Below are 57,671 nucleotides of genomic sequence, written 5' to 3'. Positions count from 1 at the left end.
GCCGCCGGGCGGGCGGCGGGTTGCCCGATCCCCTCGGCACTCTCGCGGTCGCGCTGGGTCTCGGCGGACTGGTCGCGGGCGTCACGGAGGGGCAGCGCTGGGGCTGGACCTCGGTGGGGACGCTGACCGCGCTGATCGGCGGTGGCTTGCTGGTCGTGGCCGCGCTCGCCCGTTCGGCACGCCACCACGATCCCGCGATCGCGGTGGAGCTGTGGCGCAGCAAGTCGTACGCGCTGGCCAACGCGACCTCGTTCGTCTTCGGCGCCGCCATGTTCGCCTGGCTGCTGGCGGGACCGCTGTTCTTGGACGCGATCTGGGGTTACTCGGTGCTCGGTTCCGCGGGCGCGATGACGATCGGGGCGGTGGCGTCGATGGTGACGGCGACCGTCGCGGGCCGGGTCGGCTCGCCCGTCGTCAGGCGATGGCTCGGCGTGCTCGGTGCGTCGATGTTCGTCGCGTGCGCCGTGTGGATGTGCACGGACGCCTTCGGCGCCACGCCGAACCTGTGGGCGGCGTGGATTCCGGCCGGGGTCCTCGGCGGCGGCGGCATCGGCTTCGTCGTCACGGTACTGGGCACCGCGTCCGCCAGTTCGCTTCCGCCCCAGCAGTTCGCCGCCGGGACCGGCATGAATCTGACCGCGCGGCAAGTGGGCGGCGCACTCGGTGTGGCCGTACTCGCCGCCGTGTTCGCGGCGCGTCCCGACGATCCGCTCGGCGCGTTCCACACCCTCTTCGCCGTGTGCGCCGGCATCGCCGCCGTGGCCGCCTGCCTGGCCGCCCTCCCCGCCCGTACCCCGTCATTCTCTTCGGAAAGCTAGGAACACAATGAGCCACAACACTCTTCGCACCGAAGCCAACGATCCCCTGGTGCTGCCGCCCGAAGAACAGCGGCGTCTGCTCGCCGACGCCCCCTGGCAGCGCTACGCGGTGCTCGGCGACTCCATCGCGCAGGGTGTCGGCGACCCCAGCCCCGGGTACGAACCGGTGGGCTGGGCCGACCGCGTCGCGGCAGTGCTCACTACGGCCCGCCCGGATCTGGCCTACCTGAACACCGGCCGGATCGGCGCCACCTCCGCTCAGGTTCTGGCCGAACAGTTGCCCGGCGTGCTCGAATTCCGCCCGGATCTCGTCCATCTCAGCTGCGGCGGCAACGACCTGTTCCTGCCCGGCGGCGATGTCACCGAACTGCGGACGAACCTGGACACGATGTTCGCCACGCTGGCCCGCACCGGAGCGCGGATCGTCACCTTCACCCTGGCCGATGTCTGGGAAGTCGAACGCATGGCGCCGATGCGTCCGATGCGCGAGCGGATGGCCCAGCTCAACGACCTGACCCGCGAACTCGCCGCCCGCTATGACGCGCTGCTGCTCGAACTCTGGGACCACCCGCTGCGCCTGCGGCCCGACCTGATGAGCGCCGACCTCATCCACTTCAGCACGAGCGGCCACGCCGTGCTCGCCTCGGACATGGTGCGCACCCTGGCCGACCACGTGCTCGCGCCCCGCTGATCCGGACGAACGTGGTGGCGGGACCGGCCGAGGCGGGTCTCCCACCGCGTTTCCGAGATGCCAGGGCCGCGCACCGCAGTATTCGTCACGAGGCAGCACCGGGCGGACCGTCCCATCCGTAGCGGTCCACCAATTCGGCGCCGAGGCGGGCCAGTTCGGCGCGGACCTCGGCGGGACCGAGTACTTCTATCGAGGCGCCCCAGCCGGCCAGCTGCTGGGCGAGCATCCACACGGTGGGGGCGGTGACGCGGACCCGGATGCGACCGTCGTCGGCCGGACCGTCCACGACGCAGTTCCTGCCCTGCTGGTCGCGCAGGATCGGCAGCAGGCGTTCGGAGATCAGCACGGTGGCGGCGGTGGTGGCGCGCCGCCGCTCCATTTCTTCGACCACCTGCGCCCAGGCGGCGGTGAGGTCGAAATCGTCCGGGCGGTGGGCCGGTTCGCCGGTGAGCGACGCCTCGGCGATCCGGTCGACGCGAAACGTGCGCTGCCCCCGCTCGGTTCCCGCGACCAAGTACCAGACGGCATCCTTGTCCACCAGTCCCCAGGGATCGACAAGACGCTCGGACGGCTCGCCGGTGCGGTTCGCGTAGCGCAGCCGCACCTTGGCGCGCTGCACGACAGCGCGTTGCAGCAATGCCACCACCGGCGGCAACTCCCGGTCGGTCGCACCCCAGCGCGCCGGATCGATCACCACGGCGTCGGCGGCCGCCTGCGCGTCGCCCCGAAAGGTCTGCGGCAGCGCCCGGACCAGCTTGCGCAGCGCCGACTTCGCCTCCGGCACCGCACCGGCGGAGGGACCGGCCAGGAGGAACAACGCGCGGGCCTCCCCCGCCGTCAGCCCGCTCAGATCCGTGCGCGCACCGCCTACCAGCGACCAGCCGCCGCCGCGCCCGGGCTGCGGGTACACCGGCACCCCGGCCGAAGAGAGCGCTTCGAGATCGCGGCGCGCGGTGGCGACCGAAGTCTCCAGCTCCGCCGCGACCTGCGCGGCCGTCACCCGACCACGGGTCTGCATCATCAGCAGGATCGCCACCAACCGGTCCGCTCTCATGCGCACAATTCTGCCGTCAAAAGTGCTCATTCGGTGCGCACTTTTGCTCGGATGATGGTTCTACAAGACAGAACACCACGACTCGAAGGAGAACCACCATGCTGCGCGGAATGGCGACGAGCACCTTTTACGCCGACGACCTGGAGGCCGCCAAGAACTGGTACACCGAGTTCTTCGGCGTCGCGCCCTACTTCCACGTTCCCAACGGTTACTACGAGTTCCGCATCGGCGACTACCAGCACGAATTCGGCATCGTGAACCGCGCCTACGCCCCGGCCGGAGCGCGCAACGCGCCCGGCGGCGCGATCGTCAACTGGCACGTCGACGACCTGCGGGCGACCTTCGACCGGCTGCTGGAACTCGGCGCGACCGTCTACGACCCGATCACCCCGCGCGGCAACGGCGAGGGCTTCGTCACCGCCGCCGTGGTCGATCCCTTCGGCAACGTCCTCGGCCTCATGTCGAACCCGCACTACCTCGCGGTCCTCGCCGAGACCGGTCCCGCCTAGACCGGAGAGGGGGCAGGCCGTCCCGGTCGTGTCAGGGCCGGAACCAGCGCTCCAGCACGGTGGCGACGCCGTCGTCGAGGACGTGGCCGGTCACTTCGTCCGCGAGATCACGAACGTCCGTCGGCGCGTTTGCCATCGCGACCGAATGCGCTGCCCAGCGCAGCATGTCCCGATCGTTGTAACCGTCACCGATGGCCAGCGTCGCCTCGTCCGGCACACCGAGGGCGACGCGGAGTTGTTCCAGCGCCCACCCCTTCGACACGCCCTGCCGGGATACGGTGAGCCACGGCCCGTACTCGCCGTGCACCCAGCTCGCACCCGGCACTCGCAGGGAGCGCAGCGCGAGCAGCATCTCCTCCAGCGAACCGTCGGGCAGCCAGCCGTTCAGCCGCGGGGTCGGCTCGCTGCTCAACGCGTGGTGGTCGACGAGCAGGTACTCGCCCAGGGAGAACTCGCCGGGACCGGCTCCGGTGGCCCAGGTACCGATGCCGACCTTCTCCACGGCGAAGATCATCGCCGGGAACAGCGCGCGCAACGCCATGATCGCGGGAGCGGGGTCGAAGGACTGGATCGCGACCGGTTCCCCCCTGGCCACGTCGATGTGCACGGCTCCGTTCGAGCACAGGGCATGTCCTTCGAGCAGGCCGAGTTCGGTGAGCACCGGACGGGTGGTCAGCAGGGTGCGTCCCGTGGTGACCACGACGTGCGCGCCCGCTGCCACGGCCGCGCGCACCGCCGCGACCACTCGCGTACTGATCGGTGTTCCCGTGTCCAGCAGCGTCCCGTCCACGTCCAGCGCGATCAGCTGGGGACCCCCGGATGCCATCAACCCATTGTGCCTCGGCGGCGGCGCACCCGTCGCTGATTCCGGCGTGCCGAGACCCGCACGCGCGCTGGCCAATTGGGCATCCGCGCCCTCGCGGCTACCGACCGCGGGCGCCACCGCCGCCCGCACCTCCGGCACCTCCCGCGGACGACCCGCCCGACGACCCACCCACCGAACCGGAACGGCCCCGCGATCCGCCGGACGACGAAGCGCCCGAGGAGTTCCCGGTCGAGTGCCCACCCGCCGACGACGCACCGCCCGGGCGCCCGCTCGATGAGCCGCCGGTCGAGGGCGAACCGCCCGCCGAGGAGTTACCCGCCGAACCACCGCTGGACGAACCGCCCGCCGAGGAGTTACCCGCCGAACCACCGCTGGACGAACCGTGCGTCGAGGAGTTGCCCGCCGACCCTGCCGAAGACGAACCGTCCGACGACGAATTGCCCGCCGACCCACCGGAGGACGAACCGTGCGTCGAGGAGTTGCCCGCCGACCCACCCGACGACGACCCGACCGACGACGAATTGCCCGCCGACCCGGCCGAAGACGAACCGTCCGACGACGAATCACCGGCCGAGGACGAGCCGTGCGTCGAGGAGTTGCCTGCCGACCCGGCCGACGACGACCCGCCCGGCGAGTCGCCGGACGATCCGTTCGCGGAGGAGTCGCTCGTCGACCCACTGCTCGAGGGGGTTCCGCCGGAGGATGTACCCCCGGAGTCCCCGGAGGAGGAGCCCCCCGTGGACGTGCCCGCGGAGGAGGACGAATTCGAGCCCGAGCCGCCGTGCTCATCCGAGCCCGTACCGGTGCCCGGTGCGTCGGACGTCCCGGTCGACGGGTTGCCCGGTGTGCTCCCGCCGGACGCCGGAGCGGGCTCCGCCGGCGTCGAACCGTTCTGCGGCGCGGGAACACCGGAGCCCGGCGGCGTTCCGGTTCCGGACGCAGGCGGCTGACCGGGTACCTGCCCCGGCTGTCCGGGCTGGCCAGGGGGCGCGGGTTGCCCAGGAACCGGCGGCTGCCCGATGTCCCCGGGAGCGGGGCGGACGACCGGTGCGAACGGCAGCGGATTCACGAAGTACGCGGGATCGCCGTATCCCCGGTAGCGCAGTCCGCCCGGGGCGCAGCAATTTCGCGGGTCCCGATGCGAGCCGAGCCGCGACTCCGCCACCGAAGGTCCATAACCGGCGTCGCGTGCGGCCGGTGTGATGAATCGGGTGTAGGCGGAGGTCCGTTGCGCGAGCAGGGCCCGGCCCGAGTTCCAGGTGGGGGCGGACATCACGGACCAGGCGTCGGCGAGCTGCTCGTTTCCGACGTCGACCAGCAGGCTGTCTGTCGGCACGCCGAGTTCCGGCAGACGCTCGAGCAGCGGCGACAGCTCGGGAACCGTAGGTCCGCCGAAGACCGTGACCGCCGACATGGCGACCGCGGAGACCACCGCGGCACTGGAGAACACCGCCACCCGCGGCGCGGTGGATCGGCCGTCCGAGGCGCCGAGCGCCATCGTGCGCGCCGCCATGAGGGCGGCGCCCGCGGCGGTCGCCTGCCCCGGATCCGCCGAGATCAGCACGGGAGGCCCAAGTTCGGCGAGCGTCCGCGCCACCTCCGCGGGACGCGACGCACCTCCCACCAGCAGAATGCAGCCGATATCGGACAGGGTGACACCCGATTCCCGCACGCACTCGCGGACCAGTTGGAGCGAGTCCTGCACGTGTGCCGTGCGCAACCCGTCGATATCGACGATGGACGTCATCGCCGATCTCGCGGACCCGGGCTTCACGTCCGGTGCGTAGCGCGCGATCATCGACCCCAGCGGCCTGCCGCCGAAGTCGTAGGAGCGCAACGGCTTACCGATCATCGGATGGTTGTCCCAGTCGCGACCGACCCGCACGATACTCACGTCGAGGCTGGTGCCCCCGAGGTCGTAGATCAAGACGAAGCCGGTTTCCAGCGGGCCGTACTCGTGCTCCAGCCATTCCGCGGCCGCGACGGGTTCGGGTACCAGGAGCACGTCGCCCGCCCCGGATAGGTCCAGCGCCTGACGCAGCAAGGCGACCTGCTTGTAGGAGTACACGGCGGGATAGGTGGTCACGACGCCCGCCTCGGACGCGCCCGGCTCGACGGCGCGGAGTTCGCCGACCACCGCGGCGACGAGGTTGGCAGGCGACCAAATGCGGCCGCCGACGATCACCGCCTCCGGATCACGGGCGAGGTCGGCGAAATCCGTGACCGCCATGCTGAACTGCGCGATCCCGCCCAAGCGCAGTCCGCCCGCGCTGTCGAAGGTCACGGCGGTGCGTCGAGACCGCACCGCCGGACGTGGTCGGTCCGCGCTCACCGAAGCCGTCACGGAGTTCACTGAACCAATGCTGAAACCCAGACCTGTAGTCATTCGCTATCCCGTCAACGCACCGTGACCACGTCCATCACATGGCGTTCCCCTGTGGCCGCGGTCGTCTTCCAAACAGCCACCACAGGTTAGCTGCTTCGGGTTCATACGGATGCGAAATTGATACGGATCGTTCTACTTTCAGCAATTATCGTCCGAAATGCCAGGTAAATAGGAGTCGGTATGGGCGTCCAGCCCGCTCGACACCGCGAATCATTCTGCACTCTCGACGATTCCGCTACTGCACAGCGATCACGAAATATCGAAGTCAACCAGACCGAACGCCGGTTTAGCGGGCGAAAGCACACCGGGAGACAGACACCAACCGGTCGGTAACCAGATGCTTGCCATAAGTGCACATTTCGGCCGACCGCCATTTCCGGAAGTCACATGACGCATCAACTAGATGTCCGATACTCGCCAGCGTCGCGGTGCGGGTCCGGCTTGACTCGATAGCGGTCCACCACGGAGGTGAGATCGCGAGAGTGGAGAGGGAATCGAACGATGGCAATACGGTTCGCGGAGCAGGTCGTACTGATCACCGGCGCGACCTCGGGTGTGGGCAAGGCGGTGGCGCTGCGGGTCGCGAGCGAAGGCGCCGCGGTCGTGCTCGGCGCCCGGGGCAAGGACGCGGGTGATCAGGTGGCCGCCGACATCCGCGCGGCAGGTGGCCGCGCGCTGTTCGTGCCGACCGATGTCACGGTGGAACAGGACGTGGCCCGGCTGACCGACGCCGCGCTGTCCGAATTCGGCCGCCTGGACGCGGCATTCAACAACGCGGGCGCGGTGTGCGCCTTCGGTCCGGTCGCGGAGATCGACGAGGCGGGCTGGCGCGCCGATCTGGAGCTCAATCTCACCAGCGTGTTCTACGGCCTGCGGCATCAGGTTCCCGCCCTCGCGGCCTCCGGCGGCGGCGCGATCCTGAACAACGCCTCGAATCTCGGCGTGGTCGGCATGGGTTCGGTGGCGCCGTACGTGGCGGCCAAGCACGGGGTGGTCGGCTTGACCCGGGCCGTGGCGCTCGAGGCCGCCGAGCAGGGGGTACGGGTCAACGCATTGGTCTCCGGAGCCGTCGACACCCCGGCGTTCCGGAATTCCATGGGCGCGACGCCCGAAGGCGAGGCCGCGATCGCTGCGCTGCACCCGGTGGGCCGCATCGCGACGCCGGAGGAGATCGCCTCGTTCTGCGCCTACTTGCTCAGTGGCGAAGCGAGTTTCGTCACCGGCGCGGCGCTGGCCATCGATGGCGGATTCACCGCACGCTGACCCGCCGACCTGGGGACCGCCTCGAGATACCGGCGCGCGGCCGGGGTATCTCGAGGCGGGGTTCGTCAGGCGCGAGCCAGCAAGCGGCGGACTCGTCCGGGGCGGGCTTGCACCGTTCCCGTGGCACGGACCGCCGGCTGCCGCAGCCGCACCATGCGATCGAATTCCGTTGCGGAACCGGCGGGTTCGGGCAGGCGCCCCGCGTTGAAGTCCGCGGCCAGCTGCCGCACCGTCTCCTGCGCGCAGGATTTGTTGGTGCCGATGAAGCCGGTGGGCCCGCGCTTGATCCAGCCGGTCACGTAGGTGCCGGTGACGACGGCGCCGTCCGGGCGCTCCAGCACCCGGCCCTCCTGGTTCGGGATAACCGCGGCCTGCTCGTCGAACGGCAGGCCCGGCACCGCGACGCCGCGGTAGCCGACCGAGGTGAGCACCAGTCCCGCGTCGAGCCGATCGGTCTGCCCGGTCGGCACGGCGCGGACGCGGCCGTCCGGATCGGTGACGAGTTCGGTGCGGCCGATTTCGAGTCCGGTCACCCGATCGGTCCCGTGGATCTCGGTGGGCGCGGCCAGGTAACGGAACACGATGCGCTTGCGCTCCCCCACCGGCCGGGTGCGCAGGCTGTGCAGCAGCCGCAGCTTCTGTTCGACGTGGAAGGGCAGTTCCGCGCCGAGTTCGGGCAGCTCACCCTCGACCACGATGTCCACATCGCAGCCCAGCAGGCCGACGAATTCCGGCACGGTGAAGGCGGATTCGAGAGGGCCGCGCCGACCGAGCACGACCACTTCCTCGATCTTGCTCTCGCGCAACGCCCGCAACGCGTACGGCGCGATGTCGGTGCCCGCCAGTGTCGCGGGGTCACAGGTCAGCACGCGCGCGACGTCGAGCGCGACATTGCCGTTGCCGACGATCACGGCGCGCCGGGCGGACAGGTCGAAGGCATGGTCGACGTGATCGGGATGGCCGTTGTACCAGGCGACGAAATCGGTGGCCGACACGGTGCCCGCCAGGCCCTCACCCGGAATGCCGAGCTTGCGATCCGACGACGCGCCGACCGCGTAGATCACGGCGTGGAAATGGTCGAGCAGCTCGGCATGCGAAATGTGCGCGCCGACTTCGACATTCAGGTATGAACCGAAACCCGGCTGCGCGGAGATGACGTCGAACAGCTCGCCGACCTTGCGCGTCTTGCCGTGATCCGGCGCGACGCCGTGCCTGGCCAGGCCGTAGGGCACCGGCAGCCGGTCCAGCACCGTGACCGACACGTCGGGCTGGGTCAGCAGTTCGTCGGCGGCGTACATCGCCGACGGCCCCGATCCCACGATCGCCACCCGCAGCGGCGTGCGCTCGGTGTGGATCCGCGCCGCGGGCACCGGTCGCGCCAGCAGCGGGCGCGGCCGGGCCTGCCGGTAGAAGTCGGCGTTGATCTCGATGAACGGCTTCTGCTCGGCGGTCAGCTTCTTCGCCGACACGATGGCGTCGACCGGGCACGCGGTGGCGCAGGCGCCGCAGTCCACACACGCCTTCGGGTCGACGTACAGCATCTCCGCCGTCCGGAAGTCCGGTTCGTCGGGCGTGGGATGGATGCAGTTGACCGGGCAGGCGTACACGCAGGACGCGTCGCTGCAGCAGGATTGGGTGACGACGTACGGCATGCCGGCTCAGGCGACCTTGCTCGCGGCGCGCAGCGGCTCCGACCGGTACCGCGTACTGGGACCGTCGATCCCGAGCGCCTTCCAGACCGTCTTGGCGACCGGGTTCATCAGCCCGATGTCCTTGGCCAGGGCGCGCACGTCGCAGAAGTAGTCGCTGAAGACCCGCTTGGCCTCCTTCGAACCGAAGAACAGCTCTTTGCGGACCTCGTCCGGGATGCCGAACTCGGTGAAGAACGACCGCGGCGGAGTGACGATCGCGCGGCCGAGAATCCACATGACCAGCGGCATGGCCAGCGAGAGGACGAACTTCTGCGCGGGCTTCGCCTCCGGCACGTGGTTCTTCAGGAACTCGTGCGCGAAGGAGATGTGCCGTGCCTCCTCCGCGACGTGAATCGCCATCACGCCGCGCATGATCGGGTGCACGTCTTCGCCCGAGCGCAAGATCTGCTTCTGGATGTGGTCGATCGGCTCCTCACCGGCCAGCACGGCCATGAAGAACAGGTTCGGGAACCAGGCCGCGACCGGCGCGCCCAGGTATTTGAACTTGCTGACCAGCGGGCCCATGCCGGGCACGTCCAGCCCGATGCGGTTGACCATCTCCTGGAACATCAGGGTGTGGTTGTGCTCCTCGATCATCTCGTGGGAGCAGTACCGGAACTCCGGCGAACCGTTCGGCAAGCCGAAGTTGTGGATGACCATGCCGCTGATCAGGATCGACTCGAACTGCAGGCCGACCTTGGCGATATTCGCCTGCCGGTATTTGCCGACCGCGATCTTCTGTTCCTCGGACAGCGCCTGGTACCAGGGGTGACGGGCCACGGTATCGGCCGACTCGGGCAGGATCCAGCGCTGCTCACCGGCGTCGGCGGCGAAGTCGGGATTGTCCCAGTCGATGTCCTCGAATGGGTCGAAGTGCTTGTTGACCGATCCCTCCGACAGCAGCAGCAGCTTCGCGGCGTACTTCTGTGCCTTCTCCAGATCGGGATCGACTGCGGGTGTCACGGCTGCAGACATCGTCGTCACTGCCCTCTCCTCGATGGAACCGTTTAACTGTATCCCATAGTTACACCAACGGAGAGTCACGTCAACCCAACAGTTGCTAGGGGCGTCCGGCGGCGCGCGCCCTCATCACGCGCACCGCCGGACGGCCCCTGTTCTTCCCGGACCTCGCCGGAGCCCTAACTCACCAGCACCCCGTCTCCGGCCGCCAAGAGGGAGGTCCCGAAACCGAAGACCGCCGACATGCTCGTCACGACGACCACTCGGCCGAGCCGCCGACGGGTCCGCCGCGACAGCATCAAGGCCCGCGTAGCGGCACGACGACGGGTGCGGCGGCGCCGGACCCGGCGCTGTTCGGCCACCACCTCGGCCGCGACCGCGGTCCTGCGGCCGATGATCGCGGCGCCGTCGGCGGTGGTTCGCTCCGGGTCCGCGCCGGCGATCACCGGCCTGGCCAATTCCGCCGCGAGGACCTCGGCCACCTCCGCCGGGCGCGCCGCCCCGCCGACCACCAGAACTCGATCGACATCGGCCATGGTGACGTCCGCGACCCGCAAGCAGCGGTAGACCACTTCGAGAGACGCCCGGACGTGCCGGGCGCGCAATTCTCCGGCGATCGTGTCGGCGACCGACTCGGAGACCGAGGACGAGGACAGGCCGGGTCCGGCGTGCTCGGCGATCAAGGCGCCGAACGCGCGTCCGCCGAATTCGGTCGAACGCAACGGAACGCCGACAATCGGATTGCGCGGGCATCCAGCGCCCACCCGGACCAAGGTGACGTCGAGCCCGGCGCCGCCCAGGTCGTAGACCAGCGTGAGACCCGGCATCAGCGGACCGCGATCGGCTTCCAGCCAGGCCGCCGCCGCGACGGGTTCGGCGACCAGGGCGACCTGCGTGAGTTCGATGCCGTCGAGCGCCGCCCGCAACGCGTCCACCTGCTCGTCGGCGTAGCGGGCGGGATAGGTCACCGCGATACCGAGGCCGGTTCCGCATTCCGGATGGTCCCGCACCACCTCGTCGATCAGGCACTTGGCCACCGTGGCGACCAGGTCCGCCGGTGCGAGCGCGCGGTTGCCCACCCGCGCCCACGTGCTGGAACGCTGCGTGAGATCGGCGAATTCGGTGACCGCGCGCCCGTGCCGGGGAATCATGCCGACTCTGGCCATGCCGGTGCTGTCGAAGGTCAGCGTGGTCCGGCGCGTGATGGGCTGCGCCCGCTGCTTTTTGCGTCGCCCCGGCGGAGCCTTGGCCGAACCTTCCTCCGCGAGAACGGAAACCGTGTTCACCGTACCGATGCTCAACCCGAGACCAACCGCCATCGCAATCCACCCGATCGCCGTGCCGATTTGCTTCGAACGTCGTTTAGGCAACCACCCCGCGATCTTCGTGCCAAGTCCGGACAACCGATTGTCCGCAAGCCGCCTGTGCTCGACCGGGCCGTTTCCGCGTTCGCCGACGCGCTCACCTGGCCGACCAGCGCTACACATTCCGTCCAGTCGGATTTCCTTGCGACACGCGGGGATAGGTTGTGCCCGGCGGAAGTTTGCCGGTTTCCGGTTCCGCCCCGGACCTCCCTTGGCGACACCTCTCCACATGGGGAGACTCCCCTTGACGAGTCCACACAGCTCGGTGCGGGCGATTAGCCGATGGAGTGGACACCGGAACCGCCGCCAGCCGTGGACACCACCATCGCGTGCTGAGCCCGACACACGCTCACCTCGCGACGACCGCATCGGGCCCGCCTCGACACCCGGGCGGGCCTCCGTGCCGCAGCCCGAGCGAAGAGGGACGTCACCAAAATGTCAGCGACCGCAGCAACTTTTCAGCGCAGCTGACCGAAAACCTCAATGGGTGGGAAGTTCCGGGATCCGAGTGGCGCGAACGTAGACCGTCTCGCCGTCCGAGAGCCGCAGCGCTTCGGCGTCGCCACGGGTGACCTGAGCGGAGAACAGGTCACCGGTCGCGGCATTGCGCAGCTCCACGCGTACTTCGAACCCGAGATGGACCACACGCTCGACCGTCGCCCTGGTGACACCCGCGGAGTCCGCGGTGCCCTCGTGCTCGGCGAGAGCCATGCTGGGGTCACGGCCGACGCGAATGTCGTGTGGCCGCACCAGATGTCCGTTGAGCCGGGCCACCGCGCCGAGGAACGACATGACGAACTCGTTGGCAGGCCGGTCGTACACGTCCTCCGGAGTGCCGATCTGCTCGATGCGGCCCTTGTTCATCACCGCGATCCGGTCGGCGACGTCGAGCGCCTCCTCCTGGTCGTGGGTGACCAGCACGGTGGTCACATGGACCTCCTCGTGCAGCCGGCGCAGCCACGTCCGCAGGTCGGCACGGACTTTGGCGTCCAGCGCGCCGAACGGTTCGTCCAGCAGCAACACCTGCGGATCGACGGCGAGCGCGCGGGCCAGCGCCATGCGCTGCCGCTGACCGCCCGACAGCTGGGCCGGGTAGCGGTGCTGGAAGCCGTCCAGTCCCACGATGCCGAGCAATTCGTCGACCCGCTTGCTGATCTCGTGCTTCGGGCGCTTGCGGATCTTCAGGCCGAACGCCACGTTGTCGCGCACGGTCATGTGCTTGAACGCCGCGTAGTGCTGGAAGACGAAACCGATGTCGCGCTTCTGCGGCGCCACCCGGGTGACGTCGCGTCCTGCGATGCTGACCACACCGGAGTCCAGCGATTCCAGTCCGGCGATCGAGCGAAGCAGCGTCGATTTGCCCGAGCCCGAAGGGCCGAGCAAGGCGGTGAGTTCGCCGGAGGGAATGTCGATGGTGACGTTGTCGAGAGCCGCGAACGTGCCGTAGTTCTTGTTCGCGTTGGTCACGGTGATCACTTGGTGCCCCGCTTACGTTCGAGGATGGTCATCAGCAGAAGGGTGACGAGGGCGATGCCCATCAGCAAGGTCGCGGCGGAGTAGGCGCCGAAGGTGTTGTGGTCGTTGATGTACCGGCCGTGCACGAGCAGCGTCAGCGTCTGCGACTTGCCCGGCAGCGCGGAGGACACCATGATCACGGCGCCGAACTCACCGAGCGCGCGGGCCACGGTGAGCACCACGCCGTAGGTCAGGCCCCACCGGATCGCGGGAAGCGTGATCCGCCAGAACGTCTGCCACTTCGACGCGCCCAGGGTGGCCGCGGCCTGCTCCTGGTCGTCGCCGATCTCGTGCAGCACCGGCTCCACCTCGCGCACCACGAACGGCAGCGTGACGAAGATGGTGGCGATCACCATGCCCGGCAGGTTGAAGATGACCTTGAAGCCCAGTTCTTCCAGGCCGCCGAACCACCCGCCCGCGCCCCACAGCAGGATCAGCGAGACGCCGACCACCACGGGCGAGACCGCGAACGGCAGGTCCACGATGCCCTGGACCAGGTTGCGGCCCGGGAACTTTCCCCGGACCAGCGCGAGCGCCGTCACGATGCCGAAGATCACGTTCACCGGGACGGTGATCGCGACGATCAGGATGGACAGCTGGAAAGCCGAGATCGCCGCGGGCGTGGTGATCGAGTCGGCGAACGCGCCGATCCCGCGCTCGAATGTGCGCCACAGGATGATGACCAGCGGCAGCACCAGCAGCACCGATAGGTAGCCGAGCGCCACCGTCCGCAACGAGATGCGGGTCAACGGGTGCAGATTCATCGGGCCGCCTGCTCCTTGCGCGCGCTGCGTTCGGCGAGCAGCCGCAGCACGAGCAGCGTCGCGAACGAGATGGCCAGCAGCGCGACCGACACGGCCGCCGCGTTCACCGGCCGGTCGATCTCGATCTGCTTCTGGATGTACTGGGAGGCCATCTCGGTCTTGCGCGGGATGGCGCCGCCGATCAGCACCACCGAGCCGTATTCACCGATCGCGCGGGCGAAGGCCAGGCCGCCACCGCTGATGATCGCGGGCGTCAGGGCGGGCAGCACGATACTGCGGAACGTGGTCCAGTTGTTCGCGCCCAGGGAGAGCGCGGCCTGCTCGACCTCGCGGTCGGCCTCGATCAGCACCGGCTGTACCGAACGCACCACGAACGGCAGCGTGACGAACGCCAGCGCGACCACCAGGCCCGGCTGGGTGGCGTTCAGGTGGATGTCGATCGGGCTCTGCGGACCGTACAGCGAGAGCAGCACGATGCTGGCGACGATCGTCGGCAGCGCGAACGGCAGGTCGATCAACGCGTTGACGACGCTTTTGCCGGGAAACTCGTCCCGGACCAGCACCCAGGCGATCAGCGTGCCCATCACCACATTGATCACCGCCACCACCACCGAGACCAGCACGGTGATGCGCAGCGAATCCAGCGCGGCAGGAGCGGTGACGGCGTCGTAGAAGCCGGACCACCCGTCCTCGAAGCTCGTCACGGTGAGCGCCGCCAGCGGCAGCAGCACGATGATGCTCAGCCACAGCACCGCGGTGGCGATGCCGAGCGGGCCCACCGAGCCGGTCACGCGCAGCCACGACCAGTGCCTGCCGCGGGCCGGGCGCGCGGGGTCGGAGACGCCGGGACCGGTCTGCGCGGTCCCGGCGTTACTGCTCTCTGTCACAGTCGTCCAGTATCCGGTGTAACGGGGGTCACCCGGTCACTTGGTCGCGTTGTCGTAGATCACGGCGACCGAGCCGGTGTTCGGAGTGAACAGCTCCTTGTCCACGGTCTTCCAGCCGCCGAGGTCGGCGATCGTCCACAGCTTCTGCGGGGTCGGGAAGTCCTTGGCGTAGTCGGCGGCGATCTTCGGGTCGACCGGACGGAAACCGGCGGCGGCCCAGGCCTGCTGGCCCTCCGCGGTGAACAGGAAGTCGCGGAAGGCGACGGCCTTCTGCTGGTTCTTGCTGTTCTTCAGCACCGCGACCGGGTTCTCGATCTTGAACGTGACCGGCGGGACGATGTGCTCGATCGGGTCGCCGTTGCGCTCGGCGAAGATCGCCTCGTTCTCGTAGCTCAGCAGCACGTCACCGGTGCCCTGCAGGAAGGTCTCGGTCGCCTCGCGGCCGGACTTGGGCTGCACCTTCACGTGGTCCTTGGAGACCAGCTTGCTCAGGTAGTCCAGGCCCGCCTGCGGGTTCTTGCCGCCGTCGCTCTTGGCCGCGTACGGCGCGAGCAGGTTCCACTTGGCCGAACCGGAGCTGAACGGGTTGGGGGTGACCACCTCGACGCCCGGCTTCAGCAGGTCGTCCCAGTCCTTGACGCCCTTCGGATTGCCTTTGCGCACGACGATCGTGACCACCGAACCGAACGGGATGCCCTTGGTGGCGTCGGCGTTCCAGCTCGCGTCCACCAGGCCCGCGTCGACCAGACGGGTGACGTCCGGTTCGACCGAGAAGTTGACGACGTCGGCCTCGGCCCCGTCCTTCACCTTGCGGGACTGGTCGCCGGAGGCGCCGTAGGACTGCTGGATCTGGACGCCCTTGCCCTGCTCGGTCTTGTTGAACTCGGGGATCACCTTGTCGAAGCCGGGCTTCGGCACGGCGTAGGCATAGAGGTTCAGCGTGCCGCCGCTGCCGTCCGCGCGGTCTCCTCCGGTCGTGTCGCTGGCTCCGCCGCCGCACGCGGTTAGCGCGACCGCCGCGAGTGCGGCGAGGGCAACGGCGCTGTAGCGTCGACGCGGCGAAAGCCAAGATTTACGAGCCATCGAAGTGGACCTTTCCTGCGGACCGCCAGTTGTCCGGTAATACATCGGTGGCGGCGACCATCTGTTTGATTCAGCAGACCTGCCGATCGGGTGATACGGCAGCGGCGCGACTAGCGGCCACAACGGGCCGTTGGGGAAGGGCAGGCACATCTGCGCAAAGCGCGCCGGTCTACTGGGAAACGAGACGCGGACGTGCCCGGTTGCCGATCAACGACAGTAGATGTCCGCGACCGCGAGATCACCGACAGCAATCAACGCCAATTCATGGCGGACCTGCGGTACGGCGCTCGAAGACACGGGCAGACTTTAGCAGAGCCGACGACGGAGTTCGAATCGAAGAGTCCCAGGAAGAGGGCGGTTTCATCCCATGACCAACCGCCCCCGATCGTGTACGCGCCCAGTCCCACGGCATCAGTACCCGCAGATGGAGCGCCTGCCGACCGCATCGCGCTGGTTACCTGGGCGGGGTCGGGCGTGGTGCTGCGCACACTGCCGGGATTGCGAGCCGACTTTCAGCGGGCGATCAACCAGGCAACGACGATGAGCACCAGCAGGGCGACGAGGGCGAGCTGAACCCGCGACCGAGGCATCAGCGCGCCCCGCTCTGCACCGGGGTGCGCTGCTCGGGCGCCTGCTCGGGTTCGAGCATCACCGGCGCGCCGGCCGGGGCGGGTCGCGCCGGCGAAGGGTGGGCGCCGTACCGCCGATCCAGGATGCGCAGGACGGCGCGCAGCGCACGATCGAGCCCGTAGGCGATGGCGAAGCTGATCGGGACCATGCCGACGAGGACCACGAGGAACTGCGGAATGAACGGCAGCCCCGCGACCCACAGCTCGAAGCCGTCCCACCAACCTGCGATGCGATGCACGGCTCCAGCCTAGTCGGTTCGCCTTCCGGCTCCACGAGTCCGTCGGCCCACGGCGGCGCGGCCGGGAAGCCGCGCGGTGGACGCCGGGCGCCCATCGGCCCGAAGATTGGGGTATGGCGTCCTCCGATGACCTCACCCTCAACGACTCCGACGGCTTGCCGACGAGCTTGGCCGAGCCGACGGGCGCGACCTACCCGCACCGTCACGGCGCCTACCCGCCGATCGACGACTACGCCTTCCTGTCCGACTGCGAGACCAGTTGCCTGGTCGCCAGCAACGGCGCGGTGGAATGGATGTGTGTGCCGCGGCCGGATTCGCCGAGCATCTTCGGGGCGATGCTGGACCGCAGCGCGGGTCACTTCCGGGTCGGTCCATACGGGGTCAATGTGCCCGCCGCCCGCCGCTACCTGCCCGGCGGGATGATCCTGGAGACCACCTGGCAGACCGGCACCGGCTGGCTGGTGGTGCGCGACGCGCTGGTGCTCGGGCGCTGGCACAACAACGATCAGCGCAGCAAGACCCATCGGCGCACCCCGATGGACTGGGATGCCGAGCACCAGCTGCTGCGCACGGTGAAGTGCGTGAACGGGACGGTAGAGCTCGAGGTGAGTTGCGAGCCCGCGTTCGACTACCACCGGGCCACCGCTCGCTGGGAGTACACCGGCAAGGTGTACGAGGAGGCGACCGCGGGGCGCAGCGACGATCCGAGCGCCGGACCCACGCTGGTGCTCACCACCGATCTACGCCTCGGACTCGAGGGCAGGGAGGCGCGCGCCCGCACCAGGATGAAGGAGGGCGACGAGGTATTCGTCGCGCTCACCTGGTCGGAACTGCCCGCGCCGCGCACCTTCGAGGAGGCCGCCAACAAGATGTGGCAGACCACCGAGTGCTGGCGGCAGTGGATCACCCTCGGCAAGTTCCCCGATCACCCGTGGCGCAACTACCTGCAGCGCAGCGCGCTCACCCTCAAGGGCCTCACCTATGCCCCGACCGGCGCATTGATGGCAGCACCGACCACATCCCTGCCGGAAACACCTGGCGGAGAACGCAATTGGGATTACCGCTACACCTGGGTACGGGATTCCAGTTTCGCGCTGTGGGGTCTGTACACCCTCGGTCTGGACCGGGAGGCCGACGACTTCTTCGCGTTCCTCAACGACGCGACCACCGGCGAGAACGGCGAGCCGGTCCCGCTGCAGGTGCTCTACGGCATCGGCGGCGAACGACAGCTCGACGAGATCATCCTCGATCACCTCGGCGGCTACGACCAGTCGCGGCCGGTGCGCATCGGCAACAACGCCTACCAGCAGGACCAGCACGACATCTGGGGCACCATGCTCGACGCGGTGTACCTGCACGTGAAGTCGCGCCAGCAGGTGCCGGAGACCTTGTGGCCGCTGCTGGTCCGGCAGGTGCACGCCGCCATCGAGCACTGGAAGGAGCCCGACCGGGGCATCTGGGAGGTGCGCGGCGAGCCGCAGCACTTCACCTCGTCCAAGGTGATGTGCTGGGTGGCGCTGGATCGCGGCGCGAAACTAGCCGAGTTGCACGGCCAGTACGAGCACGCCGAGGAGTGGTACGCGATCGCGGAGGAGATCAAGGCCGACGTCCTGGCCAACGGCGTCAACTCCGAAGGCGTGTTCACCCAGGTCTACGGCGGTGACACCCTGGACGCCTCGCTGCTGCTCGTGGTGCTCACCCGCTTCCTGCCGCCCGAGGACGACCGCGTGCGCGCCACCGTGCTGGCCATCGCCGACCGGCTCACCGAGAACGGCTTGGTGCTGCGGTACCGGACCGAGACCACCGACGACGGTTTGAGCGGCACGGAAGGAGCGTTCACCATCTGCTCCTTCTGGCTGGTCTCCGCGCTGGTCGAGATCGGGGAGACCCAGCGGGCCCGGCACCTGTGCGAGCGACTGCTCGGCTTCGCCAGCCCGCTACGGTTGTACGCCGAGGAGATCGATCCGCGCAGCGGCCGTCACCTCGGCAACTTCCCGCAAGCCTTCACCCACCTGGCGCTGATCAACGCCGTCACCCACGTGATCCGCGCCGAGGATTCCCGGCACGCGGGCCGATTCCAGCCCGCGCACACGCCTCAGGGGCATCCGGTCTGATATTGGGAGCCCCCAATCCGACACCTCGAGGCCACCCGGTCTGACCCCGGGAGGCCTCGATCCGACACCGCAAGGCCATCCGGTCTGATCCTGGGAGGCCCCGATCCGGCACCACAGGGGCACCCGGTCTGAACCCTGGGAGGCCTCGATCCGGCACCACAAGGCCACCCCGTCTGACACCTGCAGGCCCCGACCCGACACCACAAGGCCACCTGGTCCGACCCGGCCGGGAACGGCCTACACGGAGACGAGTCCGTCGGCCTCCTCGCGCAGCGCGCGCAATTTGCCGAGTCGCGCCTCGAGGTCGGCGATCCGTTCCGGCCTGCGGTCGCCGTACTTGCCGTAGTTCTCCTCGGCCGACCGCAACGCGTCGTCCGCGGCGCGCGAGACCTCGGTCGCGATGTCGGTGAAGTGGTCGCGCAGCACCCGCTGCATGGCGCGCAGGCGATTGCGCGACTCCTTGCCGACCTGGAAGATCACGTCGTCCATCAGGCGGGCGACCGCGACCTTAGCCTCGGCGCGGCGACGCAGCTTGCGGTTCTTGCGGTCGTCCCACAGCGCGTTGACGCCCAGCAGCACGCCCGCGCCCGCCGAGTACCAGTTCACCAGCGACATGCCCAGCAGGCTGGTGGCCAGACCGACCATCAGGATGCCGCCGTAGGAGCCGCGCAAACCGGTCAGGAATTGCTGGGTGACACCGGCTTTCGCGCTCTCCAGCGGCTCCAGCGGCTGCACCGCCTCGAGCACTTCCCCCGGGTTGGCCAAGCGCAGGTCCGGTAGCGGAGGGGTCCGGTTGTCGGCCGGGAACTTGGCGGCCACCTGCTCGCACAGCTCCATCGAGCGGTAATGCGCCACGGCGAAGTTCTCCTCGACCGCCTCGCAGATGCGCGCGTCGAGATCGGCGCCGAATTCCTTCCACCGGCGCGCCGGATCGGTCCGGGTGATCTCGGTCTCGGCGTCGCGGATCAGGCTGCGCAGCCGGTGGCGCAGGTCATGCTCGATGTCGGCCATCAGCTCTGTCGCGCCGTCGACCAGCGTGACCTGCCAGTTCGCGGTGCGCTGGCGCAACTGGTCGGCCTCGTCGCGGGCGCGGGCCAGCTGATCGGTGATCTCGGCCCGACGCCGCGGGTCGCGCAGCGCCTCGGCCTCCGTACGCAGCGTCAGCGCGAGGTGGTCGCAGACCAGGCGGATGTCCTGGACCGCCGCTTCCAACGCCACCGCGTCCGCGCGGGCCACCACGTAGTCGCTCAGATGATCGATCAGCTGCGGCACTCCGGATTCGATGTCGCGCTGGTAGTCACCGGTCAGCCCGGCCTGCCGGTGCAGCTCGGCGGAGACCGGCGCCACCGCGAAGCCGAGTCCCGCGGCGTCCAGCAGTTCGCGGTTGCGCTGCTGGGTGCGCGACCAGTGCGGGAACACGTCGATCTTGTTCAGCACGCAGATCACGGTCGGGCAGATCTGCTGGATGCGCTCCAGTTCGGCGATCTGCTCCATGGTCAGCTCGGTACCGGCGTCGCCGACGTAGAGCACGGCGTCGGCCGCGGCGATCATCGACCAGGTGGTGCGGTTATCGCCCAGCGCACCCGGTGCGTCCATGACGACGACACCGTCGGCGAGCAACGGGCTCGGCTGGGTGAACTCGGCGCGGACGACGCCCTGGGTGGCCAGCGCCGGACCGGGGTCCAGCGGGTCGACCGACTGGCGTTCGGTGCGGCCGTACTCGGTCTGCCGCACCAGCGTCGCGGTCGGCTCCGGCCCGTATTCGACGATCACCGGGACGCTCAGATCGCTGTTCGTCGCACTGACCGAGGCACCGACGAGGCTGTTGACCAGCGTGCTCATGCCGTTCTTCGGATGGCCGACGACCACGAGCCGTACCCGGGGATCGCTCACCCTGGCATGGACCATGCCCAATCGGCTGCCGAGGTCGTCGCGTCCCGCGGATCGGGCCGTCTCCCGCAGCTCGTCGAGTATTCGGATGAGCGGGGCCATCGCGTCCGGATGTTTCACGGTCGCAGCCTTCAGCCCGGCAGCGGCAGACAACCCTCCTCCTTACTCTCGGTAACTTTCGTTCTGGTACCCCCTGCGGTCACTCCGCAGTCCTCGGATCCGCTCGCGGCCCGGCTACATCAATGAGATGTCCGACACATCCGACGCATAGTGATGCGTTTCCGCCATGGCCGATTCCGGCAGCAAGGCGCTCGAGAGGCCGCCGCTCGAGGCCAGTGTGAGCGCGGAGTGATCGTAGGTGTGCTCGGCGACCGGGAAAACGGAATCGGACGGGTGGTCCACCGTGAGCGGCGCCGAGATGCCGTGCGGCTTCGGGTCGATCACCTGGGGCTTGATCGGCGCCTGGGTGGGCGCGGGAGCGGTGAAGGTCGGCGCCGGAGTGTACGGCTCGACGGTGGGAGCGTGCGCGGGAGCGCTGTAGGTCGGCTGGTCCGGCGCAGTGTAGGTGGGCTGGTCCGGGGCCGTATACGTCGGCTGCGCCGGCCTGCTGACGGTCGGTACGTCGTCGGTCGGCAAATGGTTGGTCGGCGGGGTGTCGTGCGAGGTGCCGCCGGTGCTGGGGCGGCCGGTGCCGCCGCCCGGTGTCGTCACGTCGTCGTCCGGAGTGGTCGGGGCATGCGGCGCCGGGGTCTGGGTGACCGTCGCCCCCGGGGTCTTGGTGGTCGGCCCGTCCGGCGCGGTGGTGATGCCGCCGTGCGGCGCCGTGGTCGCGCCGGGGAGCTTCGTGACGTCGATATCCGGCGTCTTCGGGGCGGACGGGGCGGTGACATCGCCCGGAACGCTGGGCGTCGGCGTGATCTTCACGATCGTCGTCGGGAGCGTCACCGTCGACGCGGGCGGCTGGGTCGGATGAGTCGAATGGGACGGATGCGGGTCGGTCACCGGGGCGGGCTTCACCGCGGGCGTCGGCCGCACCGCGTCGAACAGCGCGGGGACGGCCGCCGCCGGAGCGGTCAGCACGGACGGCCCTTCCGGCGCGGCGAACACATTCGCGATCGGAGTCGAGGCGACATCGGGCTGGATCGTGGTCTGCAGCGGAGTGGCCGCGACGACCGGAGCGGCGGCGACCGCGGCGGGCGCGGGCGCCGGGGCGACGGCGGGAGCCACCGACGCGGCGGGCGCGACCGTAGCGGCGGGAGCGACCGGCGCCGAGGCCGCGAGCGGCTGCGCGACGCCCGACGACTGCGCCATGCCCGCCGACGAGGACTGCGTGACGCCGGAGGCCGCCGACGACTGCGTCGCGGACGAGCCCGGCGACGTGAGTCCGCCGAGGAGACCGGGATGGCCGGGCCCATGCGGTTCGTTGACCGGGTGATCGATGCCGTCCGGCACGTGGATGCCGTCGGCCAGCCAGTCGGTGTACTCGTCGAGCTGATCGCCGACGTGACCGACCGCCATATCGACCTTCATCTCGGAGGTGAAGTAGATCCCGTTCGGGCCGAGCCCGAAGTCGACCTGCCACTGCGTGCCGACGAACGCCCCCAGATCGCTGCCCGCGCCGACCCCGTCGAACGGATCGTCCGCCGTCGGCCCCGCGCCCACGCCGCTGCTTCCGGGTAGGCCGCTGTTTCCGGGCAGGTCGAAGACGGTGGAGCCGGGCGCGACGAAGCCGTTCGAGCCGGGCAGGCCGAACCCGTGCCCGGCTTGGCCGAGTCCGTGGCCGGGCAGGCCGAACCCGTGGCCGCCGGGTGCGTCGACATCGTTCGCCGCCTCGGACCGGACGCCGGGCAACGAGAAGCCGTGGGACGTGTTGCCCTCGATCCCCGGAATGGTCGATCCGGATTCGGAACCGCCGGCCGTGCCGGGGATGCCGCCGAGCCCGGGGACACCGCCTCCGGAGTGTCCGGGCAGTTGCATCCCGTGTGCGCCGGACTCGCCGCCGGGCAGCGTCGGCAGCGGCATTCCGGCGTCGGTACCGCTGTAGTCGCCGAGCGAGGGCAGCGATGCCGCGGGGTTTGCGCCGGTGCCGGGCAACGTGAACCCGGGGGCCGGGTTGACCGGCCCGGGGGCCGGATTTCCATGGGCGACCGGGCTGTTGGAGCCGTGCGAGGAGAACGGCGCGGGCTCGACGACCGGGTCCGGGAAGGTGATCACCGGGCTCGGCTGATCGGGATCGGGATCGGTGCTGTGCGCCCAGCCGGTGTGCCAGCTGTCGAGGCGGGATTCGCCCGGTTGCGCGGGGACGCCGCCGCCGTTGGCGGCCACCAAGGCGCCGCCGGTGACATAGGCGCCCGCTCGCGCGACCCGTGCGACGCCGGTGGCCACCCGGTAGGCGGTGTCGCCTGCGCGGTCGGCGCCTTCGGTGTCGTCGTCGAAGGGCAGATCACGCGTCATAGAAGCTCCACTCTCGATTGTCCAGCATCCTCACCGCGCCGGTCCGACCGAGTGAAGATCACCCCAACAGTATTTCGGGAATACTCGCCTGTCACATTCTCCAGGACTGGAGAGAATGCCACTGTGGTGAGCAACACAACCTTGCCATCCGAATTACCGGATCGGAAGCCCCATTTCCGATGGCCTTTCCGGACCGCGCGCAGTCTCCGATACGCACCCCCACCAGGGCCGATCGCATACTTGCCTGCGCGGCGGCGGACGCGCCGGGAAATTAATGGAACTCTAAGAGTTGCCGAAGGAGTGCTGAAGATCCGCTCCGTATCGTCGAATTCGATGAAACAGCCGTTCGGCAGCATCGACGCACGGGAGACCGGACAGTGGGCGCATCGACACGAACCCGCCATCTCAGACTGTGGGATTAGATTGACACCATGGCCGGACAACGAATCTTGGTCGTGGACGACGAGGTTCGCGTCCTCGCGTCGCTGCGGCGGGGACTGGAGCTCTCCGATTTCGAGGTCGTCACCGCGGCCGACGGCGCCGAGGCGCTGAGTATGGTCCGCGCCACCATGCCCGACGCGATGGTCCTGGACGTCAACATGCCCGAACTCGACGGTGTCGGCGTGGTCACCGCGCTGCGGGCGATGGGCAACGACATCCCGATCTGCGTGCTCAGCGCGCGCACCGCGGTCAGTGACAGGATCGCCTGCCTGGAGCGCGGCGCCGACGACTACCTCACCAAGCCGTTCGATCTGGGCGAGCTCGTCGCCCGGTTGAACGCGCTGCTGCGGCGCAGGCAGAAACCGGCGCCGCGGCCGGAGGAGGTGCGCACGGTCGGGCGGGTACGGATCGACCCGGCCGGGCACCGGGTGCTGGCCGGGGGCAAGCCGGTGGAGCTGACGAAGCGGGAATTCGAGGTGCTCGCCCTGCTCGCCGAGCACATCGGCGTCGTACTCGGCCGCGAGCAGATCCTGTCCGCCGTGTGGGGATACGACTTCCCCACCGACACCAACGTCGTCGACGTGTTCGTCTCCTATCTGCGGCGCAAGCTGGAGGCGGACGGCGTGCCCCGGGTGCTGCACACCGTGCGCGGCGTCGGCTTCGTCCTCCGGGAGGAACCATGAGCAGGTCACCGTCGCTGCGCACCCGGGTAGCCGTCGTGTCGGGGGTGGTCGCGGCGCTGGTCACACTCACCTTGACGATCACCTTCGCCACCCTGCTCGGCGCCACCGGCGAACGTCAGCTGGACCAGACCGTCTCGTCGATGGCGGTGCGGATCGCCGCGCCCCTCGAAGCGGCTCCCGCACCACCGTCCGCGGCAACGCTGTCTCCCGAGCAGGCGCCCGCGGACGCGCGGCGGCCGGGCGTGCCCGCCGACGCCGCGATCACCCGGGTCGACGGGTTGCCCGGCGTGCTGGTCGCGCTCGATCCCGATCGCGACGTCGTGGAGGCGGCCATTCATCGCAGTCAGCGCATCGGGCTCGGCATCGGAGTGGCGGGCGCGTTGCTGGCCGCCCTGCTCGGCTGGTTCCTTGCCGGATTCGCCGCACGCCCGCTGCGCCGCCTGGCCGACGCCACCCACCGCATCGACACCTTGGAGGAACTGCCGCCGCTGTCCGGCCGCGGCGCACGGGAGGCCGAGGAACTCTCCGACGCGATCACCCGCATGCTCACCCGGCTGGAAGCCGCCCACCGCGCCACCCAGCGAGCGCTGACCGGCGCACGCGACTTCGCGGCGGTCTGCGCGCACGAGTTGCGCACGCCGCTCACGGCTTTGCGCACCGACCTGCAGGTCCTGGCCACCAAGGAGATTCCGGACCAGCAGCGCGGCGCGATCATGTCCGAGGTGCTCCTCGCCGAACAGCACATCGAGAACACACTGACCGACCTGGAACGCCTCGCGGTCGGCGAACTCACCGGCCCGGACGTCTTCGAGCCGTTCGACCTCTGCGACGTGCTGGACCGGGCGGTGCACGACGCACGGCGCAGGCACCCGGGTGTACGGGTGGAGCTCACCGAATGCGCTCCGGTCACGGTGACCGGTTCGCCCGGCGGCGTCGGGCTCATCGTCACGAATGCCGTCGCCAACGCCGTGCAACACGGCCGAGCCGAAACCGTCACCGTCAGCGCCCGATCCGACGCGGAGGACATCGTGGAGATCCACGTCGACGACGACGGCCGCGGCATCCCCGAGGCGCTGCGCGCCGACGCCTTCGACCGCTTCGTCAAAGGCCCCGGCTCCCCCGGCTCAGGACTCGGCCTGGCCCTGGTCCGCCAGCAAGCCGAATTGCATTCCGGCACTGCCGAACTCGGCGAAAGCCCGCTGGGCGGAGCGCGCCTGCGCGTCCGGCTGCGCGCGGCGGGTTAGCCGCCTACTTCTTGTCCTTCGGCTTGTCCGAAGCGGCATCGGAGGACAGCGCGGCCACGAAGGCTTCCTGCGGGACGTCGACGCGGCCGATCGTCTTCATCCGCTTCTTGCCCTCCTTCTGCTTCTCCAGCAGCTTGCGCTTACGACTGATGTCACCGCCGTAGCACTTGGCCAGCACGTCCTTGCGGATGGCGCGGATGTTTTCGCGGGCGATGATCTTGGACCCGATCGCGGCCTGGATCGGCACCTCGAACTGCTGGCGGGGGATCAGCTCGCGCAGCTTGGTGGTCATCTTGTGGCCGTAGGCCTGCGCCGCGTCCCGGTGCACGATCGCACTGAACGCGTCCACCGCCTCGCCCTGCAACAGGATGTCCACCTTCACCAGCTGCGACTCCTGCTCGCCCGACTCCTCGTAGTCGAGGCTCGCGTAGCCGCGGGTGCGCGACTTCAACGAGTCGAAGAAGTCGAAGATGATCTCCGCCATCGGCATCGTGTAGCGCAGCTCGACGCGCGTCTCGGAGAGGTAGTCCATGCCGCCGAGCTCACCGCGGCGGGACTGGCACAGCTCCATGATCGAACCGATGAACTCGCTCGGCGAGATGATGGTGCACTTCACGACCGGCTCGTACACCGTCTTGACCTTGCCCTCGGGCCAGTACGAGGGGTTGGTGACCACGTGCTCGGCGCCGTCCTCCATCTCCACCCGGTACACCACGTTCGGCGCGGTCGAGATGAGGTCCAGATCGAACTCGCGCTGCAGGCGCTCGCGCGTGATCTCCATGTGCAGCAGGCCGAGGAAGCCGCAGCGGAAACCGAACCCCAGCGCCACCGACGTCTCCGGCGTGTAGGTCAGCGCGGCGTCGTTGAGCTGCAGTTTCTCCAGCGCGTCGCGGAGGTCCGGGTAGTCGGAGCCATCCACCGGGTAGAGGCCGGAGTACACCATCGGGCGCGGCTCGCGATACCCGGTGAGCGGTTCGCTCGCGCCGCCGCGCGCGCCGGTCACCGTGTCGCCGACCTTGGACTGACGCACGTCCTTCACGCCCGTGATCAGATAGCCGACCTCGCCGACGCCGAGACCCTGGGTCGGCTTCGGCTCGGGCGAGACGATGCCGATCTCCAGCAGCTCGTGGGTGGCGCCGGTGGACATCATCTTGATCTTCTCGCGCGGGGTCAGCTTGCCGTCCACCACACGGACGTAGGTGACCACGCCGCGGTAGGTGTCGTAGACCGAGTCGAAGATCATCGCGCGGGCGGGCGCGTCGGCTTCACCGACCGGCGGCGGGACCTGCGCGATCACCTGGTCGAGCAGATCGGTCACGCCCTCGCCGGTCTTGCCGGAGACGCGCAGCACGTCCGACGGCTCGCAGCCGACGATGTGCGCCAGCTCGGCGGCGTAGCGGTCCGGGTCCGCGGCGGGCAGGTCGATCTTGTTCAGCACCGGGATGACCGTCAGGTCCTTGTCCAGCGCCAGGTACAGGTTGGCCAGCGTCTGCGCCTCGATGCCCTGCGCGGCGTCGACCAGCAGGATCGCGCCCTCACACGCCTCCAGGGCGCGCGACACCTCGTAGGTGAAGTCCACGTGGCCCGGTGTGTCGATGAGGTGCAGCACGAAATCGGTGCCCGCGTGCTCTCCGGTCCGGGGCTTCCAGGGCAGCCGCACGTTCTGGGCCTTGATGGTGATGCCGCGTTCGCGCTCGATATCCATCCGGTCCAGATACTGGGCACGCATCTGCCGCTCCTCGACCACACCGGTCAGTTGCAGCATCCGGTCGGCCAGCGTCGACTTGCCGTGGTCGATGTGCGCGATGATGCAGAAGTTCCGGATCCGGGCGGGATCGGTGAACGTCGTGTCGGCGAAGCTGGCGGGCACTCCACTCCTCATGGGTATCGGCAAACTGCCGTCCATCGTCCCATGATGCTGTGTTGGTTTTTGCAGCGCCTGCGGCACTGCGTGTTCACGGCCCCGGGAAGTCTCGCGTCCGAGCGACCGAGACTCGCGACTTCGTCGCATGCGCTTCGGTCACTCGGACGCGAGACGGGCCGCGAACGGTGCTCGTAAGACTCGCACTCGGCGGGGGTGCGATCGAGCCGGGGGGCGAGCGAGGGCGGGGGCGGGGGTGCGGTCGAGCGGCGGGCTGTTCGTCGACCGGCTCCTCATGGCATGAGCAGAGGCGGGGTCGACAACGTGCGAGGTGGGGGGCCGGTGGTTACGTTGCGGTCGATGACCCGGACGACACAACGGATCCCACGCGGGTGAGAAGCGGCGGGTGCGCCGTTATTCTCCAGGGATGGCCCGAAGTTGGAACACCCTCGGCAAGCAGATCGGTCTGATCGCCAAGCAACAGGGTCCCAAGATCGTCAAGCAGCAGAGGCCCGGGCTGGTCGACCGGCTGGTGGGGTCGCTGGCCCAGCGGCGCGCCACCGGCGTCGCGGTGCGGCCCGCCGCCTCGAGGCCGGTTCCGACCGCGGAGCGGGCCCGGCAGATCGTCTACTCGCCGCAACTGGACGGACGTGCCGATCCCGGCGAGATCGTGTGGACCTGGGTGCCGTTCGAAGAGGATCCCGGCAACGGCAAGGACCGGCCCGTGCTGGTGGTCGGCCGCGACCGTCGCACGCTACTCGGCCTCATGCTGTCGTCGAATCCGGAACGCGCCTACGACCGCGATTGGATCGGCATCGGCAGCGGGGCGTGGGACCACGACGGCCGCCCCAGTTGGGTGCGGCTCGATCGGGTGCTCGACGTGCCGGAGGCGGGCATCCGCCGCGAGGGCGCCATCCTGCCGCGCAAAACCTTCGATCTGGTCGCCCACCGGCTCTGCGCCGAGTACGCCTGGCACTGAGGACGACATGTCACGCGTAGGTCACCCTGGTATGCGACGGCCCGCAGAGCAAGCGGCGAGCTGACGATGCCGCCGCGACTACCGGTTCGATGACCCCGGGCGGGAACGCGCCGGTCAGGAGATCATCTCGCGGGAACGGCCGTACAGCAGGCCGTACAGCAGCGCACCGAGGGCGCCGCCGATCAGCGGGAAGACGATGAACGCCCAGACCTGTCCCATCGCACCGTCCTGATAGGGCGCCACGGCGAGACTGCGGGCCGGGTTGACCGAGGTGTTGTCCACCGGAATCGACACCAGGTGGATCACCGCCAGCGTGACACCGATGGACAGCCCGGCCAGCGGCACGTCGGAGATCTGGTCGGTGGACGACAGCACCACGAAGACCAGCAGCGCCGTCAGCATCACCTCGACGATGATCATGGCGGCCACCCCGTACCCGTTCTGCACCACCACCTCGCCGAGCGGTCCCCGGATCGCCGACGGACTGTGCTTGCCCCAACCGTTCGCGCCGAGCCCGTCGACCGGCCGATCGTAGGACGGCAGGTTCTTGGCCAATGCGAACAGCACGAGTCCGGCGAGGAGTCCGCCGATCAGTTGCGAGATCACATATCCCGCTGCTGACACGCCGCTGAGCCGGCCGAGCAGCAGATGCCCCACGGTCACCGCCGGGTTGACGTGGCAGCCGGAGATGGGCCCGATCGAATAGACCAGGAACATCAGCGACAGGCCGAAGCCGAGCGCGATGCCCAGCGGACCGACCTTCTCCCCCGCCAGCACCGCGGTGCCGACGCCACCGATCACCAGGACGAAGGTGCCGAGCGCCTCGGCGCCCCATTTCTTGCTCTCGGGAATCGGTTTGTTCTCGACAGCCTCTTCGACTACTTCCTGGGCCGTTGGAGACATCTGTCCACCTTCCGCGTTCCAGACCTGCGCTCGGACTAGTCGTGGTACCGCTTCGACAACAGAGCCGCTCGAAGAGCAACGGTTGCTCTGAGGACGCTACGCGAGTCGAGTGATCTCTACAACGACTTCGGGGTCCGCCGAGCCGCCCCTGGGAAGAGAGCCGTCCACAGCGGAACTTCGGCGTTGCTCGAGGGCGGTCTCGAGGAAAAATACTGGTCGTCAGGGGTGATGCTGCCGGTCGCGCCGGGCCGACACCGAAGTCTCGGCATCGTCGGGAGCATGCCGGGCAACCGGGGTAGCCAGAAATACACCGTGTCAGCGGCGTCCGCTGCGCGGCGGCGTGGCGCGCGCACGGCTGCGATGCTCTCTGGAGCGCAGGTAGAGGCCAGCGGCACGAACCTGCGCCGGACGGAAGCCCGATCGCCCGACGGGCGATTACCCGCGCGGCCGCCGTCCGACCGGTCGAGTGTCGATTTCGTGCGCAGGACGGCGACTGGTAACCTCGATCTTCGGCGCTGCGTTACCCGTCCAACTCGGGTATGTCGCGCGCTCGACGAACTTTCCCAGGACAGACCAACCAGACAGGAACACGAGGAACCGGCGTGGCCAACATCAAGTCCCAGCTGAAGCGGATCCGCACCAACGAGGCGGCGCGCAAGCGCAACCAGTCGGTCAAGTCCGCGTTGCGCACCGCCATCCGCAGCTTCCGTGAGGCCGCGGCCTCCGGCGACAAGGACGCCGCCGCCGAGCGCCTGCAGTTCGCCAGCCGGAAGCTGGACAAGGCCGCCTCGAAGGGCGTCATCCACGCCAACCAGGCCGCCAACAAGAAGTCGGCCCTGTCGCTGGCCTTCAACAAGCTCTGATCCACCCGGTACCGCACGCCGGTACCGTGCTCGTGCTGTGACGCAGCCGCCGTGGCCTCGACGACCACGGCGGCTTTTGTCGTGCCCAGAGGGCAACAGTGTTCCCTGCCCTTTCTACCTGGGGTTTCGGGATTCGGCCCGCGCCGTGTCAGAGGTTCCAGCTACCATTCCGCGCATGGTAACCGTGTATGCCAATCAGACGGTCGTTCGCGCCGAGGATCTGCCGGATGTGATCCGCGCGGCCGAGGTGCTCGGCTTCGGACTGAAGATCGAGAATGTGCTCGTTCCCGACGACGACGGCGGTTACTCCTTGGAGTGGATCGTCACGCGCGACGAGGACGTGCCCGCCTACGAGGAGTGGGACGGCCGCTACGAGGACGCGGACGACGATGGTGAACTGATCCTGAGTTCCGCGGAATAGCCCCGGGTCACGGCGCGTCCAGAGCGGCGACCAGCCGGTCGAGCGCTGCCTGGGAATCGGCGTCGACGGCGCGGTAGATGACGATCCGCTGGTCGGGGTCCTGCACGGGCATCAGCACCTCGTAGCTGACGACCAGCGGACCCACCAGCGGATGCCGCAGCGGCTTGTTCCCCCGTCCCTGCACCCGCACATCGTGGCGGGCCCACGCCTGCTCGAACTCCGGACTGTGCGCGGTGAACTCGGCGATCAGGTCGGCCAACGCGCGGTCGTCCGGGTGCGCGGCCCATGCCGCGCGCAGATCCGCGATGCCCTCACGAATGACGCGTTCGCGCTCGACATAGAAATCCCGCATGCTCGGGTCGAGCAGGCACAACCACATGGTGTTCCGCTGCCGCTCCGGCAGCGCGCCGAAATCGGTGATCAACGCCGCCATCTCCCGATTCCAGGCCAGGATGTCGTAGCGGTGGTTCACCAGCATCGCGGGCAGCGGCGACAGATCACGCACCAGCATGGCCAGGGCGGGCGCCGGAGCGGTGCTCGGCTTGCCGTGGTCCGGCTGCCGCTGGAGCGCCAGATCGAACAGATAGGCGCGCTCGTCGTCGTTCAGGCACAGTGCCCGCGCCAGCGCGTTGAGCACCTCCACCGACGGACGCAGGCCGCGCCCCTGCTCCAGCCGCACGATGTAGTCGGTGCTCACGCCCGCGAGTTCGGCGACCTCTTCCCGCCGCAGCCCCGGTGTCCGGCGGGCCTGCCTGCGCTGCGGCAAGCCGAGATCCTCCGGCGTCAACCGCTCCCGACGGGCCCGCAGGAAGGCGCCCATCTCCTGCACCCGATCCGCGCTGCTGCCGCGACCTGCGCGGTTGCCGCCGCCGGAGGCATCGCGGCGCCGAGTCGGGTCCGCCGCGCTCTCGGGCTGTCCGTGACTACGTGGGCTGCCGCCGCCGGACCCGAGGTCGCGGCGCTGAGTCGAATCCGCGCCGTTCCCGGGCCCGCCTTGGGTACGCGAGCTACCGCCGGGCCCGAGCTCGCGGCGCTGGGTGGAGTTCACCGTGCCAGTCATCACCGTCGATCCTACGGCTGCCTAGGACTGGCCTTCCCAGGATGAAGCTTCCCTTACTCGGCTTCGCGCGCCGTTGAAAACTGGCTATCGACAACACGGCATCGCGAACACAAGGAGCTGGACATGTCCGGAGCCCGCACCCTCGACACCTACCGGCTGCTCGGCCGCTCGGGACTTCGAGTTTCTCCGCTGTCCCTGGGAACCATGACCTTCGGCGCCGATTGGGGCTGGGGCGCGGACCGGGACGAAGCCCGCAAGATCTTCGACACCTACGTCGAGCGCGGTGGCAACTTCATCGACACGGCCAACCAGTACACCAACGGCACCTCCGAGCAACTGCTCGGCGAATTCACCGCGGACAACCGCGAAAGCCTGGTGCTGGCCACCAAATACACCATGCTGCGCCGCCCGGGCGACCCGAACTCCGGTGGCAACCACCGCAAGAGCATGATCGGCTCGGTCGAGGCCAGCTTGCGCAGGCTGAACACCGACTACATCGACCTGCTCTACTTGCACGCCTGGGACTTCCTGACCCCCGTGGAGGAAATCCTGCGCGGCATGGACGATCTGGTGCGCTCGGGCAAAGTGCTCTACCTCGGCATCTCCGACGCGCCGGCCTGGCAGATCGCGCGGATGCAGACCATCGCGGACCTGCGCGGCTGGTCGCCGCTGATCGCACTGCAGATCGAGTACAGCCTGATCGAACGGACCGTCGAGCGCGACCTCATCCCGATGGCGCGCGAACTGGGCCTCGGCGTGATCCCGTGGTCGCCGCTGGCCAGCGGCGTGCTCACCGGCAAGTACAGCCGGGCCGATCTCGACCACGAGGCGGACGGTTCGCCCGAGGGCAGCCGCAAGAACGTGGCCGCCGCCAACGGCTCGCTCACCGAACGCGGCCTCGCCATCGCCGATGTCGTCAAGCAGGTCGCCGACGAAATCGGCAAGACGCCTTCGCAAGTCGCGCTGGCCTGGACGCTGCGCGACCCCGCGGTCACCTCGCCACTCATCGGCGCCCGCACCGCGGCGCAACTGGAGGACAACCTCGGCGCGCTCGACGTGGAGTTCGACGCCGCCCAGCTCGCGCGGCTCGAACAGGCCAGCGCGGTGGATCTCGGCTTCCCGCACGAGTTCCTGAACCGCCCCATGACCCAGAGCGTCACCTTCGGCGACCTGAAGATCGAAGGGCGCGCCTGATCGTCGACCCGTGCGGCGGTGCGGAACTGGAATCGCACCGCCGCACGGGGCTGCGACCTCGGCGTCGCCCACCTTCTCGCGCACGCGTCGGCTTACGGCGCATCGGTGCTCGTACTGCGGCCGCTGTTTTTCCGGATGCGGCAAGCCGAGATCCTCCGGCGTCAACCGCTCCCGACGGGCCCGCAGGAAGGCGCCCATCTCCCGCACTCGATCCGCGCCGCCGCGACCTGCGCGATCACGGGAGTGCCCCCCGGCAGCATCCCGGCGCCGAGCCGATCCGCCCCGCTCTGGGACTGTCCGTGACTACGTGGGATACCGCCGCCGGACCCGAGGTCGCGGCGCTGAGTGCTCCCGCCGCACGATGTAGTCGGTGCTCACGCCCGCGAGCTCGCGACTCTTCCCGCCGCCCCCGTGTCCGGCGCGCCTGCCTGCGAATCCGCAGCGCTGGCCGGTGAAGCGGCGACAGGTCTCGAGCGTGTCCTCAATGGACGGACAACGACGCCACGACCAGCGCGTACCCGCCCTCGCACGTGGATCGCCGCGACCGAGTGATCGTCTCAGCGTCCCTGCCACTGGCTCGCCGTGCCCACGGATTCCGCGCCGAGGCGATGCCACAGAACCAGGACAGCGTGAAATCACATAGCGCCGTGTCGCCGATCGGGGGCTGCGGCGACCACCGCGCAGCGTTGATCCCGCTCGGAGTTCCTGTGGCTCTTGATCCCACGAAGGTGACGAGACTCATAGTCCCATCAGTTCGGGTGCGCCGCACCGTCCACATCGTCGACCGCAACGACCGAGGAGAGTGGCCATGGACCTGGACGAGATCACGATGTGGACGCGCGCCGAACGTCTCGCCATCGCAGACCTCCTCGACGACCTGGACGACCACGAATGGACCGTCGACTCGCTGTGCCCCGGCTGGACCGTGCACGACGTCTTGGCTCACCTGACCCTGTCCAATCGAGTCACCCTCGGTGCGACGATCGCGGGAATCCTCCGGGCGCGAGGCGACTGGAACCGGATGACGGAGCGCATGGCACGCGACCGCGCGAGCCGCTACTCGCCCGCCGAGCTGATCGCGCAACTGCGCGAAGGCGCCGCCTGGACTCGGCGGGCGCCGGGAGCCGGACCACTGGATCCCCTGATCGACACCATGATTCACGGGCAGGATATCGCCCGCCCGCTCGGCAGGCGACACACCATGCCCCTCGAGCAGGCCGTCGTCGCACTGGAACACGTGCTGCGCAGCCCGTTCTACGGCAGCAAGAAGCGTCTGCACGGTCTGCGCCTGGTTGCCACCGACGCGGAGTGGTCCTCCTGCACCGGCACAGCGGAGATCGAGGGACCGCTGAGCGATCTGTTTCTCGTAGCGACCGGACGCGCGGCAGGGCTCGCCGGATTGACGGGCACGGGTGTGGAAAGCCTCGCCCGCGCGCTGTAGCGGTCGAGCCGGTCGGAGGGGGCCACTCGATCTCACGCGAGGCCGACCGGATGACCGAACCGGCTCCGATCAGCCCGCGCCGTGCAGATCGAGTATTCGGGTGAGGGCGTGTTCCAGCGCGTAGCCCGCGTCGGCGGCGCCGCCCTTCACGTCGGCGTTGAGGGTCGCGACCACCTGGAGGGCGGAGCCGATGGTCGCGGGAGTCCAGTTGCGGGCCTGGGCTTGCGCCTTCTTCACCTTCCACGGCGGCATGCCGAGTTGCTGGGCCAGTTTGAACGGGTCACCGCGCCCGGCCGAGCCGACACGCGCGATGGTGTGCACCGAGTCGGCGAGCGCGTCGGCGAGCAGGACGTGCGGCACGCCACGATCGTTCGCCCAGCGCAGCGCCTCCATCGCGCCGGGGCGATCCCCCGCCACCGCCAGTTCGGCCACGTCGAAGCCGGAGACCTCGGCTTTGCCCGAGTAGTAGCGGCGCACGGCCGCCACATCGATCTTCCCGCCGGTGTCCGAGGCCAGCTGCCCGCACGCCGCCGCCAGCTCACGCAGGTCCGAACCCACCGCCTCCAGCATCACTTGGACCACCTCGCCGGACACTCGCACGCCGGCGTTGCGGAACTCACCGCGGACGAATTCGACTCGCTCCGCGGCCTTGGTCAGCTTGGCGCAGTCGTGGGTCACCGCGCCGGCTTTCTGCAAAGCGGGCGCGAGCGCCTTGGCTCGCCCGCCACCGGAATGCACGATGGCGAGCACCACACCCTCGGGCGGACTCTGCGCCGCCTCGGTGATCACCGCGACCGCATCCTTACCCGCTTCGGCCGCGGCCTCGAGGATGATCACCCGGTCCTCGGCGAACAGCGACGGGCTCAGCAGTTCCGCGAGTTCCGCGGTACTCGCGTCCCCCGCGCGCAAGCGATCGACCGGCACCGCGTCCGGGTCCGGGGCCAACGCCCGCACCTGTGCCGTCAGCGCCCCCAGCGCTCGCTCGATCAGCAGTTCCTCTTCCCCCAGCACCAGGTGCACCGAAGCGGGCCGCTCGCTCACGACAGCGCCTCCTCGATGCCGGAGGGCGTCATGCATCGAGGAACCGCCGCATTGCTCCATCCGCCGCGCTCGTCCACAGCCCGATCCTACGGTTCTCAACCGACACCTCGTGAACTCGTGACACGTAGGTGTCCGCTGCTGCCGGACACCACGATGTCGCCTTCCCGGTCCGTTCGGGACACCATGGCGCCGAGGGCGGACAGGTCCGCGAGGACGGCGGGGTTGGGATGGCCGAAGGTGTTGTCGGCGCCGACGCTGACGAGCACCAGGCGGGGCCGTACTGCGTCCAGGAATTCTCTGCTGGTTGTGCGTGATCCGTGGTGCGGGAGTTTGAGGATGTCCGCCTGGATGGGGATCCCGGCATGCATCAGAGCCCGCTGCGCGGACGCTTCGATGTCCCCGGTGAGCAGGATCCGGCCCGCGGGCGTGCGGGCGGTGACGACCACCGAACGGTCGTTGGCATCCTCGGTTTCGGCGCCCCGGACGGGTCGCGGACCGCTTCTGGACGGCGCGAGCACTTCGAGTTCGATCGACCCGAAACTCAGAAGGTGCCCGGCCGACAACTCCAGCAGCGGCACCCCCGCGCTTCTGGCGAGGGCCGTGACCTGCGCGAGCCCCGAGGCAGGAGTACGGGCGTCACCCGAGGGGCGCACCGACCTTTTGCTCTCGAATTCCGCTGGATCACAATCGAGTTGCTCACGCCCGCTCCCGTAGGAGGAGTGCTCGTAGATGCCCGGCAGCAGCTTTCGCGCGTCTCTCCGGCCGGTCAGAGGGGGACGAAGACTCTCCGCATCGCGCTTCGCGGCACCGATGAGCCCCGGTGCATTCGCGGCCGGTGTAGCGGTCGGCACGGAGCCGCAGCCGGGCTCGACTTCGGAAGTCGGCCGGCCGGGCGGAGTAGGCGGTGCAAGACCGTCGAGCTCGTGGATTCCGACGGCGATCGCGTCGACCGCACGCTCGTGCAGCGCGCCGGTGAGCCCGTCGATGTGGTCCGCGTGCGGATGGGTCAGGATCAGCAGCGGTACGCGCTCGATGCCCAACCGGTCCAGGCAAGTGCGGATCGGGCGCGGATCCGGTCCGACATCGATGACGATGGCGGCGCCGGGACCGACCGACAGGGCGAGGCCGTCGCCTTGGCCGACATCGCATGCCGCGAGAATCCAACCGCTCGGCGGCCAGCCCGGATGCCAGAGCCGCACCGGGACCAGCACCACCGCGACGCCGAGCACCATCGCGGCGGCGATCCGCCGCACGGCTCGGGCACGCATGCCCGCGATCGCGCCCGCCACGACGGCACCCGCGATCAGCCCGCCCGCCACACCACCCGGCACCGCGACGGATGCGCCGGGCAGCGCGGCCGCGTGGCGGGCCACCCACAGCAACCACCACAGCGGCGGCATAGCGCAACGCAAGACCAGGTCGGCGAGCGGCGACCACAGGCTCGCGAGCACCGCACCACCCGCCCCGACGACGGTGATCGGCGCGATGACCGGAGCGACAAGGACATTCGCGAGCACCGCGACCAGGCTGAGCCGTCCGGTGAGCGCGATCACGATCGGCGTCGTGACCACGAACGCCCCGGCGGACACGGCGACTATCTCGGCGGGCACGCGCCACCATCCCCTGGCACGCAACCAGTCGCCCCAGCTCGGCGCCAGCAGGATGAGGCCACCGGTCGCGATCACCGACAGCGCGAACCCTGCGTTCACGGCGAGGCCGGGCCACAGGGCGAGCAGCGCGATGATCGCGGCGCACAGCGCGGGCAGCGCCTGCTTACGACGACCCGTGAGCACGGCCAGCAGGGTGATCGCGCCCATCGCACCGGCGCGCAGCACGCTCGGGTCCGGCCGCGCGACGACGACGAACATGAGCAGCGCCGCGGCGGCGACGCCGACCGCACCGCGCGGACCGAGGGTCAGCACGCGCACAACGAACAACACGACGGAGAGCAGGATGGTGAAATTCGCGCCGCTGACCACGGTCAGGTGCTGTAGCCCGGCGATCTCGAAGTCCTCGCGCACCTGTCCGGACAGCGCCGAGGTGTCACCGACGACCAGCGCGGGCAACAACCCTGCGGCATCGGGCGGCAGTGCCCGCATGGCGGATGCCGCGAAATCGGTGCGCACCGAATCGGCGATGCGCTGCCACCAGGGCAGCGGCCCCACGGCGACGGGCGCTCCCTGTGCGTGCAGCGTCACGACGGTGAGGTCGGGCCGCCGCGGCTGGTCCACCCGGGCACGGAACTCGACCGGGCCGCCCGGCGACAAGTCGGCCCACTCCGGTCCGGAAGCCAGGACGACCACCGCGCCACCGGCCCGCACCGTCACACCCCCGCGCCGGTATTCGCGCAGATCCGCCCGGACCACCCATTGCCGGTCCGCACCGGCGACCCTGGCACGCAGTGGTTTCGGGTCGTCCGTCGGGGTGACCACCACGCGCAGCGACTGCCCCGCCGCCGCCCGCAACGGATGGCTCGCCACCCGATGTTCCCGCCATGCCGCGGCAGCGGCGAAGCAGGCCCCCAGGACGACAGCCGCGAGGGCCACCACCGCTACCGCTCGCCGACGTTCGCCACGGTGCGCGATCGCCCACAGCAGCAGAACCCACAACCCGATAGCGGTAACCGTCAACGCGGCCGCCAGTCCCACCCCGGCTCGCCATCCCGCCGTCACAGCCACGATCGTTGCGCCCCAACAGGACAGCGCGGCCGGTAAGAGGCGGGCGTCCAGCACCTGGACAGTGCCGGAATCCTCCGCCGCGACGCCCTGCTCCGGACCTCGAACGCCTTCGCCCGTGCCTGCCATCGGCGACTCCGCACGAGATCCCAGCCTCCGGCGAACCAGCTCGATCAAGCCGCCGGCGGTCATACCCGGACCAGCTCCCGCAGCCGGGCCAGCCGGGCCGGGCCGATGCCGTCGACCTCGCCGAGTTGTTCGACGGAGGTGAAGCGTCCGTTGGCCGCACGCCAGCTGACGATGGCGCGGGCGGTGACCGGCCCGACACCGGGCAGAGCGTCGAGGTCGGACTCGGAGGCCGTGTTCAGGTCGATCCGACCCGACGGGCCCGACGGGCGGCTCGGTGTGGCGGCGGATCCGGAGGACGGACGCCCGCCCGCACCGATCGTGCCGCTGCTCTGCTGCGGCCCGCCGGGGCTGGGAGCGACCGGACCGACCAGCACTTGGTCGCCATCCGACAACCGCTGCGCGAGATTCAGGCCGGTGGTGTCCGCGCCCGCGCTCGGGCCGCCCGCCGCGGCGAGCGCGTCGGCGACACGCGACCCGTCGGGGAGGCGGACCAAACCGGTGCGCTGGACCAGGCCGACCACGCTGATGACCAATTCGGCCGTCGGCGGGGGCGGGTCGACGCGCTCCCGTGGTGCCGCGACGGTGCTCGCCGAAGCGGCAGTACCCGGTGTTGCCAAGGCGACGGTCTGCCCGAGCGCCAATGGTGGGACCGGCTGGGCGATCGGGCGCTCGCGGAAAACGATCACGCCTGCGACGACCATCGCGGCGAGCCCGACGAGCGCGAGCGCACGCACCCCGCGGCGCCCCGGATCGAATCGGATGCCCCGCAATCGTTCGGGCACGAGGCGGTGCCGCCAGTCGGGCCCGGTCACCGGCTCCGCCAGCCAGCCGGGGGACCGAACGCGACCGACATCGTCTTCGGATTCCCGGCCGGGCGCAGGATTGCCGGGCAGCCGCAAGAGATTCCATTTTCCCGCCTCGCCGGAAGTACCGTCCGGCCCTGGTTCACCCTGTCGCGTAATACCATCGGCGAAGCCCCCTTCGTGTGTCGATCCGCGCCAGTCCTCGTCCTCGTCGGATCCGGTTGCCCGGGTTTCCACCGCTGTCCCGCCAGAACGAGATGTGGACGGCGCTCCCCCAGCCACCGGCTGGGGGCGATCGACCTGCGGCGTGCGACGCACCGATCCTGAAACCGCTGCAAGTGAGGAGGTTTCGCGGGGAAACGGCGAACGCGCCCCCGCGCCGGACCGCCCCACGTGTCGGGCGGCTGCCTGGGCGGTACTCGACTCGCCCGCACGATCCGGCTGCCCGATCCTTCGTCCGGATTCGCCGCCGTGGGATCGTGCCGTCGCCCGAATAGACGGTGCCCGCTCGGCTTCCTGCGACGTCGTCTCGGTGCCCACACCGGCCGTTCTGCTCGCGCCGACCCGGGCGGTCAGTTCACCCAATCGCCGTCGTACCCGCTCGCGTTCGTCCTGTCGTGACATGGCGGCGACGGTAGTGCCGCCACACGGCCGTAAAATCCGTCCGACCAGCGGATTCGGCGAACCTGTTGATAACCGGAGCGCTGTGCACAACTCGGCCGAGATCAGAGGAATTCCCGGCTCAGCCCAGATCCTTGGCGAAGCAGTTCGACAAGGGCAGTACTTCATACGGCGAGAAGATCGGAATACGGTGATAGCCGCTGCGCTCGTAGAAGCGAACGGCCTCCGGTTGCAGGTGACCGGTTTGCAGTATCAGGCGAGGCTGCCCGGCTGTGCGGGCGGCATCCTCGGCGGCGGTGAGCAGCACGGCCGCTGCGCCCGAGCCACGGTGCGCGGGACGGACGAACATCCGCTTGACCTCGAGTTCCCCCGCGTTCCACCGCAGGGCGGCATGGCCGACCGGACCGCGGGAGTAAGCGACGAAGGTGCTGTGCACGGTGGCCGGATCGACGGCATTCGGATTCGTGGACAGCTGCTTTGCCAGGTGCGCATAGCGCGGCCCGACCTCGGCAGCCATCTCGGCACGCAATGTCACCGCGTCGGGATGCTCCCAGTCCACCGAGGTCACGGTGAGCGGCGAACGGAGCGGCGGCCTCGACACACTCATGCCCCGACGCTAACCACAGGACGAACAGCCCGCCCCTATTCGGATCACCGAGATCGCTGTGTTCGGCGACATTCAGTGGCACCCACCCGGAACCACCAGCACACCCAGCGCCCCCAGCCCCAAGTGCACCGCCAGCGCGGGTCCGAATTCGGCGACGATGAGTTCTCTCATGCCTGGAACGAGTTCGCGCAACTGGCCCGCGACGGTCTGCGCGGCGTCCTCGGCTCCGAGGTGCTGCACGGCCACCGCGGCGCCGTCCTCGCCGGCCGCGTCGACCGCCGCGGCGACGAGTTTCGCGTACGCCTTGGAGCGCGTCCGGACCTTCTCGCGCAGTTCCAGCCGCCCTTCGACGATGTGCAGCAGTGGCTTGGTGACCAGCTCGCTGCCGAAGAACGTGGCCGCCGACGACAGCCTGCCGCCGCGGCGCAGCTGCTCGGTGCGATTGACCAGGATGAACGTGCGGGCACGCGCGGCGGCGGCGACCGCCGCGTCGTAGACCACGTCCAGCGGCGCCCCGCCCGAGGCTCGGCGCGCGGCGGCCAGCGCGGGCAGCCCGGTGGCCAGCCCGGCCCCCAGCGAGTCGACCAGGCGGACGCGGTCGGCGGCGTCCATGTCGCGCACGGCCTGTCGCCCGGCCTCCCAGGTCCCGGACAGCCGACGGGAGATATGCACCGCGACAACGCCGTCTCCGCCGCTGCGCTCCCAGGCCCGCTCGTAGACCTCGCGCAGCTCACCGGGTGAGGGGGCGGAGGTGGTCACGGTGTCGGAGGCATAGTCGATGTCGACGGGATCCACGCCTTCCCGCATCGCCCGGTCACCGACCAGGACGTGCAGCGGGACAACGGCGATATCCAGTTCGTCGAGGTGTTCGGCAGGGAGGCCGGCGGACGAATCGGTGACGACCACGACTGCCACGGACTACCGAACCTCCTGCAGGGTCTTCACCATCGCGTTGGCCACCGCCGTGTGCCCGTCCCAGCCCCAGTGGATGCCGTCCGGGTTCGCCTCGCCGGAGAAGATGTTGTCGCGCACCGCTTCACCGAAGTCGACCAGCGGCACCGAGGTCCGGCCCGACCAGGCGCGCAGTGCCTCGACCGCCCGTGGCCTACCGGAGTGCACGCGACCGTAGGCCGCGCAGTCGTGCACCGACGGCAGTACCGCGACAACGGGCAGGCCGGGGCGCAACTGCGCCAGCGCCGTGCGGGACTGTTCCAGATAGTCGACGCTCACCTTCGGCGGAAGCGCCACGGGCCTGCCGAGTTTCGACAGTTTGGGCTGCAACCAGTTGTAGGTGGCGCGCACGACGCGGCGCAGAGCAGGCGGGCGGACGTAGCGGATCAGCTCGCGCAGGGCGGTGGGCAGCGGCGAGGGCAGCGTGTCCATACCGCCGACCGCGAAGACCACCGCGCCCGCACGCGGCACCGCGGCCCACACCCGGGGATCGCCGATCAGCGCCCAGTAGGCGTCGCGGCAGGTCCAGCCGATCCGCGCGACCAATTCGACGTCCCAATCGAGCTCGGCGGCAACCAGGTTCGGCCAGATGCGCGGATGGTCGGCGGGCAGTCCGCCCTTCGGCCCGAAGTAGGAGAGCGAGTCGGCGATCACCAGCAGCACCGGGCGCGGGGCTTCGCGTGTTTCGGCCGGCTCGTCGGCGGCAAGGGATGCCGAAGCGGCAGCGGCCGGCTCGGACGCCGCCAGTTCGGCTTCCGCTGACACGGCGGGCCCGGTCGGCGCTGTGGCGGGTTCGATCACGGCGTCGCTGGGCGCGGAGATCGCGTCGGACCAGTCCGCCACCGATTCGCCGAGCACCGCTGCGGGCCCATCCGGCGCGACAGATTCGGCGAGCGCGTCGGCCGCGAGCTTGTCCGCAGCCGCAGCCACCGGTTCACCGGACTCTGCTGCGAACCCGATCGGCGCTGCGCCAATCGATTCCGCGATCGCCTCGACCGCGTTCATAGCAACCGGTTCGCCGGACTCCGCGGATCCATTGGGTGCTGCGGCGAAAGATTCGGCGTCCGCTGCCCCCGCTCCGTCCGCAGCCGAGGCCACCGATTCGCCGAGCGCTTCCGTCGACTCGGCGACCGGGTCCGGGGCGTCGCTCGTGATGGCGACGGGCGAGGTGCCGGCGTGCGGTCGTGGCTCCGCTCCTGCGACGATGCCGCCGGATACGTCGTCCTCCGCGTCGGATTCTTCGACGGACTCGGACCGGCCGTTGTTTTCCACGGCCGAGCCCGAGGCATCCTCGGACGTTGCCTCGGGTTCGCGGGCAGCCGGTGTCGGGGCACCGAACAACGCGTCCGGCAACTGCCGTTCGGGCTTGGCCGACACCTTACGGAACAGTTCGTCGGGGACCGATCTGATCGGCTCTTCAGAGGACATCCGGTGCTACCTTCGCCGCTGCGTTCCACACATCCAGACGCCAGCCGGGCTGTTCGATGCTCGGGCCGTGACTGCTGAGCTGCACCCAGCTGGTGTTGGCCAGTCCTCCGAGGATCGGCCAGTTCTGCGGCGGCAGGTCGAGCAGCGCGGCCGTGAGGGCGGCGATCAGCCCGCCGTGCGCCACCAGGATGATAGTCCGGCCAGGCCAGTCCTGCCGCTCGACCAGCAACTCCCGCACCACCGGCAGCGACCGCGCACCGACCTCGAGTTTGCTCTCGCCGTTGGGCGGGGTGTAGTCCGCGTTCAGCCGCCACGTCATGCGCGCGCCCGGGTAGTCGGCGTCGACTTCCAGGTGGGTCAGGCCCTCCCAGTCGCCGAGGTTGGTCTCCCGCAACCTGGTATCGGGCACGACGGTGAGGCCGGTGTGCTCGGCCAGAGCCGTCGCGGTGTCGAAGGCCCTGCGCAGGTCCGAGGAGTGGATTGCGATGGCGTTGCGCGAAACCAGTTCGCGGGCGGCCTCTTTGGCCTGCCTGCGACCGAGTTCGGTGAGATCGGTGTCGATCTGGCCTTGCATCCGGTCGGCGGCGTTCCATTCGGTTTGCCCGTGGCGCAACAGGATCAAGGTGCGCACGCCGGCATGTCTGCTCACGATCGCGCCTCGTCCTCCGTCGCCGCCGAGCGTGTCTCCGGAGGCCCGGTGAGGCCGGCGACCGGCACGACGGGGCAGTCCTTCCACAAACGTTCCAGCGCATAGAAATTGCGCTCGTCGTTGTGCTGGATGTGCACGACGACATCGACGTAGTCCAGCAGCGCCCAGCGGCCTTCGCGGGTGCCCTCGCGCCGGACCGGCTTGTGCCCGGCCGCGCGTAGCTTCTCTTCGACGTTGTCGACGATGGCGTTGACCTGGCGTTCGTTGGGCGCCGACGCGATCACGAAGCAGTCGGTGATCACCAGCTGCTCGGACACGTCGAGCACCACCACGTCCGACGCCAGCTTCTCGTCCGCCGCAAGCGCGGCGACCTGCGCGATCTCCACCGACTCGGTCGACGCCGTCATGCCCGCACCTCGCTGCGCTCGCTCACGCTCAGCTACCTTCCGCTGCTCCGGGCACATACAGGTGCCGCTTCGATATGTACTGCACCACGCCGTCGGGGACGAGGTACCACACCGGCCGGTTCTCGGCGGCGCGGCGACGGCATTCACTCGACGAGATAGCCAGCGCGGGGACCTCGATCATGGTCACCGCATCCGCCGGAAGATCCCGCAGGTGCTCTTGAAGGTGATCGATGTTCAGCTCGTACCCCGGACGGCTCACCCCGACGAACTTCGCCAAGTCGAACAGTTCCGCCCAATCCTGCCATGTCAGGATGCTGGCCAACGCGTCCGCACCGGTGATGAAGTACAGCTCGGCACCGGGATGCGCCGATTGCATCTCCCGCAGGGTGTCGACGGTGTAGGTCATCTTGCCGCGATCGATGTCCGCGCGGCTCACCGAGAACCGCGGATTGGACGCGGTCGCGATGACGGTCATCAGATACCGGTCCTCGGCCGGGCTGACCTGTTTGTGCGATTTCTGCCACGGTTGCCCGGTCGGGACGAAGATCACTTCATCCAGGTCGAACCGGTGCGCGACCTCGCTGGCGGCGACCAGATGCCCGTGGTGGATGGGGTCGAACGTGCCGCCCATCACCCCGAGCTTGCGGCCGCGCCGACCTCTCTCGTGCATGACTGCCGAGCTTAACGGGTCGCGCACGGCCCGCACGGGCCGGTCATCGAGGGGCGGGCACCGAACTGTGGACACGCGCCCGCAGTCCGGTCCGCCGCAAGCCTCAGGCGCTGGTCTCCGGAACGCCGCCGATTCTCAGCATGCGAGCCAGTTGGTCGCGGGTGTGCCCGAGTTCCTCCGCCGCCTCGGCCGACCGTTCGGCCAGCACGGCCAGCTCGGCGGTCAGCGTGCGCATGGAAGTGAGCCAGGGTTCGGGATCGGCTCCGGGGTACACCTGGAGCCATGCCGCCGACCGAAGGCACGCCGCCCGCGCCGCCACCGCGCCCAGCCGGGCCCACAGCTCGGCGGCACGATGGTAGGCCGCCACCGCCTCGTCGTCCTGCCCGCAGTGCTCGAGCGCGCCTGCGGCCGACCACGCCAGCTCGGCGTGCAGCTTCGTCCGTTCCGGATCGTGCTCGACCAGACGCGCCCCTTCGAGGAACTGCCGCGCGGCCTCGCGAGGGCGGTCGAGTGCGTCCAGGGAGCGGCCGAACTGCGCGCGCACCACCGCCAGTTCGCCGGACGGATACGGGATGGCGCCGCCGGCCAGCGCCTGTTCGAACAGGGCGACCGCCTCGCCGTGGCGCTCGGCGCGATGGAACGCGCGCGCGGCGACCACGGTGTGGTGCAGCACGTCCGGTTCGGACAGTCCCTCCCAGCGCGCGGCGGCGCGCACCGCGGCGTCGGCCAGATCGAGCTCGCGGTCCGGCTGGCTCGCGATGGCGATGACCAGCTGCGCGCCGAGCCGGGCGGCCTCCTCCCCGGTCAGCACCGGCGTGCCGAGCGCAAGCGCTTCCCGCAGATGCGCTTCCGCCTCCTCGGGCATATCGGCGAGCCGGGCGGCACCGAGCTCGGCCAGCCTGCGCACCTCACCGGCTCGATCGCCGGAGAAGTCGTCGGCCGCCGGAGCACTGTCCGGCACCTGCGCGGCGCGAGGCAGCGTGCTGCGGACACCGAGCGGCAACCGCTCGACCAGCGGCTCGGCGGCGAGCCGGGCGGCCGTGCGCAGGCTGACCGCGCTGTTGCCGTTGCGGGCGTCGTAGCGGGCGCACAGCGCGCCGATCTCGGTTTCCAGCCGCGCGCGCACCGCTTCCACCGTCCCGTCCGCCAGCGGGAGATCGCCCAGTCGCAGCGCGACCAGCCTGCGCAGCAGCACGCACACACCGGTCGCGAACGCGAGCCGCGCGCCCGCGTCGGCGCCGGAATCGGCCAGCCAGCTCGCGTGTTCGGCGAGGATCTCCAGCCCGCGGGCCTCGTTGCCGGTCAGCGCGCAGAATTCCACGTGCAACGCCACCGACGGACGCAGGTCCTCGGTGTGCCGGACCAGTGGGTACCCGGTCAGGTGCGCGCCGCGCGCGGCCGCGACGCGGCCAGTGCGCACCAGTGGCAGCAATGCCTCGGCCAGCACGCGGTGCGGTTCCTCGGCACACGACCGGTCGCCGTCGAGCACGGGTTTCCACTGCGCCAGCCCGGCCTCGTCGTCGCCGAGGTACACGCTCGTCACACCCCACTCGCTGCGCTCACAGGCGTCGCAGTCGGACATGCTGTCGCGCGCGGCGGTCCTGGCCCGCGCCAGCCACGCGGCGGCGGCCGCGGTGTCACCGATCTCGCGAGCGAGTTCGGAGCGCAGCGCCAGCACCGGGCGAAGGCTGTAGCCGCGCTGCCGGTAGCGGTTGTCCAGCTCGTCGAACCAGCGATCGATCGTGGACAGCGGTATCGCGGGGTTGTCGATCATGCCCCAGGTCATCCATTTCAGGTACCAGTGCACCGAATGCGTCATCGGGCCCAATTCGGCGGGATGATCGTCGTAGACGCGCAGCAACCTGCCGTAGACGACGGGCACCAGATCGCGTTCGCCCGCGTAGGTGTAGGACTGCGCCAGCTCCAGCAGCACCCTGCCTTCGAGCGCGCGATCCGGACCGGTTTTCGCGGCCGCGGCCAGGGTCTCCAGTCGCTCGGTCCGCGTCCGGCCGTGCGGCAGCGCGTAGATGTCCGCCAGTGCGGCATTGATCTCGGCGGCGTCCATGCTCACTCCGTCTCTTCGCCGCGGTCGGCGGCGCGTTGGGTGGCCCAGCCGAGGAATTCGCCGAAGGCGCGGTTGAGCAACGCCGTGTCGGCCGCGCTCAGCGGACGGTGGGTCATCAGCAGCGCTTGGCCGTAGAGCGATTCGACCGCGGTTCTCAGGAAGGCCGGGTCGTCGATGCGGGACAACCTGCGCACGATCGGGCTGTGATGGTTGAGCACGAGCTGAGCGCGCGGCGTCGTCACCGCCAACGCGCCGAGGATCTCGGCCCACAATTCGTCGGCCTCCTCGGCGGTCTGCGCCCTGGCGCGTTCGTTGCGGGCGGCGCGGCCGTCGAGGTAGAGCGCGGGCACCGTGACCGGATGGAACGCGCGCACGATCACATCGCACGCGAGCGGGTCGAGCACGGTCCGCGCCAGCGCCAGCACCGGGGCCAGCGCCGATTCCTCGCCGGGGTCGACCGGGTCGAGCGCCGCGGTGATCGCGCCGGCGTCCAGGTCCACCACCTCGACGCCGGGTAGCAGCCGGGGCAGCTGCGCGACCAGCTCGCGGTCGTAGGCGTAGCCACCGTTGACGACGCCGATCCCCTGCGCGGCGGCGGTGGCCGCCACCTGACGGAACTCCTCGACCGTCGCGGTCACCCGCACGATGCGGTGATTGCGGGTGAAATCGGTGAGCGGCACGCGGCCGTCGGTGGTCTCGAAATGCAGATGCGGCAGCATGATCCGCAGCAGGTCGGCCGAATGCCCGGCCATCGCCTTCACTCCCAGCGCGTGTACGGACAGGAACGCGGCCAGCCGCTGGGGCTGTTCGGCGGCGATCTCGGTGAGCCAGTCCCGGATCCGATCGCCGAGCACCTCACGCACCACGGCGAGCCGCTCATCCTCGTAGAGCCCCTCCCGCGACGCGGTGGGCCGCAGCGTGTCGGTGTCGATCACCCCGCGCACGAAGAACGCCCAGTCCGGCAGTACGCCGCGCACCGCGTCGCCGAGCAGCATCCCTTTCAGGTACACCCGGTGCGCACTGCTGTCGGACGGGTTTCCCGGCTGGGACAGCACATAGGCGACACCGCTGACCCCGGCCGCACCGGCCTCGAGTTCGATGACGTCGAGTGGGGGGAAGCCCAGCGTCCGGCGCCCGTATTCGAGCAGGGCGGCCCTGCGCTGGTCCGCCGACGCGAACGCCCGCCGCCAGACCGGGACACCCTCGGTGACCGTCGTCACCCCTGCGTCCGACTCCACCGTCACCTCGTAGGGCAGCAGCGACCCGAACTCACGCGCCAGATCGGTCACCCGCCGCGGCTGGAACCACTCCTGCGCTCCCCCACGCGCGGTGAGCCATACGGAGGTGCCCGGCTCGGCGTAGTCCGCCGGATCGAGCACGCGCACCGAATAGGTACCGTCGGCCGAGGCCAGCCACTCGACGGGCGGCGCCGTCGGGGCGGTGGCCGATCGGCTGACCACTCGGATGGTTTCGGCGACGGTGAAGCAGGCCAGCAGGCCGATCCCGAACTGCCCGAGGAATTCCCGTCGCGCGCCTTCGATGTCGTCGCGTTTGGACGAGCGGCCGATGGTGGCGAGGAACCGGTGGACGTCGGTCTCGGTCAAGCCGATGCCGGGATCGCTGATCCGCAGGCCGTCTTCGCCTATCGTGAGCCGAATCGCGGTGGGCGCCAGTGGATCCAGCCGGTTGCGAGCGGTGACCGCGTCCACAGCGTTCTGCAACAGCTCGCGGAGGTAGACCCGCGGGCTGGAGTAGAGGTGATGCGAGAGCAGATCGACTATCCCGCGCAGATCGACCTGGAACGAATAGTTGTTGTGCACCGCCGCCGGATCGCGCGGCGTTCTGTTCACCATGGCCGCCGATCTTGTCGGCGCACGCCAAAGGTTCGCTTAACGAACCCTTTCGATCAGGCGGTGGGGCGTTTGCTCTTCGGCAGCTTGCGCACGACGGCCTCGTAGGAGAGATCGACCAGCTCGTACAGTTCGTTATCCGACACGGCGCCGCCGAACTGGATGACGTTCCAGCCGTATCGCCCGATGTAGGCGGAGGCCGCCACGTCGTCCGGATACACCCGGACCAGTTCGTCGGCCTCCTCGCGAGTGCGTCCGCATTTGAGGCCGACCGACGTCGCACCGAGAAAGGCGAAGATCTTGTCGCCGACCTTGGCGACCACGTCGCCTTCCCACGGCTCGTCCTGCCAGGCGCCCGGCTTGGCCAGGCAGTAGCTCAGCAGCGCGGCATCGTCCATGCTGGTCTTCTACACCGGCAGCAGCCGCGAGACAACCGCGGTGAGCTGTTTGGCCGAGCGGCATTCGTGCATCTCGATCACGTCGCCATATTTGTCGGCGGCGGAATCGCCGGAGCCCCACTGGCTGCGCGGTTCCGGATTGAGCCAGTGCGCGTGTTTGGCGACCTCGACCAGCGACCGTAGCGTGTTCAACTCGGGGTCACGATAGTTCGTGCGGGCGTCGCCGAGGATCAGCAGCGAGCTGCGGCTGGTGACGGCGTCCGGGTAATCCCTGGCGAACCCGGCAAGCGCGTTGCCGTAGTCGGAGTGCCCGTCCAGCCCGACGACGCTCGCCTCACCGAAGATCCGGGCCATCGACCGATCCAGCTGGGTGTGCGGGTCGAAGAATCGGGTCACCTCGTCGATCTGGTCGACGAACGCGAAGATGCGCACCCGGGAGAATTGTTCGCGCAGCGCGCTCACCAGCAGCAGCGTGAAGTTGCTGAATCCGGCCACCGAACCGGAGACGTCGCACAGCAGCACCAGTTCCGGGCGGCCCGGTCGCGGCTTGCGGTGCACCAGATCGATGGGGACCCCGCCGGTGGACATGGACGCGCGCAGGGTCCGGCGCAGGTCGATGGCGCCGCGGCGGGCGTGCCTGCGGCGCGCGGCGAGGCGCGCGGCCAAGATGCGAGCCAAACGCTGGGTGCTGCGCTTGAGTTCGGAGAGTTCGGCTTCGGAGGCGCGCAGGAAATCGACTTCTTCGGCCTGGCGGGCCACGCCGTAGCTGGCCACACGTTCGCGGCCGATCCGCTCGGCGACCCGCCGCCTGGTCTCGGCCTCGACGGTCGCGCGGAAACCCGCGATGCGCTGCCGGGCCGCGCGGCGGGCGATCTCGGCGTCGAACTCGCTCGCGTCCGGCCCGAGGGCCATACCCGCGAGGATCTTCGCCAGCAACGTCTGCGGCTGCACTTCTTTCAGCGCCTGATACGACGAGAAAGACGGGCCGCGGGCGGATCGGTACTGGCCCAGCTGCTCGACCAGCTGCGCGGCCAGCGCCTCCAGCTGCGGGGTGGCCGACTCCTGCGCCAGCAGTTGCGCGAGCAGTTCGCGCAGGGCGGGGACGTCCACATCACCCGAGCGGGTGTGCGGGATCTCGATCTCGTCCTGCGCCGCGGCGCGTTCCCCGACGGCGACCGGGAACCACAGGTCGAACAGGCCGTCGAAGGTCGCCCGGTGGGTGGTGCGCCGCAGCAACGAGCACGCCAGCCCTTCGCGCAGGACCTCACGGTCCATCAGGTCGAGCACGGTCACCACGCGGCCCGCGTCGACCGTCTCCGAGGGGCCGACCGGTATGCCGCGCGCCCGCAGGGCCTCCACGAAGCCGACCAGATGCCCCGGAAAACCGTGCGGCGCGCTCAGCGACGCGACCTCGGCGGGGACCGACCCGGCCGCCACGGCTCAGGCCAGCTTCAGTTCGGCCAGCGCGCGCTGGTGGTCGCTCTGGTGTTTGAGGACCACACCGAGAGTGGCGCGAACGGTCGTGTCGTCCAGGTCACGCAGGCCCAGCGCCAGCAGCGTGCGGCCCCAGTCGATCGATTCGGCGACCGAGGGCAGCTTCTTCAACTGCATGCCGCGCAGTACGTGCACGATCCGCACCAGCTGCGCGGCGACGGCCGCCGACAGCTCCGGGACCCGGCTGGCCAGGATGCGCCGCTCCAGCTCCTCGTCCGGGAAGTCCAGGTGCAGATACAGGCAGCGGCGCTTGAGCGCCTCGGACAGCTCCCGCGTGGCGTTCGAGGTGAGTACCACGAACGGCTTTCGGCTGGCGGTGATCGTGCCCAGCTCCGGCACCGTCACCGCGAAATCGCTGAGCACCTCGAGCAACAGGCCCTCGATCTCGACGTCGGCCTTGTCGGTCTCGTCGATCAGCAGCACCGTGGGATCGGTGCGCCGGATCGCGGTCAGCAGCGGGCGCGACAGCAGGAATTCCTCGGTGAAGACGTCGGCCTTCGTCTCCTGCCAGTCGTTCTCACTGGAGGCCTGGATGCGCAGGATCTGCTTGGCGTGATTCCACTCGTACAGCGCGCGGGCCTCGTCGACGCCCTCGTAGCACTGCAACCGCACCAGCTCCGCGCCCGAGGTCTGCGCGACAGCGCGCGCCAGCTCGGTCTTGCCCACACCCGCCGGTCCCTCGATCAGCAGCGGCTTGCCCAGGCGATCGGCCAGGAACACCGAGGTGGCGGTGGCCTTGTCCGCCAGGTAGCCCGTGCTCGCCAACCGTTCGAGCACGTCTTCCACCGACGAGAAGACCGGCTCCTGTACTGCGCTCTCCGACACCACCCGGCACCTTCCTTCCGAACCATCCCCCACGCTACGGCAGCGCGGCGCGGACACCGACTCGGCATCGTCCGCGGCCGCCGCGTACACCGGTCAGACCGGCCGGATCTGCCCCTCGCCCCAGACGATCCACTTCGTCGAGGTCAGTTCCGGCAGGGCCATCGGACCGCGCGCGTGCAGTTTCTGGGTGGAGATGCCGATCTCGGCGCCGAAGCCGAACTGCTCGCCGTCGGTGAAGGCGGTGGAGGCGTTCACCATCACGGCGGCGGCGTCGACCCGGCCGGTGAACTCCCGCGCCGCGGCGAGGTCGCCGGTGACGATGGCCTCGGTGTGCCCGGTGCCCCAGGTGTTGATGTGCTCCACCGCCGCGTCCAAGCCGTCGACGACCTTGAGCGCGATGTCCAGGGTGAGGTACTCCTCGCCCCAGTCCGCGTCGGTGGCCGGAACCTGGCCGGGGAGGTCACCGTGGATGGTGACCCCGGCCCGCTCCAGCGCGTCGGTGAGCCGCGGCAGCGCGGTGTCCGCGATGGCGGCGTCGATCAGCACGGTCTCGGCCGCGTTGCACACGCTGGGACGGCGGGTCTTGGCGTTGATCAGGATCCGCTCGGCCATGGCCAGATCGGCGGCGGCGTGCACGTAGACGTGGCAGTTGCCGGTGCCGGTCTCGATGGTGGGCACCTTCGCGTCGCGGACGACCGCGTTGATCAACCCGGCGCCGCCGCGCGGAATGACGACGTCGACCAGGCCGCGGGCCTGGATCAGATGGGTGACGCTGGACCGGTCCCCGCTCGGCAGCAGCTGCACGGCGTCGGCCGCGATTTCTTGCGTGACAAGCGATTCGCGCAGCACCGCGACGAGCGCGGCGTTGGACCGCGCCGCCGAGGAGGAGCCGCGCAACAGGGCGGCGTTACCGGACTTGAGCGCGAGCCCGAACGCGTCGACGGTGACGTTCGGCCGGGCCTCGTACACCATGCCCACCACGCCGAGCGGCACGCGCACCTGCCTGATCTCCAGCCCGTTCGGCAGGGTAGAGCCGCGCACCACCACACCGACCGGATCGGGCAGCCCGGCCACCTGCCGCAACCCCGAGGCGATGCCGTCGATGCGGGGCTTGGTCAGCCGCAGCCGGTCCAGCAGCGACTCCTCGGTGCCCGCAGCCTGCGCCGCGGCGATGTCCTCGGCGTTGGCGGCCAGCACCCGATCGGCGGCGGCGAGCAGCGCGTCGGCGGAGGCGTGCAGTGCGTCGTTCTTCTGCGCGGTCGTCAGCTGGGCCAACGCCCGCGACGCGACCCTGGCCTTACGCGCGGCCTCGTGCACCACCGCACGGACATCCGGTTGGGTGGTCGTTCCTACCGTCATGGGTACAGCCTACGCAAGGGGCGCAGCGCCGATCCCACCCGCTGGGCCGCGCCGACGCGGTCGCGCGGTCACGTGCGCGGCCCGGGCCGGGCGACTACCGTCCGGCGATATGACGGTCGAACCGGACGCTCCCGCGATCGTGGTGCTCGGCAGCGTCAACATGGATCTGGTGACCACGACGGCGCGCAGGCCCGTCCCCGGCGAGACGGTCCTCGGCAGCGGCTTCGCCATGGTGCCGGGCGGGAAAGGCGCCAATCAGGCCATCGCCGCGCAGCGAGCGGGTGGCGCGGTCCGCTTCCTCGGAGCGGTCGGCGACGACGTCTTCGCGGGCGAGCTGCGCGGCGCGCTCACCGCCGCGGGGGTGTCGGCCGACCGGCTGCGCACCGTCGCCGGGCCGAGCGGCATCGCCACCATCGTGGTGGACGACGACGGCGAGAACAGCATCATCGTCGTCGGGGGCGCCAACGCGCGAATGACCGAGCTGACCGAGGACGACCTGACGGCGATCGCGGCCGCCGATATCGTGCTGTGCCAGTTGGAGATTCCGGTCGAAACGGTCGCCGCCGCGGCCCGCCACGCCCGTGCGCACGACACGACGGTGCTGCTGAACCCTTCGCCGCTGCGCCCATCGCCCGCCGAACTGTGGGCGAATGTCGATGTCGCCGTGGTGAATTCGGGTGAAGCCGAACAACTGGGCGCGGCTCTCGACGCCGTCGCGCACGTGGTCGTCACCCGCGGGGCGGCGGGCGCGGACTATCGCGGAGCGGATGGCGCCCGCCTGTCCCTGCCCAGCCCGCGGGTGGAGGTCGTCGACACCACCGGGGCGGGCGACGCGTTCACCGGTGCGCTGGCCGCGGCCTGGCATCGCGGCCCCGAATGGGCGCTGACCTGGGCGTGCGCAGCCGGGGCGCTGGCGACGACCCGGTTGGGCGCGAGCAGTTCGATCCCCGCCCGCGAGGAGATCACCGCCGCCCTGGCCGCGGAGTAGGGGCGCGCGCCACGACGGCTCCCGCTGCGCCCGAGCCGATATCGTGAGGGCATGGCCACCACGCCGGATCGCATCCCCGCCGACGGCGACACCGCTCCGATTCACGGGGTCGACGCGTCCATGGTCGCCCTGAGCTTCGTGGACAACGCGGGCATCACGCGCGTGAAAGCCGTCCCGGGGAAGCGGCTGGATCGCGCGTCCCGGTACGGCGTCGGGGTGTCACCGTGCTTCGAGACCTTCGCCTTCGACGACGTGATGGCGGTCGGGCGCTATCTCGGCGGCCCCGACGGCGATCTGCGGCTCATCCCGGATCTGGCCGGGCTGACCGAACTGGCCTGCCAGCCCGGCTGGGCGTGGGCGCCCACCGACAAATACACCCAGGACGGCACCCGTTTCGTCGCCTGCCAGCGCCACTTCGCGACACGCCGGACGGCTGCGGCGCAGGCCGCCGGACTGCGGTTGGCCATGGCCTTCGAAACCGAATGGGCAGTGGGCCGCGCCGACGGCACCGAGGGCTTCACACCCGCGATCCACGGCCCCGCTTACGGCATGGTGCGGCTCGGGCAGGTCGCCGAATACGCCGCCGACCTGGTCGCCGCGCTCGAACGGCAAGGTGTGGCGGTGGCGCAGTTCCATCCGGAATACGCGCTCGCGCAACTGGAGTTGTCGGTCGAACCGTCCGAGCCGGTCGCCGCCGCGGACCAGGCGGTGCTGGTCCGGCACACGATCCGTCAGATGAGCGCGCGGCACGGCTGGCGGGCGCTGCTGGCCCCCTGCATCGAGCCGGGCGGCGCGGGTTCCGGAGCGCACCTGCACCTGTCGGTGACCGACGAGGAGGGCCCTCTGTTCGCGGGCGGCGACGGCCCGCACGGCATGCGGCGGACCGGTGAGGCGTTCCTGGCGGGAGTGCTGCGGGAACTGCCCGCGCTGGTCGCGGTCGGTGCGGGCAATCCGGCGAGTTTCCTGCGGCTGGCGCCGTCGCGCTGGGCGGGGGTCTGGCAGTGCTGGGGTCGCGAGACCAGAGAGGCTGCCCTGCGCTTCGTCACCGGAGTCCGCGGCACCGAGGGGTGGGCCGCCAACGCCGAGATCAAATGTCTCGACGCGACCGGTAATCCGTACCTGATCGTCGGGTCGGTGATCGCGGCCGGGCTCGCCGGTGTGGCCGAACGCTTACGCCTTCCGGCCGAGATCACCGGGGATCCCGCGACTTTCGACGCCGAAGCACGCATGATCTCGGATGTGCGCCGCCTACCCACCACACCGGCCGAAGCCGCCGACCACCTCGCCGCGTCCGAGGTGCTGGCCGACGCCATGGGCGCCGAACTGCACGACGCGCTGCTCACCGTGCGCCGCGCGGAGGCCGAGCGGTACGCCGCCGCGAGCGCCGAAGAGCTGGTCGCCTCGACACGTTGGCGGTTCTGACGTGCTCACCGACGGGGTGCGGCTCACCGATCACCACTGCCACGGCGTCCACACCGGGAATTCGGACCGGCGCGGCTTCGAGCGCCTGCTCGGCGAGGGCGCACACGGAAGTTTCGATTCCGCGATCGGGCTCGCGGTGCGCCGCTGGTGCGCCCCCGCGCTCGACCTGCCCGCCCATGTCAGCCCGGATGTCTACCTGCGTCATCGCACCCGGCTCGGCGCCAGGGAGGTCGCCGCGCGACTGTTGCGCGCCACCGGGGTGACCCGGTGGTACCTGGACACCGGAATCGGCGGCGGCACGGCGGATTTCGCCGCCTTGGTGGACGGCGAGGTGCGCGAGGTGGTCCGGTTGGAGGAGGTGGCCGAGCGGGTCGTCGCCCAGGTCGGCGCGGTGTCCGGGGTCTACGAGCGGATCGAGGCGGAACTGCGCGCACGGGCCGCCCGCGCCATCGGGTTGAAGACGATCGTCGCCTACCGGTGCGGTCTGGACTTCCCGGTGCGGGATCACCCGCCGACCAGCTTCGCGCCCGAACACGGGCTCACCGATCCGCACGTGCTCGGCTGGCTGGTCGGTCTCGGGGCGCGGATCGGCGCCGAGTTCGGTCTGCCCCTGCAATTCCACACCGGGTTCGGCGACCCCGATCTGCGCCTCCGGCACAGTGACCCGCTGCTGCTCACCGATTTCCTGCGCCGGACCGCGGGCACCGGGCTGTCGGTGATGCTGCTGCACTGCTGGCCCTTCCATCGCCATGCCGCCTACCTCGCGCACGTCTTCGATCACGTCCACCTGGATCTCGGTCTGACCATTCCCTACGTGGGGCAGCGGGCCGGAGCCGTGCTCGCCGAGACGCTGGAACTCGCCCCGTTCCGGGCGCTGTGCTACTCCTCGGACGGCTACGGGCTCCCGGAATTGCACTACCTCGGCGCCCTGCTCTGGCGGCGCGGGCTCGGCAAGCTCATCGACGAGTGGATCGCCGACGACGCGATCACCACCGCCGACGCCGAAGTGCTGGTCAACGCCATTGCCCACGGGAATGCCGAGCGCGTCTACCGGGCACGATTCGAACACCCCGTGGGCTGACCGTCCACCATCCCGGTCGGTCGGATATTCGGGTGCGCCGGGTGCCACCGGTCCCTACCGTTGACAGTGAAGACCAACGGAAGGATCGAGACCATGTTTCCCGTCGAGCTGCGCGGCACCAAGGCGCAGACGCTCATGTGGGCCCACGAGCACGAGGTCGAGCAGTCCGCGCTCCAGCAACTGCGCAACATCGCCGCGCTGAAATGGGTCCACGGCGTCCGCGTGATGCCCGACGTGCACCTCGGCAAGGGGGCCACGGTCGGATCGGTGATCGCGATGAAGGACGCGGTGTCACCCGCCGCGGTCGGCGTGGACATCGGCTGCGGTATGGAGAGTGTGCGCACCGACCTCACCGCCGCGGATCTGCCCGACAACCTGCGGTCGCTGCGGTCGCGGATCGAGGCGGCGGTGCCGGTCGGCTTCCAGGCCCATCACGACGCCGTGGACGTCACCCGGCTCGGCTCCCAGGTCGCCGGGCTCGGCGCGAGCACTACGACGCTGCGGGCGGGTTGGGACCGTTTCTGGGGTTCGTTCGGCACGCTGGACGCCCGGGTACAGCCGCGCGAGTCCAAGGCGCACAAGCAGATGGGCACGCTCGGCGGCGGCAACCACTTCATCGAGGTCTGCCTGGATCAGGAGCAGCGGGTGTGGATCCTGCTGCACTCCGGCAGCCGCAACATCGGCAAGGAACTCGCCGAGCGGCACATGGCGGTCGCGCGCACGTTGCCGCACAACATCGATCTGCCCGACCGCGACCTGGCGGTCTTCGTCTCCGGCACGCCGGAGATGGAGGCCTACCGCCGCGACCTCACCTGGGCGCAGGAGTACGCGGCGCGCAACCGCGCGGTGATGCTCGCCCTGGTCTGCCGTGCGGTCGCCGCCGAATTCGCTGGACGCACAGTGCGTTTCGAGCAGCCGATCAGCTGCCACCACAATTATGTGGCGGAGGAACTCATCGACGGCGTGCCGATGCTGGTCACCCGCAAGGGCGCCGTGCGCGCGGGCGCGGGTGATCTCGCGCTGATCCCCGGCTCGATGGGTACTCGCTCGTACGTGGTGCGTGGCAAGGGGAATCCGGCCTCGTTCCAGTCGGCTTCGCACGGCGCGGGACGGCGGATGAGCCGCAACGCGGCCAAGAAGCAGTTCACCGTGGCCGATCTGATCGCCCAGACCGAGGGCGTCGAGTCGCGCAAGGACGCGGGCGTGGTGGACGAGATCCCGGCCGCGTACAAGGACATCGACGAGGTCATCGAGGCACAACGCGACCTGGTCGACGTGGTCGCGACGCTGCGTCAGGTGCTCTGCGTGAAGGGCTGAACGCCGCGTAGCCGATGTCGCGCCGGGCGGTCCTCGGAGCACCGAGGCCCATCCTCCGGCGCGACATCGGGTCCAGCACAGCCCCCGAAGTAGCCACGAACACGGCCCGCACGATTCCGCGACAGTGCCGGCACGCACTCGATCAGGAGCCCGACTCGGACCGACGGTATGGATCTCCCGCCCGCCTCCTCGATACCATCGGGTATGCCCTGGCGGCCGTCCTTCTTCGCACCTGCTCCGGATTCCGACCCGGCGGCGGGGCCGCCCGAGATTCCCGGCGTGCGCCGGTCTGAGGTGACCGCCCGCGGCGTGCGTTTTCACGTCACCGAGGCGGGTCCGGCGGACGGACGCCCGGTGCTCGCGCTGCACGGCTGGCCCGAGCATCATTACGCCTACCGGCACCTGCTCGCCGATCCACCGGACGGGTTGCGGATCATCGCGCCCGATCTGCCCGGGTACGGCTGGTCGGGTCCCGCGCCACACCGGTGGGCCAAGGACGACGTCGCCTCCGACTTGCTGGCGTTGCTGGACGCGCTCGGCCTGGACCGCGTCCTGCTGGCCGGCCACGACTGGGGCGGCTACATCGCCCACCTGCTCGTGCTGCGCGAGCCGGAGCGCTTCGACGCGCTGCTGGCGCTCAACATCGCCCACCCGTGGCAGACGG

At 69.9% G+C, this 57,671-nt stretch carries 49 protein-coding genes (2 of these 49 cut by a window edge); 17 read left to right on the top strand and 32 right to left on the bottom strand.

Annotated features, from left to right (window positions below):
- Positions 1-818: the 3' portion of an MFS transporter gene (locus ABZ420_RS05110; protein WP_357117214.1), read on the top strand. The gene continues 595 nt to the left of window position 1, outside the view; the window shows 818 of its 1,413 coding nt (coding positions 596-1,413); its start codon lies beyond the left edge, outside the window; its stop codon occupies positions 816-818.
- Positions 819-825: 7 nt separating this feature from the next.
- A complete protein-coding gene (locus tag ABZ420_RS05105) occupies positions 826-1,509 on the top strand; it encodes an SGNH/GDSL hydrolase family protein (protein WP_357117212.1) in 684 nt (227 codons plus the stop codon).
- A gap of 85 nt (positions 1,510-1,594) precedes the next feature.
- Here the strand turns inward: ABZ420_RS05105 and ABZ420_RS05100 are convergent, their stop codons facing one another.
- On the bottom strand, positions 1,595-2,563 hold the full coding sequence (locus tag ABZ420_RS05100) for a YafY family protein (RefSeq protein WP_357117210.1): 969 nt from the start codon (positions 2,561-2,563) through the stop codon (positions 1,595-1,597).
- Between the two features lie 98 nt (positions 2,564-2,661).
- Here ABZ420_RS05100 and ABZ420_RS05095 point away from each other — a divergent pair, with 98 nt between their 5' ends.
- Positions 2,662-3,072: a VOC family protein gene (locus tag ABZ420_RS05095; protein WP_357117208.1), complete on the top strand. Its 411-nt coding sequence runs from the start codon at positions 2,662-2,664 to the stop codon at positions 3,070-3,072.
- A gap of 31 nt (positions 3,073-3,103) precedes the next feature.
- Here ABZ420_RS05095 and ABZ420_RS05090 read toward each other — a convergent pair whose 3' ends face one another.
- Together ABZ420_RS05090 and ABZ420_RS05085 are read right to left on the bottom strand one after the other, a co-directional pair.
- Positions 3,104-3,898, bottom strand: coding sequence for an HAD family hydrolase (locus ABZ420_RS05090; RefSeq protein WP_357117206.1), 795 nt, complete (start codon positions 3,896-3,898; stop codon positions 3,104-3,106).
- 97 nt (positions 3,899-3,995) lie between these two features.
- The gene (locus ABZ420_RS05085; RefSeq protein ID WP_357117204.1) at positions 3,996-6,251 is read right to left on the bottom strand and encodes a hypothetical protein; all 2,256 of its coding nucleotides are present in this window, start codon (positions 6,249-6,251) and stop codon (positions 3,996-3,998) included.
- A 534-nt stretch (positions 6,252-6,785) separates the two neighbouring features.
- Between ABZ420_RS05085 and ABZ420_RS05080 the strand changes: the two genes are divergently transcribed.
- Positions 6,786-7,547, top strand: coding sequence for an SDR family oxidoreductase (locus tag ABZ420_RS05080; protein WP_357117202.1), 762 nt, complete (start codon positions 6,786-6,788; stop codon positions 7,545-7,547).
- Positions 7,548-7,612: 65 nt separating this feature from the next.
- Here ABZ420_RS05080 and ABZ420_RS05075 read toward each other — a convergent pair whose 3' ends face one another.
- The 9 genes from ABZ420_RS05075 to ABZ420_RS05035 all read right to left on the bottom strand — a co-directional run bounded on the left by ABZ420_RS05075 (position 7,613) and on the right by ABZ420_RS05035 (position 16,679).
- The gene (locus tag ABZ420_RS05075) at positions 7,613-9,199 is read right to left on the bottom strand and encodes an FAD-dependent oxidoreductase (RefSeq protein WP_357117200.1); all 1,587 of its coding nucleotides are present in this window, start codon (positions 9,197-9,199) and stop codon (positions 7,613-7,615) included.
- A gap of 6 nt (positions 9,200-9,205) precedes the next feature.
- The gene (locus ABZ420_RS05070; RefSeq protein ID WP_357117427.1) at positions 9,206-10,213 is read right to left on the bottom strand and encodes a diiron oxygenase; all 1,008 of its coding nucleotides are present in this window, start codon (positions 10,211-10,213) and stop codon (positions 9,206-9,208) included.
- Positions 10,214-10,377: 164 nt separating this feature from the next.
- Positions 10,378-11,484, bottom strand: coding sequence for an Hsp70 family protein (locus ABZ420_RS05065; RefSeq protein ID WP_357117198.1), 1,107 nt, complete (start codon positions 11,482-11,484; stop codon positions 10,378-10,380).
- 558 nt (positions 11,485-12,042) lie between these two features.
- Positions 12,043-13,038, bottom strand: coding sequence for a sulfate ABC transporter ATP-binding protein (locus ABZ420_RS05060; RefSeq protein ID WP_040865543.1), 996 nt, complete (start codon positions 13,036-13,038; stop codon positions 12,043-12,045).
- Positions 13,035-13,841, bottom strand: a complete 807-nt coding sequence (cysW, locus tag ABZ420_RS05055; RefSeq protein WP_357117196.1) for a sulfate ABC transporter permease subunit CysW — start codon at positions 13,839-13,841, stop codon at positions 13,035-13,037. The genes ABZ420_RS05060 and cysW overlap by 4 nt, the downstream gene beginning before the upstream one ends.
- Positions 13,838-14,638 (bottom strand): sulfate ABC transporter permease subunit CysT, encoded by an 801-nt coding sequence (cysT, locus tag ABZ420_RS05050; RefSeq protein ID WP_174315480.1) that lies wholly within the window; start codon positions 14,636-14,638, stop codon positions 13,838-13,840. Before cysT ends, cysW begins: the two co-directional genes overlap by 4 nt.
- A 126-nt stretch (positions 14,639-14,764) precedes the next feature.
- Entirely contained in the window at positions 14,765-15,811 is a 1,047-nt protein-coding gene (locus ABZ420_RS05045) for a sulfate ABC transporter substrate-binding protein (RefSeq protein ID WP_357117194.1), read from the bottom strand.
- 207 nt (positions 15,812-16,018) lie between these two features.
- On the bottom strand, positions 16,019-16,108 hold the full coding sequence (locus tag ABZ420_RS05040; RefSeq protein ID WP_312038717.1) for an Ms4533A family Cys-rich leader peptide: 90 nt from the start codon (positions 16,106-16,108) through the stop codon (positions 16,019-16,021).
- Positions 16,109-16,400: 292 nt separating this feature from the next.
- Positions 16,401-16,679, bottom strand: coding sequence for a hypothetical protein (locus ABZ420_RS05035; RefSeq protein WP_357117192.1), 279 nt, complete (start codon positions 16,677-16,679; stop codon positions 16,401-16,403).
- A 113-nt stretch (positions 16,680-16,792) separates the two neighbouring features.
- On the opposite strand from ABZ420_RS05035, the gene ABZ420_RS05030 reads away from it, so the two are divergent.
- The gene (locus ABZ420_RS05030; RefSeq protein WP_357117190.1) at positions 16,793-18,793 is read left to right on the top strand and encodes a glycoside hydrolase family 15 protein; all 2,001 of its coding nucleotides are present in this window, start codon (positions 16,793-16,795) and stop codon (positions 18,791-18,793) included.
- A 237-nt stretch (positions 18,794-19,030) separates the two neighbouring features.
- Here ABZ420_RS05030 and ABZ420_RS05025 read toward each other — a convergent pair whose 3' ends face one another.
- Positions 19,031-20,836, bottom strand: coding sequence for a dynamin family protein (locus tag ABZ420_RS05025; protein WP_357117188.1), 1,806 nt, complete (start codon positions 20,834-20,836; stop codon positions 19,031-19,033).
- A gap of 81 nt (positions 20,837-20,917) precedes the next feature.
- Entirely contained in the window at positions 20,918-23,137 is a 2,220-nt protein-coding gene (locus ABZ420_RS05020; RefSeq protein ID WP_357117186.1) for a hypothetical protein, read from the bottom strand.
- A gap of 431 nt (positions 23,138-23,568) precedes the next feature.
- On the opposite strand from ABZ420_RS05020, the gene ABZ420_RS05015 reads away from it, so the two are divergent.
- Together ABZ420_RS05015 and ABZ420_RS05010 are read left to right on the top strand one after the other, a co-directional pair.
- The gene (locus tag ABZ420_RS05015) at positions 23,569-24,261 is read left to right on the top strand and encodes a response regulator transcription factor (RefSeq protein WP_357117184.1); all 693 of its coding nucleotides are present in this window, start codon (positions 23,569-23,571) and stop codon (positions 24,259-24,261) included.
- Positions 24,258-25,505 (top strand): HAMP domain-containing sensor histidine kinase, encoded by a 1,248-nt coding sequence (locus tag ABZ420_RS05010; RefSeq protein WP_357117182.1) that lies wholly within the window; start codon positions 24,258-24,260, stop codon positions 25,503-25,505. Before ABZ420_RS05015 ends, ABZ420_RS05010 begins: the two co-directional genes overlap by 4 nt.
- A gap of 4 nt (positions 25,506-25,509) precedes the next feature.
- On the opposite strand, the gene lepA is transcribed toward ABZ420_RS05010, so the two are convergent.
- On the bottom strand, positions 25,510-27,411 hold the full coding sequence (lepA, locus tag ABZ420_RS05005) for a translation elongation factor 4 (protein ID WP_357117180.1): 1,902 nt from the start codon (positions 27,409-27,411) through the stop codon (positions 25,510-25,512).
- Positions 27,412-27,793: 382 nt separating this feature from the next.
- Here lepA and ABZ420_RS05000 point away from each other — a divergent pair, with 382 nt between their 5' ends.
- Positions 27,794-28,345, top strand: a complete 552-nt coding sequence (locus tag ABZ420_RS05000) for a type II toxin-antitoxin system PemK/MazF family toxin (protein ID WP_357117177.1) — start codon at positions 27,794-27,796, stop codon at positions 28,343-28,345.
- A gap of 114 nt (positions 28,346-28,459) precedes the next feature.
- On the opposite strand, the gene ABZ420_RS04995 is transcribed toward ABZ420_RS05000, so the two are convergent.
- The gene (locus ABZ420_RS04995; protein ID WP_357117175.1) at positions 28,460-29,248 is read right to left on the bottom strand and encodes an aquaporin; all 789 of its coding nucleotides are present in this window, start codon (positions 29,246-29,248) and stop codon (positions 28,460-28,462) included.
- Positions 29,249-29,850: 602 nt separating this feature from the next.
- On the opposite strand from ABZ420_RS04995, the gene rpsT reads away from it, so the two are divergent.
- Both rpsT and ABZ420_RS04985 read left to right on the top strand, forming a co-directional pair.
- On the top strand, positions 29,851-30,111 hold the full coding sequence (gene rpsT, locus ABZ420_RS04990; RefSeq protein WP_040865530.1) for a 30S ribosomal protein S20: 261 nt from the start codon (positions 29,851-29,853) through the stop codon (positions 30,109-30,111).
- Between the two features lie 175 nt (positions 30,112-30,286).
- Positions 30,287-30,532 (top strand): hypothetical protein, encoded by a 246-nt coding sequence (locus ABZ420_RS04985; RefSeq protein ID WP_040865529.1) that lies wholly within the window; start codon positions 30,287-30,289, stop codon positions 30,530-30,532.
- 7 nt (positions 30,533-30,539) lie between these two features.
- Here ABZ420_RS04985 and ABZ420_RS04980 read toward each other — a convergent pair whose 3' ends face one another.
- Positions 30,540-31,592, bottom strand: a complete 1,053-nt coding sequence (locus tag ABZ420_RS04980; RefSeq protein ID WP_357117173.1) for a helix-turn-helix transcriptional regulator — start codon at positions 31,590-31,592, stop codon at positions 30,540-30,542.
- A gap of 123 nt (positions 31,593-31,715) precedes the next feature.
- On the opposite strand from ABZ420_RS04980, the gene ABZ420_RS04975 reads away from it, so the two are divergent.
- A complete protein-coding gene (locus tag ABZ420_RS04975; RefSeq protein ID WP_357117171.1) occupies positions 31,716-32,786 on the top strand; it encodes an aldo/keto reductase in 1,071 nt (356 codons plus the stop codon).
- An 808-nt stretch (positions 32,787-33,594) separates the two neighbouring features.
- Entirely contained in the window at positions 33,595-34,227 is a 633-nt protein-coding gene (locus ABZ420_RS04970) for a maleylpyruvate isomerase family mycothiol-dependent enzyme (protein ID WP_357117169.1), read from the top strand.
- Between the two features lie 69 nt (positions 34,228-34,296).
- Here the strand turns inward: ABZ420_RS04970 and holA are convergent, their stop codons facing one another.
- From holA to ABZ420_RS04895, 15 genes are all read right to left on the bottom strand, one after another.
- Entirely contained in the window at positions 34,297-35,268 is a 972-nt protein-coding gene (gene holA / locus ABZ420_RS04965) for a DNA polymerase III subunit delta (RefSeq protein ID WP_040865525.1), read from the bottom strand.
- A 95-nt stretch (positions 35,269-35,363) separates the two neighbouring features.
- Entirely contained in the window at positions 35,364-38,072 is a 2,709-nt protein-coding gene (locus tag ABZ420_RS04960; RefSeq protein WP_357117166.1) for a ComEC/Rec2 family competence protein, read from the bottom strand.
- Between the two features lie 59 nt (positions 38,073-38,131).
- Positions 38,132-38,884 carry a ComEA family DNA-binding protein gene (locus tag ABZ420_RS04955; protein ID WP_357117164.1) on the bottom strand — a complete coding sequence of 251 codons (753 nt, stop codon included), beginning with the start codon at positions 38,882-38,884 and terminating at the stop codon, positions 38,132-38,134.
- 733 nt (positions 38,885-39,617) lie between these two features.
- Positions 39,618-40,103 carry a GNAT family N-acetyltransferase gene (locus tag ABZ420_RS04950; protein WP_357117162.1) on the bottom strand — a complete coding sequence of 162 codons (486 nt, stop codon included), beginning with the start codon at positions 40,101-40,103 and terminating at the stop codon, positions 39,618-39,620.
- A 72-nt stretch (positions 40,104-40,175) separates the two neighbouring features.
- Entirely contained in the window at positions 40,176-41,018 is an 843-nt protein-coding gene (locus ABZ420_RS04945) for a DegV family protein (protein ID WP_357117160.1), read from the bottom strand.
- Positions 41,019-41,021: 3 nt separating this feature from the next.
- The gene (octT, locus tag ABZ420_RS04940) at positions 41,022-41,717 is read right to left on the bottom strand and encodes a diglucosylglycerate octanoyltransferase (RefSeq protein ID WP_357117425.1); all 696 of its coding nucleotides are present in this window, start codon (positions 41,715-41,717) and stop codon (positions 41,022-41,024) included.
- A gap of 754 nt (positions 41,718-42,471) precedes the next feature.
- A complete protein-coding gene (locus ABZ420_RS04935; RefSeq protein WP_040865576.1) occupies positions 42,472-43,134 on the bottom strand; it encodes a histidine phosphatase family protein in 663 nt (220 codons plus the stop codon).
- Complete coding sequence (gene rsfS, locus ABZ420_RS04930; RefSeq protein ID WP_357117158.1) at positions 43,128-43,538, bottom strand: ribosome silencing factor; 411 nt, start codon at positions 43,536-43,538, stop codon at positions 43,128-43,130. The genes ABZ420_RS04935 and rsfS overlap by 7 nt, the downstream gene beginning before the upstream one ends.
- A gap of 28 nt (positions 43,539-43,566) precedes the next feature.
- Positions 43,567-44,208, bottom strand: a complete 642-nt coding sequence (nadD, locus tag ABZ420_RS04925; RefSeq protein WP_084499312.1) for a nicotinate-nucleotide adenylyltransferase — start codon at positions 44,206-44,208, stop codon at positions 43,567-43,569.
- Between the two features lie 103 nt (positions 44,209-44,311).
- Entirely contained in the window at positions 44,312-46,273 is a 1,962-nt protein-coding gene (locus ABZ420_RS04920; protein ID WP_357117156.1) for a hypothetical protein, read from the bottom strand.
- A gap of 2 nt (positions 46,274-46,275) precedes the next feature.
- Positions 46,276-48,126, bottom strand: a complete 1,851-nt coding sequence (locus ABZ420_RS04915) for an HSP90 family protein (protein ID WP_357117155.1) — start codon at positions 48,124-48,126, stop codon at positions 46,276-46,278.
- A 53-nt stretch (positions 48,127-48,179) separates the two neighbouring features.
- A complete protein-coding gene (locus ABZ420_RS04910; protein ID WP_357037233.1) occupies positions 48,180-48,521 on the bottom strand; it encodes an MmcQ/YjbR family DNA-binding protein in 342 nt (113 codons plus the stop codon).
- A gap of 9 nt (positions 48,522-48,530) precedes the next feature.
- Positions 48,531-49,958: a VWA domain-containing protein gene (locus tag ABZ420_RS04905; protein ID WP_357117153.1), complete on the bottom strand. Its 1,428-nt coding sequence runs from the start codon at positions 49,956-49,958 to the stop codon at positions 48,531-48,533.
- A gap of 3 nt (positions 49,959-49,961) precedes the next feature.
- Positions 49,962-50,843: a MoxR family ATPase gene (locus ABZ420_RS04900; protein WP_040865516.1), complete on the bottom strand. Its 882-nt coding sequence runs from the start codon at positions 50,841-50,843 to the stop codon at positions 49,962-49,964.
- Between the two features lie 90 nt (positions 50,844-50,933).
- Entirely contained in the window at positions 50,934-52,199 is a 1,266-nt protein-coding gene (locus tag ABZ420_RS04895; RefSeq protein ID WP_357117151.1) for a glutamate-5-semialdehyde dehydrogenase, read from the bottom strand.
- Between the two features lie 109 nt (positions 52,200-52,308).
- Here ABZ420_RS04895 and ABZ420_RS04890 point away from each other — a divergent pair, with 109 nt between their 5' ends.
- The 5 genes from ABZ420_RS04890 to ABZ420_RS04870 form a co-directional block, all read left to right on the top strand.
- The gene (locus ABZ420_RS04890; protein WP_357117149.1) at positions 52,309-53,187 is read left to right on the top strand and encodes a ribokinase; all 879 of its coding nucleotides are present in this window, start codon (positions 52,309-52,311) and stop codon (positions 53,185-53,187) included.
- Between the two features lie 51 nt (positions 53,188-53,238).
- Positions 53,239-54,609 carry a glutamine synthetase family protein gene (locus tag ABZ420_RS04885; RefSeq protein ID WP_357117147.1) on the top strand — a complete coding sequence of 457 codons (1,371 nt, stop codon included), beginning with the start codon at positions 53,239-53,241 and terminating at the stop codon, positions 54,607-54,609.
- Between the two features lies 1 nt (position 54,610).
- Entirely contained in the window at positions 54,611-55,690 is a 1,080-nt protein-coding gene (locus ABZ420_RS04880; RefSeq protein ID WP_357117145.1) for an amidohydrolase family protein, read from the top strand.
- A gap of 93 nt (positions 55,691-55,783) precedes the next feature.
- On the top strand, positions 55,784-57,007 hold the full coding sequence (locus ABZ420_RS04875) for an RtcB family protein (protein ID WP_357117143.1): 1,224 nt from the start codon (positions 55,784-55,786) through the stop codon (positions 57,005-57,007).
- 204 nt (positions 57,008-57,211) lie between these two features.
- Positions 57,212-57,671, top strand: partial view of an alpha/beta fold hydrolase gene (locus tag ABZ420_RS04870; protein WP_357117140.1) — the beginning only. The gene runs 545 nt beyond the window's last position; the window shows 460 of its 1,005 coding nt (coding positions 1-460); its start codon is at positions 57,212-57,214; its stop codon lies beyond the right edge, outside the window.

It is taken from the genome of Nocardia sp. NPDC005745 (assembly GCF_040630775.1).
Taxonomy (GTDB): Bacteria; Actinomycetota; Actinomycetes; order Mycobacteriales; family Mycobacteriaceae; genus Nocardia.
This window is presented reverse-complemented; position numbering and strand designations above follow the sequence as displayed.

Excerpts from the sequence above, each read along its gene's own strand:
- ABZ420_RS04995 (WP_357117175.1), bottom strand. The coding sequence starts at position 29,248 with ATGTCTCCAACGGCCCAGGAAGTAGTCGAAGAGGCTGTCGAGAACAAA.
- ABZ420_RS05090 (WP_357117206.1), bottom strand. The coding sequence starts at position 3,898 with ATGGCATCCGGGGGTCCCCAGCTGATCGCGCTGGACGTGGACGGGACG.
- ABZ420_RS04980 (WP_357117173.1), bottom strand. The coding sequence starts at position 31,592 with ATGACTGGCACGGTGAACTCCACCCAGCGCCGCGAGCTCGGGCCCGGC.
- ABZ420_RS04950 (WP_357117162.1), bottom strand. The coding sequence starts at position 40,103 with ATGAGTGTGTCGAGGCCGCCGCTCCGTTCGCCGCTCACCGTGACCTCG.
- ABZ420_RS05010 (WP_357117182.1), top strand. The coding sequence starts at position 24,258 with ATGAGCAGGTCACCGTCGCTGCGCACCCGGGTAGCCGTCGTGTCGGGG.
- lepA (WP_357117180.1), bottom strand. The coding sequence starts at position 27,411 with ATGGACGGCAGTTTGCCGATACCCATGAGGAGTGGAGTGCCCGCCAGC.
- ABZ420_RS05000 (WP_357117177.1), top strand. The coding sequence starts at position 27,794 with ATGGCCCGAAGTTGGAACACCCTCGGCAAGCAGATCGGTCTGATCGCC.
- ABZ420_RS05015 (WP_357117184.1), top strand. The coding sequence starts at position 23,569 with ATGGCCGGACAACGAATCTTGGTCGTGGACGACGAGGTTCGCGTCCTC.
- ABZ420_RS04895 (WP_357117151.1), bottom strand. The coding sequence starts at position 52,199 with ATGACGGTAGGAACGACCACCCAACCGGATGTCCGTGCGGTGGTGCAC.
- ABZ420_RS04910 (WP_357037233.1), bottom strand. The coding sequence starts at position 48,521 with ATGGACGATGCCGCGCTGCTGAGCTACTGCCTGGCCAAGCCGGGCGCC.
- ABZ420_RS05070 (WP_357117427.1), bottom strand. The coding sequence starts at position 10,213 with ATGTCTGCAGCCGTGACACCCGCAGTCGATCCCGATCTGGAGAAGGCA.
- ABZ420_RS05020 (WP_357117186.1), bottom strand. The coding sequence starts at position 23,137 with ATGACGCGTGATCTGCCCTTCGACGACGACACCGAAGGCGCCGACCGC.
- cysW (WP_357117196.1), bottom strand. The coding sequence starts at position 13,841 with ATGAATCTGCACCCGTTGACCCGCATCTCGTTGCGGACGGTGGCGCTC.
- ABZ420_RS05100 (WP_357117210.1), bottom strand. The coding sequence starts at position 2,563 with ATGAGAGCGGACCGGTTGGTGGCGATCCTGCTGATGATGCAGACCCGT.
- ABZ420_RS05045 (WP_357117194.1), bottom strand. The coding sequence starts at position 15,811 with ATGGCTCGTAAATCTTGGCTTTCGCCGCGTCGACGCTACAGCGCCGTT.
- ABZ420_RS04985 (WP_040865529.1), top strand. The coding sequence starts at position 30,287 with ATGGTAACCGTGTATGCCAATCAGACGGTCGTTCGCGCCGAGGATCTG.
- ABZ420_RS04885 (WP_357117147.1), top strand. The coding sequence starts at position 53,239 with ATGGCCACCACGCCGGATCGCATCCCCGCCGACGGCGACACCGCTCCG.
- ABZ420_RS04975 (WP_357117171.1), top strand. The coding sequence starts at position 31,716 with ATGTCCGGAGCCCGCACCCTCGACACCTACCGGCTGCTCGGCCGCTCG.
- ABZ420_RS04890 (WP_357117149.1), top strand. The coding sequence starts at position 52,309 with ATGACGGTCGAACCGGACGCTCCCGCGATCGTGGTGCTCGGCAGCGTC.
- ABZ420_RS04915 (WP_357117155.1), bottom strand. The coding sequence starts at position 48,126 with ATGGTGAACAGAACGCCGCGCGATCCGGCGGCGGTGCACAACAACTAT.
- ABZ420_RS04960 (WP_357117166.1), bottom strand. The coding sequence starts at position 38,072 with ATGGCAGGCACGGGCGAAGGCGTTCGAGGTCCGGAGCAGGGCGTCGCG.
- ABZ420_RS04920 (WP_357117156.1), bottom strand. The coding sequence starts at position 46,273 with ATGGACGCCGCCGAGATCAATGCCGCACTGGCGGACATCTACGCGCTG.
- nadD (WP_084499312.1), bottom strand. The coding sequence starts at position 44,208 with ATGCACGAGAGAGGTCGGCGCGGCCGCAAGCTCGGGGTGATGGGCGGC.
- rsfS (WP_357117158.1), bottom strand. The coding sequence starts at position 43,538 with ATGACGGCGTCGACCGAGTCGGTGGAGATCGCGCAGGTCGCCGCGCTT.
- ABZ420_RS04970 (WP_357117169.1), top strand. The coding sequence starts at position 33,595 with ATGGACCTGGACGAGATCACGATGTGGACGCGCGCCGAACGTCTCGCC.
- ABZ420_RS05105 (WP_357117212.1), top strand. The coding sequence starts at position 826 with ATGAGCCACAACACTCTTCGCACCGAAGCCAACGATCCCCTGGTGCTG.
- ABZ420_RS05030 (WP_357117190.1), top strand. The coding sequence starts at position 16,793 with ATGGCGTCCTCCGATGACCTCACCCTCAACGACTCCGACGGCTTGCCG.
- ABZ420_RS05075 (WP_357117200.1), bottom strand. The coding sequence starts at position 9,199 with ATGCCGTACGTCGTCACCCAATCCTGCTGCAGCGACGCGTCCTGCGTG.
- ABZ420_RS04875 (WP_357117143.1), top strand. The coding sequence starts at position 55,784 with ATGTTTCCCGTCGAGCTGCGCGGCACCAAGGCGCAGACGCTCATGTGG.
- ABZ420_RS05080 (WP_357117202.1), top strand. The coding sequence starts at position 6,786 with ATGGCAATACGGTTCGCGGAGCAGGTCGTACTGATCACCGGCGCGACC.
- ABZ420_RS05095 (WP_357117208.1), top strand. The coding sequence starts at position 2,662 with ATGCTGCGCGGAATGGCGACGAGCACCTTTTACGCCGACGACCTGGAG.